The 57671-nt window shown below is 63.0% G+C and carries 49 protein-coding genes and 4 pseudogenes (2 of these 53 only partly in view); 31 read left to right on the top strand and 22 right to left on the bottom strand.

The features are described 5' to 3' along the window. Positions 1 to 1145, bottom strand: the 5' portion of a protein-coding gene (gene ccoN, locus H5P29_RS25690; RefSeq protein WP_185910424.1) for a cytochrome-c oxidase, cbb3-type subunit I. It extends 490 nt beyond the left edge of the window; only the first 1145 of its 1635 coding nucleotides appear in the window; the start codon lies at positions 1143 to 1145; its stop codon lies off the left edge, out of view. A gap of 548 nt (positions 1146 to 1693) precedes the next feature. Here ccoN and H5P29_RS25685 point away from each other — a divergent pair. Further along, positions 1694 to 2296 (top strand): hypothetical protein, encoded by a 603-nt coding sequence (locus H5P29_RS25685; RefSeq protein WP_067964850.1) that lies wholly within the window; start codon positions 1694 to 1696, stop codon positions 2294 to 2296. Between the two features lie 334 nt (positions 2297 to 2630). After that, positions 2631 to 3569, top strand: coding sequence for an IS481 family transposase (locus tag H5P29_RS25680; RefSeq protein ID WP_067964847.1), 939 nt, complete (start codon positions 2631 to 2633; stop codon positions 3567 to 3569). Positions 3570 to 4168: 599 nt separating this feature from the next. Here the strand turns inward: H5P29_RS25680 and H5P29_RS25675 are convergent. Then, complete coding sequence (locus tag H5P29_RS25675) at positions 4169 to 4471, bottom strand: DUF6522 family protein (RefSeq protein ID WP_067964845.1); 303 nt, start codon at positions 4469 to 4471, stop codon at positions 4169 to 4171. Positions 4472 to 4615: 144 nt separating this feature from the next. Here H5P29_RS25675 and H5P29_RS25670 point away from each other — a divergent pair, with 144 nt between their 5' ends. Both H5P29_RS25670 and H5P29_RS25665 read left to right on the top strand, forming a co-directional pair. Further along, positions 4616 to 5086 carry a group III truncated hemoglobin gene (locus H5P29_RS25670; protein WP_246470527.1) on the top strand — a complete coding sequence of 157 codons (471 nt, stop codon included), beginning with the start codon at positions 4616 to 4618 and terminating at the stop codon, positions 5084 to 5086. 51 nt (positions 5087 to 5137) lie between these two features. After that, positions 5138 to 5569, top strand: coding sequence for an Rrf2 family transcriptional regulator (locus tag H5P29_RS25665; RefSeq protein WP_067964843.1), 432 nt, complete (start codon positions 5138 to 5140; stop codon positions 5567 to 5569). Positions 5570 to 6738: 1169 nt separating this feature from the next. Here the strand turns inward: H5P29_RS25665 and H5P29_RS32380 are convergent. The 3 genes and pseudogenes from H5P29_RS32380 to H5P29_RS25655 all read right to left on the bottom strand — a co-directional run. Further along, positions 6739 to 6879 (bottom strand): annotated as a pseudogene (locus H5P29_RS32380) (hypothetical protein); the annotation flags it as partial. Continuing rightward, positions 6825 to 7121 carry an ATP-binding cassette domain-containing protein gene (locus H5P29_RS32375; protein ID WP_184767499.1) on the bottom strand — a complete coding sequence of 99 codons (297 nt, stop codon included), beginning with the start codon at positions 7119 to 7121 and terminating at the stop codon, positions 6825 to 6827. The gene H5P29_RS32375 and the pseudogene H5P29_RS32380, both read right to left, overlap by 55 nt. A gap of 54 nt (positions 7122 to 7175) precedes the next feature. Continuing rightward, a complete protein-coding gene (locus tag H5P29_RS25655) occupies positions 7176 to 8237 on the bottom strand; it encodes a site-specific integrase (RefSeq protein ID WP_154387576.1) in 1062 nt (353 codons plus the stop codon). 153 nt (positions 8238 to 8390) lie between these two features. Between H5P29_RS25655 and H5P29_RS25650 the strand changes: the two are divergent. The 4 genes and pseudogenes from H5P29_RS25650 to H5P29_RS25635 all read left to right on the top strand — a co-directional run. After that, a pseudogene (locus H5P29_RS25650) lies at positions 8391 to 9215 on the top strand (Fic family protein); the annotation flags it as partial. Positions 9216 to 9509: 294 nt separating this feature from the next. After that, complete coding sequence (locus tag H5P29_RS25645) at positions 9510 to 9716, top strand: hypothetical protein (RefSeq protein WP_246786999.1); 207 nt, start codon at positions 9510 to 9512, stop codon at positions 9714 to 9716. Beyond that, positions 9716 to 10750, top strand: a complete 1035-nt coding sequence (locus tag H5P29_RS25640; RefSeq protein ID WP_154387580.1) for a proline racemase family protein — start codon at positions 9716 to 9718, stop codon at positions 10748 to 10750. The genes H5P29_RS25645 and H5P29_RS25640 overlap by 1 nt, the downstream gene beginning before the upstream one ends. Positions 10751 to 10849: 99 nt before the next feature. Beyond that, complete coding sequence (locus H5P29_RS25635) at positions 10850 to 11251, top strand: RidA family protein (RefSeq protein WP_154387577.1); 402 nt, start codon at positions 10850 to 10852, stop codon at positions 11249 to 11251. Positions 11252 to 11645: 394 nt separating this feature from the next. Here the strand turns inward: H5P29_RS25635 and H5P29_RS25630 are convergent, their stop codons facing one another. The 5 genes from H5P29_RS25630 to H5P29_RS25610 form a co-directional block, all read right to left on the bottom strand. Then, complete coding sequence (locus H5P29_RS25630) at positions 11646 to 13133, bottom strand: gamma-glutamylcyclotransferase family protein (protein WP_154387578.1); 1488 nt, start codon at positions 13131 to 13133, stop codon at positions 11646 to 11648. 482 nt (positions 13134 to 13615) lie between these two features. Next, positions 13616 to 14809: an IS91 family transposase gene (locus H5P29_RS25625; protein ID WP_185910167.1), complete on the bottom strand. Its 1194-nt coding sequence runs from the start codon at positions 14807 to 14809 to the stop codon at positions 13616 to 13618. Between the two features lie 3 nt (positions 14810 to 14812). Beyond that, complete coding sequence (locus H5P29_RS25620) at positions 14813 to 15721, bottom strand: tyrosine-type recombinase/integrase (protein ID WP_154387634.1); 909 nt, start codon at positions 15719 to 15721, stop codon at positions 14813 to 14815. A 120-nt stretch (positions 15722 to 15841) separates the two neighbouring features. After that, positions 15842 to 16072 carry a hypothetical protein gene (locus tag H5P29_RS25615; RefSeq protein ID WP_154387620.1) on the bottom strand — a complete coding sequence of 77 codons (231 nt, stop codon included), beginning with the start codon at positions 16070 to 16072 and terminating at the stop codon, positions 15842 to 15844. A 196-nt stretch (positions 16073 to 16268) separates the two neighbouring features. After that, positions 16269 to 17186: a LysR substrate-binding domain-containing protein gene (locus H5P29_RS25610; RefSeq protein WP_154387619.1), complete on the bottom strand. Its 918-nt coding sequence runs from the start codon at positions 17184 to 17186 to the stop codon at positions 16269 to 16271. 102 nt (positions 17187 to 17288) lie between these two features. Between H5P29_RS25610 and H5P29_RS25605 the strand changes: the two genes are divergently transcribed. Further along, positions 17289 to 18077, top strand: a complete 789-nt coding sequence (locus H5P29_RS25605) for a 2OG-Fe(II) oxygenase (protein WP_185910199.1) — start codon at positions 17289 to 17291, stop codon at positions 18075 to 18077. A 58-nt stretch (positions 18078 to 18135) separates the two neighbouring features. Further along, positions 18136 to 19785 (top strand): ABC transporter substrate-binding protein, encoded by a 1650-nt coding sequence (locus H5P29_RS25600; RefSeq protein ID WP_182575721.1) that lies wholly within the window; start codon positions 18136 to 18138, stop codon positions 19783 to 19785. Between the two features lie 348 nt (positions 19786 to 20133). On the opposite strand, the pseudogene H5P29_RS25595 reads toward H5P29_RS25600, so the two are convergent. The 3 genes and pseudogenes from H5P29_RS25595 to H5P29_RS25585 all read right to left on the bottom strand — a co-directional run. Next, a pseudogene (locus tag H5P29_RS25595) lies at positions 20134 to 20535 on the bottom strand (transposase); the annotation flags it as partial. Between the two features lie 217 nt (positions 20536 to 20752). Continuing rightward, positions 20753 to 21184, bottom strand: coding sequence for an Rrf2 family transcriptional regulator (locus tag H5P29_RS25590; RefSeq protein WP_154386818.1), 432 nt, complete (start codon positions 21182 to 21184; stop codon positions 20753 to 20755). A 46-nt stretch (positions 21185 to 21230) separates the two neighbouring features. Further along, positions 21231 to 21695 (bottom strand): group III truncated hemoglobin, encoded by a 465-nt coding sequence (locus H5P29_RS25585; protein WP_154386817.1) that lies wholly within the window; start codon positions 21693 to 21695, stop codon positions 21231 to 21233. 143 nt (positions 21696 to 21838) lie between these two features. On the opposite strand from H5P29_RS25585, the gene H5P29_RS25580 reads away from it, so the two are divergent. Both H5P29_RS25580 and H5P29_RS25575 read left to right on the top strand, forming a co-directional pair. Then, positions 21839 to 22111 (top strand): DUF6522 family protein, encoded by a 273-nt coding sequence (locus tag H5P29_RS25580; protein WP_154386816.1) that lies wholly within the window; start codon positions 21839 to 21841, stop codon positions 22109 to 22111. Positions 22112 to 22724: 613 nt separating this feature from the next. Next, positions 22725 to 23192 (top strand): CHRD domain-containing protein, encoded by a 468-nt coding sequence (locus tag H5P29_RS25575; protein WP_246341015.1) that lies wholly within the window; start codon positions 22725 to 22727, stop codon positions 23190 to 23192. A gap of 190 nt (positions 23193 to 23382) precedes the next feature. On the opposite strand, the gene H5P29_RS25570 is transcribed toward H5P29_RS25575, so the two are convergent. The 4 genes and pseudogenes from H5P29_RS25570 to H5P29_RS25560 all read right to left on the bottom strand — a co-directional run bounded on the left by H5P29_RS25570 (position 23383) and on the right by H5P29_RS25560 (position 29519). After that, positions 23383 to 25950 carry a cation-translocating P-type ATPase gene (locus H5P29_RS25570; RefSeq protein WP_154386829.1) on the bottom strand — a complete coding sequence of 856 codons (2568 nt, stop codon included), beginning with the start codon at positions 25948 to 25950 and terminating at the stop codon, positions 23383 to 23385. Positions 25951 to 26571: 621 nt separating this feature from the next. Beyond that, on the bottom strand, positions 26572 to 27015 hold the full coding sequence (locus tag H5P29_RS25565) for a MucR family transcriptional regulator (protein WP_154386815.1): 444 nt from the start codon (positions 27013 to 27015) through the stop codon (positions 26572 to 26574). A 720-nt stretch (positions 27016 to 27735) separates the two neighbouring features. Continuing rightward, positions 27736 to 27958: pseudogene (locus H5P29_RS32675) on the bottom strand (VIT1/CCC1 transporter family protein); the annotation flags it as partial. A gap of 64 nt (positions 27959 to 28022) precedes the next feature. Next, on the bottom strand, positions 28023 to 29519 hold the full coding sequence (locus H5P29_RS25560) for a globin-coupled sensor protein (RefSeq protein ID WP_154386814.1): 1497 nt from the start codon (positions 29517 to 29519) through the stop codon (positions 28023 to 28025). A 269-nt stretch (positions 29520 to 29788) separates the two neighbouring features. Between H5P29_RS25560 and H5P29_RS25555 the strand changes: the two genes are divergently transcribed. The 3 genes from H5P29_RS25555 to H5P29_RS25545 all read left to right on the top strand — a co-directional run bounded on the left by H5P29_RS25555 (position 29789) and on the right by H5P29_RS25545 (position 33067). Then, positions 29789 to 30925: an NAD(P)-binding domain-containing protein gene (locus tag H5P29_RS25555; RefSeq protein ID WP_154386828.1), complete on the top strand. Its 1137-nt coding sequence runs from the start codon at positions 29789 to 29791 to the stop codon at positions 30923 to 30925. A 427-nt stretch (positions 30926 to 31352) separates the two neighbouring features. Then, positions 31353 to 31859: a chlorophyllide reductase gene (locus H5P29_RS25550; protein WP_154386813.1), complete on the top strand. Its 507-nt coding sequence runs from the start codon at positions 31353 to 31355 to the stop codon at positions 31857 to 31859. Further along, the gene (locus tag H5P29_RS25545; protein ID WP_185910198.1) at positions 31856 to 33067 is read left to right on the top strand and encodes a serine hydrolase; all 1212 of its coding nucleotides are present in this window, start codon (positions 31856 to 31858) and stop codon (positions 33065 to 33067) included. The genes H5P29_RS25550 and H5P29_RS25545 overlap by 4 nt, the downstream gene beginning before the upstream one ends. A 207-nt stretch (positions 33068 to 33274) precedes the next feature. Here H5P29_RS25545 and H5P29_RS25540 read toward each other — a convergent pair whose 3' ends face one another. After that, positions 33275 to 33514, bottom strand: coding sequence for a hypothetical protein (locus tag H5P29_RS25540; protein ID WP_154386811.1), 240 nt, complete (start codon positions 33512 to 33514; stop codon positions 33275 to 33277). 277 nt (positions 33515 to 33791) lie between these two features. On the opposite strand from H5P29_RS25540, the gene H5P29_RS25535 reads away from it, so the two are divergent. Continuing rightward, positions 33792 to 35255: an MFS transporter gene (locus tag H5P29_RS25535; protein WP_154386810.1), complete on the top strand. Its 1464-nt coding sequence runs from the start codon at positions 33792 to 33794 to the stop codon at positions 35253 to 35255. 58 nt (positions 35256 to 35313) lie between these two features. On the opposite strand, the gene H5P29_RS25530 is transcribed toward H5P29_RS25535, so the two are convergent. Beyond that, the gene (locus H5P29_RS25530) at positions 35314 to 35916 is read right to left on the bottom strand and encodes a helix-turn-helix domain-containing protein (RefSeq protein WP_067964751.1); all 603 of its coding nucleotides are present in this window, start codon (positions 35914 to 35916) and stop codon (positions 35314 to 35316) included. A 347-nt stretch (positions 35917 to 36263) separates the two neighbouring features. On the opposite strand from H5P29_RS25530, the gene H5P29_RS25525 reads away from it, so the two are divergent. Genes H5P29_RS25525 through H5P29_RS25485 form a run of 9 tightly spaced genes read left to right on the top strand, consistent with a single transcriptional unit; the run spans position 36264 to position 46846 of the window. Continuing rightward, entirely contained in the window at positions 36264 to 37820 is a 1557-nt protein-coding gene (locus H5P29_RS25525) for a serine hydrolase (protein WP_154386808.1), read from the top strand. Positions 37821 to 37846: 26 nt separating this feature from the next. Then, positions 37847 to 39451 (top strand): ABC transporter substrate-binding protein, encoded by a 1605-nt coding sequence (locus H5P29_RS25520; protein ID WP_154386807.1) that lies wholly within the window; start codon positions 37847 to 37849, stop codon positions 39449 to 39451. A 13-nt stretch (positions 39452 to 39464) separates the two neighbouring features. Continuing rightward, positions 39465 to 40454, top strand: a complete 990-nt coding sequence (locus H5P29_RS25515) for an ABC transporter permease (protein ID WP_154386806.1) — start codon at positions 39465 to 39467, stop codon at positions 40452 to 40454. Beyond that, entirely contained in the window at positions 40447 to 41343 is an 897-nt protein-coding gene (locus H5P29_RS25510) for an ABC transporter permease (protein ID WP_154386805.1), read from the top strand. Before H5P29_RS25515 ends, H5P29_RS25510 begins: the two co-directional genes overlap by 8 nt. A gap of 2 nt (positions 41344 to 41345) precedes the next feature. Beyond that, positions 41346 to 42176, top strand: coding sequence for an ABC transporter ATP-binding protein (locus H5P29_RS32670; protein WP_154386804.1), 831 nt, complete (start codon positions 41346 to 41348; stop codon positions 42174 to 42176). Further along, positions 42169 to 42990 (top strand): ATP-binding cassette domain-containing protein, encoded by an 822-nt coding sequence (locus H5P29_RS32665; protein ID WP_154386803.1) that lies wholly within the window; start codon positions 42169 to 42171, stop codon positions 42988 to 42990. The genes H5P29_RS32670 and H5P29_RS32665 overlap by 8 nt, the downstream gene beginning before the upstream one ends. Then, entirely contained in the window at positions 42983 to 44476 is a 1494-nt protein-coding gene (locus tag H5P29_RS25495; protein ID WP_182575450.1) for an amidohydrolase family protein, read from the top strand. The genes H5P29_RS32665 and H5P29_RS25495 overlap by 8 nt, the downstream gene beginning before the upstream one ends. Continuing rightward, positions 44473 to 45375: a GTP-binding protein gene (locus H5P29_RS25490; RefSeq protein WP_185910197.1), complete on the top strand. Its 903-nt coding sequence runs from the start codon at positions 44473 to 44475 to the stop codon at positions 45373 to 45375. The genes H5P29_RS25495 and H5P29_RS25490 overlap by 4 nt, the downstream gene beginning before the upstream one ends. 22 nt (positions 45376 to 45397) lie before the next feature. After that, a complete protein-coding gene (locus tag H5P29_RS25485; RefSeq protein WP_154386802.1) occupies positions 45398 to 46846 on the top strand; it encodes a M81 family metallopeptidase in 1449 nt (482 codons plus the stop codon). Positions 46847 to 47252: 406 nt separating this feature from the next. On the opposite strand, the gene H5P29_RS25480 is transcribed toward H5P29_RS25485, so the two are convergent. Together H5P29_RS25480 and H5P29_RS25475 are read right to left on the bottom strand one after the other, a co-directional pair. After that, positions 47253 to 47750, bottom strand: coding sequence for a peptide deformylase (locus H5P29_RS25480; RefSeq protein WP_185910196.1), 498 nt, complete (start codon positions 47748 to 47750; stop codon positions 47253 to 47255). Positions 47751 to 47798: 48 nt separating this feature from the next. Further along, complete coding sequence (locus H5P29_RS25475) at positions 47799 to 48773, bottom strand: LysR family transcriptional regulator (RefSeq protein WP_154386801.1); 975 nt, start codon at positions 48771 to 48773, stop codon at positions 47799 to 47801. A 36-nt stretch (positions 48774 to 48809) separates the two neighbouring features. On the opposite strand from H5P29_RS25475, the gene H5P29_RS25470 reads away from it, so the two are divergent. Together H5P29_RS25470 and H5P29_RS25465 are read left to right on the top strand one after the other, a co-directional pair. Further along, positions 48810 to 50255, top strand: coding sequence for an MFS transporter (locus H5P29_RS25470; protein ID WP_154386800.1), 1446 nt, complete (start codon positions 48810 to 48812; stop codon positions 50253 to 50255). A 26-nt stretch (positions 50256 to 50281) separates the two neighbouring features. Continuing rightward, positions 50282 to 51337 carry an alpha/beta hydrolase gene (locus tag H5P29_RS25465; RefSeq protein ID WP_154386799.1) on the top strand — a complete coding sequence of 352 codons (1056 nt, stop codon included), beginning with the start codon at positions 50282 to 50284 and terminating at the stop codon, positions 51335 to 51337. Between the two features lie 36 nt (positions 51338 to 51373). On the opposite strand, the gene H5P29_RS25460 is transcribed toward H5P29_RS25465, so the two are convergent. Then, the gene (locus tag H5P29_RS25460; protein WP_067964726.1) at positions 51374 to 51811 is read right to left on the bottom strand and encodes an Lrp/AsnC family transcriptional regulator; all 438 of its coding nucleotides are present in this window, start codon (positions 51809 to 51811) and stop codon (positions 51374 to 51376) included. Positions 51812 to 51941: 130 nt separating this feature from the next. Between H5P29_RS25460 and H5P29_RS25455 the strand changes: the two genes are divergently transcribed. From H5P29_RS25455 to H5P29_RS25440, 4 genes are all read left to right on the top strand, one after another. Then, positions 51942 to 54992, top strand: a complete 3051-nt coding sequence (locus H5P29_RS25455; RefSeq protein WP_154386798.1) for an aminotransferase class III-fold pyridoxal phosphate-dependent enzyme — start codon at positions 51942 to 51944, stop codon at positions 54990 to 54992. Between the two features lie 119 nt (positions 54993 to 55111). After that, entirely contained in the window at positions 55112 to 56128 is a 1017-nt protein-coding gene (locus tag H5P29_RS25450) for an amino acid ABC transporter substrate-binding protein (RefSeq protein ID WP_154386797.1), read from the top strand. Positions 56129 to 56271: 143 nt separating this feature from the next. Further along, a complete protein-coding gene (locus H5P29_RS25445; RefSeq protein WP_154386796.1) occupies positions 56272 to 56859 on the top strand; it encodes an NUDIX domain-containing protein in 588 nt (195 codons plus the stop codon). Positions 56860 to 56864: 5 nt separating this feature from the next. Then, positions 56865 to 57671: the 5' portion of a P1 family peptidase gene (locus H5P29_RS25440; protein WP_154386795.1), read on the top strand. 225 nt of this gene lie beyond the right edge of the window; the window shows 807 of its 1032 coding nt (coding positions 1–807); its start codon is at positions 56865 to 56867; its stop codon lies off the right edge, out of view.

Here is a 57671-nt window from a genome sequence, read left to right as displayed (position 1 = left end):
ATGCCGTAAAACACGGCGGCAGCCATCATGAACCGCAAAGTCGCATCGTCCCGCACCCGGTGCCACGCGCCGTTCAGGGTAAGCAACGCATTTCCCGCGGAAGCCCAGGACGGAACCAGCAACATCACCGAGAAGGTCATGCCAAGCGTCTGAACCCAATGCGGCAGCGCGGTATAGTGGAGGTGGTGCGAACCCGCCCACATGTAAAAGAAGGTGATGCCCCAGAAGCTCAGGATCGAAAGGCGGTAGGAGAAGATTGGCCGCTGAGCCCTTACTGGAAGGTAATAATACAGCATGCCAAGGAAGCCGGCCGTAAGGAAGAAGGCGACCGCGTTGTGTCCGTACCACCACTGCACCATCGCATCCTGGACGCCAGGCCAGACCGTGTAGCTCTTCGCATGCCCCCACGAAATGGGGAGTGCCAGGTTGTTGACGATGTGGAGAATTGCGACGACCAGAATGAACGCCATGAAGTACCAGTTGGCCACGTAGATGTGCGGTTCCTTCCGCCTGGCGATCGTCCTCAGATAGAGGATGAAGTAGGTCACCCAGACAATCACCAGCCAGATATCGGCGTACCACTCAGCCTCGGCGTATTCCTTGGATTGCGTCACCCCAATCAGATAGCCCGACACGGCAAGCAAGCAGAATAGGTTGTAGCCGAGGAGCACAAACCAAGGGCTGAGTTGTCCGGCGAGCCGCGCGCGCGAAGTCCGCTGCACCACATGAAACGAAGTCGCGATCAAGGCATTGCCGCCAAAACCAAAGATCACTCCGGTGGTGTGGGTCGGGCGGAGACGGCCGAAACTCGACCAGCCAGCGTCGAAGGCAAGGTTGGGCCATGCAAGCTGCGCGGCGACCCAGACGCCCATGAACATCCCGAACACTGCCCAAGCCATCGATAGGACAATGCCGACCTTGATTGGGTCGTCGTAATAGGATGTTTCCCGGTCTTCCGTCGGTTCGGGCTGGTACAGGCCAGACAGCACATAAAACAGGACGGCGCCTGCGAACAGCATGACCATGACGCCATGGACGCCGAGCACATCTGTGCGACCCACGGCAGCCATCGCCAATCCAACGATCGCCACCGCAATCGCTATCACGGCGGCGTTCTGACGTTCCGAAGACGTAAGTTGCCGGATCATCGTCTTTCCTCCTCCGCGGATTCGACGTGGCTCAGTTTCAGGTATTTCTGTCAGATATCAAGCAGTTCCGCCAAGGAAGATGTTTGGACCGATGGAGCGCGCTGCCCGATGGGGCCGGATGGTCTTCGAAATGCAGGCTGCCCGACAGTGCTCAAGAGTATTCGAAGGAGCTGCTGACGCCGCTGCCAGCCGCTCAGCTCCTGTGCCGAAGCCCCAATCATTGGGGAGTTGGCATGGAGTCGTCACGCGAGGATTGCGAGAACACGTGAGGGATTTGTTCCAGATCAAGTTAGCCCTGGGCCGTCTCAGCTAAGATGGATCAACCGTGGAACTGCCGCGTGATGTCTCAAGGAGGCGCACAATGAAGATCTGGATATTTCTGCCGCTGACGACCTACCCAGACGCATGCGCTGATGTCTTCGCTGTGAACGCCGTGGGTAAAGTCGCGATTGGTCTTTGATCGCGCCGTCAAACACGCGCCATCAAAGGCAGTTCCGTGCCCAGGCCACACGCTAGAAAACAATGTGAACGTTCGGAGTGATGCAGTGACTGCGGAGACCAGCCAGTTCGAGGAAATTGCGACGGGACTCCTGAGTGCCGCTGAGGCTTGTGCGATCGTGGAAAGGTGCGCTCCCAATTGGTCCGAGGCGGATTGTGGCGACGTCGTTGATGTGTTCAGATCTTGGGCTTGGAAAGCGTTGGATGCCAGACGGCGCGATGACGAATTGAAGCAGTGGCACAACCTGCTTCGCCAGCTCGTTTCTCATTTCCGTGGGACGACCGCTTCCGAGAAGCTAGGGGTTCTTCGGGACCTTGTGTACGAGTCTATCGCGGTTGCAACGCCATTCCCGGTATCAAACGTGCTGAACAAGAAGCACGTCAAGGAGCTGCTCCAGATTCTAAAGAGTGTGCATGGTGGACGTTTGGACAGGAAATCTATCGGATCTAGATTGCGACTTGAACATGCCAACCTTGCCCGCGTTCTGACATTGGCATTGACGGCCGGACTGGTTGTCCGATCAGCTAGAGGGAAGAGTGCCTGCTTCTCGATTACCGAGTTTGGCATGACCCAGTTGGAGTCACGCGGCACTTATACCAACGCGTGCGATGCCAACGGCATTGGTTGTAAAATTCATACTATCCCGTGAAGCCGTCGCGCTTCGGTTAGAAAAGCAGTGATCGTTGATAGGTTGAGAATTCGGCGACTAACAGTCCAAGCTGTAGAGTTCTCCATTTTGCAGTGGACCGCACAGCTTGGATCGGTCGGGTAGGTCTGGGTGCGTCGTCTTCTGACTCGCGCGACGCGCGACGATCATGCGACGTGGCGATCCGGCATCTTACAGCGCTTTCGCACACGGCTCAGCCTGACGCGAAATCATCTAGCCAATGCCCTAGCTGTCGAAGCTATGAAGGTTGTTCATTCGAGGAGGGACTGAGAAGCTGGGGTTGCGAAGCCAACCAACCTTCAGTGGAGCTCCCCGAATGAACGTCCATAAGAATGCGCGTCTGACGCCGTCAGGTCGAGTGCTTTTGGTGCAACGAATTGAACAGGGCTGGAGCGTGCGGCGTGCTGCCGGTTCGGCCGGGGTTTCGGAACGAACGGCTTATCGCTGGCTCGACCGCTACCGGGCCGGCGACCGGGTTCTGCACGATCGCAGTTCAGCGCCGCGCAACTGCCGGCATCGGCTGGCAGCCATGCAGGTGTCGCGGATCGAGCAGTTGCGGCGCCAGCGCATGACCGGGCCGGCGATTGCCCGGTCCTTGGGCCTGGCGCGCTCGACGGTAGGCTTGGTGCTGCGCCGGCTGGGACTGAACCGGCTGGCCTGGCTCGATCCCCGGCCCCCGGTGTTGCGCTACGAACGGCAGCGGCCGGGCGAACTGATCCATATCGACATCAAGACCTTGGGCCGTATCGACGGCGTTGGCCATCGGATCACGGGTCAGCACCAAGGCCATCATCGCGCCCGAGGCATCGGCTACGAACACCTGCATGTCGCCATCGACGATGCCTCGCGCCTCGCCTATGTCGAACTGCTGCCCAGCCTGGGCCGGGATGATGCCACCGGGTTCCTCAACCGGGCACTGGCCTGGTACGCCAGGCTGGGCGCCAGGGTTGAGCGGGTGATGACCGACAACGGCTCGGCGTATCGCTCCAAACTGTTCGCCCAGGCACTCCAAGGTGCCGGTGCCCGACACATCCGCACAAGGCCCTACACCCCGCGCACCAACGGCAAGGCCGAGCGCTTCATCCAGACTTCGCTGCGAGAATGGGCCTATGCCAGGCCATACGCCTCATCGAACGAACGCGCCAAGGCCATTCACCAATGGGCAGCCAACTACAACCTGGCACGCCCACACTCGGCCCTTGGAGGCATCAGCCCGTTCCAAAGACTGAACAACCTTCTTGGAAACGACACCTAGCTCTCATATCTGCCGGCTTACTGAACACGAGGAGGTCAGGTGCCTCAGAAGGTTCGAAGACATCTTCTTGTTGGATTCCTTCCTGGCGCTTTAGCGAGCTTTCTAAATCAACTTCCGAGGCAACATGGCACGTTACAGACGTTGGAAAGACGTGGCTTCCGAAGCCAACCTCATAGAGGCGCAATGGGAGACGGTGCATTGCTGAAGTTGGATGATTTGGCGTGCCGGGCCAAGGCACTTTTGGTCGAGCGCAGATTTGTACCGCGGAGGCCTACGAGATATTCGATGTCGATCGAGGCTGTGTAGTCGCGTAGGCAAGCAGCGCCGCGATTAGCCACGTCGATTGATTCATGACGCCTGAGGAGCATGGATCCGCCGCACGCGGCTGGGGCTGCTTGCAGGCGAGGTGCTAATCGCTCGAGCTATGCGGAACTCCGCATCGTCGAGTGACTCTGCTCACACGAACATCATGATCACCATGTAACCTACGGTCACAAGCACTAAGCCACCGACTAGCATCGGCACGAGGGTACTTCCCGAGTGATTATCGTTCATGGTGCCATTCCCTGTTGGCGGGGTTCTTCCTGAACTGATTTTGATCAGGCACTGCCAAGTGCGCACTGCCGCAATTTCCGAGCCTGGCTAGCCTGCCGGAATGAAGAATACCTGAGGTCGAGGGACACTTCGCTGACAAGGCGGTTGTCTGCGTCGACAATGCCGCAGCAAACCGAGTCGCCATTGCGTACAGTCAGGCGAATGCGACTTTCGTCGCCGTCGACGCCGTGCTCGACCATGCTGGTCACGAGGCCGAGGCGCATGCGGCGGCGCAGTTCGTTCGCTTCCACCGAATGCCTCTGGGGTTCCAAGATGTTGGAACCGGTCTGGTCAAGATCGAGCTTCATGTGGTCTTCCTCATCGCCGCGCGCCGCCAGTGTCTAGCATAAAGATAGATCTATGATATATGTTTTATTTCGCATGTTGCAGCATATTCGCATCACATCAAATTCGGACGACAGAAAGCCGCATCAACCCGGCAGGGGTGACACATGGATATGAGTGCAGGCACAAAGGAAAAACCGACCATCGTCATCGACGGCCGAGTGCTGCCCGGGCAATTGGACGAGCAGATGATCCACGCCGTGGTTCATGGGTTCTACGACGAAATCCGCAAGGATACCCTGCTCGGACCAGTGTTCAACGGCGCCATTGCTCCGCAAGACTGGCCACGGCATCTTGCGAAGATGTGCGACTTCTGGTCGTCGCTCATGCTGCGAACCGCGAGCTATGAGGGTCGCCCGCTGCCGCCGCATCTTGCGATTCCGGGTCTGGGCGAGCAGCATTTCCGGCGATGGCTGGGTTTGTTTCGCGCCACCGTCGACAAGCTCTGCCCGCCGGAGATTGCGGCGCTATTCATGGAACGGGCATTGCGCATCGCGCATTCCTTCCGGCTTGCGCTCGCCTATAACCGCGGTGAAAACACGTTGACGGTTGAACCGATCACGCCCGACAGCCTGTGATGTGCCGAGGCGGTCGGCAGGGCGGGCATGCGGCGAAGTTTGGAGCGAAAAATGAGGCTGACGAATTTTTCCGACTATACGCTGCGCATGCTGATGTTCGCGGCGTCCGCCGGTGATCAGTTGTTCACGATCGAAGAGACGGCGCGCGCCTTCGGTGTGTCGAAGACGCACCTCAACAAGGTGGCTAATACGCTCACCCGGGCCGGCTATCTTGTTGCGGTCCGCGGCAGGTCGGGGGGACTGACACTCGGTCGCCGACCGGAAGATATCCGCATCGGCGACGTGATCCGGCTGACCGAGCCGGACTTTGCTCTAGTCGAGTGCTTTACTACGGGCAACCAATGCACGATCACGCGGTGCTGCAAGCTTTCCGGCATGCTGCGCGACGCACTCTCATCGTTCCAGTGCACGCTCGATCGCTACACGCTAGCAGACATCGCCCTGGCGCGTCAGGATTTCCTCGTTGACGTTTCCGGCGCCTAGCGAGCACATGGAGAAGCCGTTGATTTTCAGCTATGACGACAACGTATTGGTGCGCCTCATTTAGGTCAGTGAAGTGCGTTTTGCCCCCTTTGCCCAGGCGGCGAGTTGCAAGCAGCGATACCTTTGGTGGTCGAGCAGGCTAACGCCACAGTTTCCTACTGCGGCCCGGCAAAAAATAGTTGGCCAGCCCTGCTGCGATTAGGCCTGTCGGCTAGTCCTCGGAAAGCAAACGGATTTCGCTTGCCTTAGCTGATGAAAGTGGGGAGCAAATCGTCGGCTTCTTAGTCGTAAAGTACCGCGAACCCGCCACTGTAAACACGAGCATTCTGTTGGCAGGGGAGGTTCGCCTCCAGGATGAGCGTCGCAGGCCACGTACAGCCAGCGCGTTCCACGCAGTTGGCGGGGCTGGCCGCATGTTTCACAAGTCCGCAACGACCGCCGGATTGCGCCGAATGTCTTTAGAAAGGGACGTGCCACCCTTGAAGTCCAATGTCAGCGTCGTTCCCCTGCAGGCCGAAAAAGCCGCCTCAAGGTCCAGCAGACCCAGAAGTCGTTTTCGATGATCGCGTTGGCGACCCACGGCCCGCGCCCGTCTCGCCAAAGAGAGCGGTCCGATCAGCGGCTGAAGTGGGCCGAGCTTGGGATGGACCTTAGGGAAATCATACAGATCACGCGCCAGGTTGCGGAGTCTACCGTTTCTCACCAGACGAGAAAGGACTTGGTTAACCGCTGCCCGCGCCGCCAGGTCCCGGAAGTCACCCATAGGTCGGCATTCGGCGCTGCGGACAAGAAAAAATCAAGCTAGATCAATGACCTAAATGGGTTTGATAAGCAATCGAGTGGGTTTTGTCACGCGCGACGACAGTGATGCTCTGCACGAAGTCGAAGACGCTTTCGGGTGGACGGCCTAGGGGAATACTAGCGACGCCCTAAGATGGTAAGGCTTCGGAGCGAGCTACAAGCTACGGGCCGAGCGCAGCGACTGCCTCGGCTACGATCGCTGCTGGTTCCTTGGCAATACCCAACCGGATCGATGCGGGCAAGCAGCCTTGAACTGATCAGGTCTTTTGCCCCGTGCAGGAACAAAAAGTGGACGTTCCCCACCCTGTAGCTCCGCTTCAGGACCGACCAGGCGCGATCACGGCCGGCTGTCCCGTTTCTGCGGTTGCCAGCACGACGCCGTCATCTGCCGGGTGCATGAACTTGTTCGAATGCCAGGAGGCAGCGAGCTTGCCGGCTTCTGCCTCGCAGTCGCCTATGACGCAGGCGACGACGAGATCGGGATCGTCGAAAGCAGCACCGTACTGATGGCCTCTCGCACGTTCGGCGGTTGCGGGGCGACATCGAAGCCGTCGATACTGGCCGCGCCATCGTCCGCCCTGAGCCGAGTGGACAGGATTTTCTCCGCCGTTGTCTTGCCCGCCCCGTTCGAACCGAGCAGTGCAAAGATACTGTCGCGTGCCACTTCGAAGTCCACGCCGCGCAACACATGCAGTTCGTACGACTTCTCCAAGCCCCGCACGCGAATTGCCTGGACTTGCTGCTGTGTCATCGACCCTCGGATGAGCGAAACTACCGCACACCCACGCCTGAACGGATCCGAAACTCATGCGGCGCGGGCTGCAAGTAGAGCGTGGAGGGCTTCTGGCTTTAGGTGCGTATACCGCTTGAGCATCTTCCAGTCCTTGTGCCCGGTAACGAGTGCAACTTGCTCGATTGTGAATCCGGCCTCGAAAAGTCGGCTTGTGCCTTCGTGTCGCAAGTCGTGGAAGTGTAGGTCGTGGATACTCAGGTCGGCGCATCCGCGACGAAAAGCTGTGCCGACTGATCTGCCATTGTATGGGAAAATCCGATCATCGTTGTTACTTCGGCAGGCGCGCTGCTCCTCCACGATGGCCCATGCGTCGTATCCGCATGCAGCGAAAAGAGGAATGCGCTGGTTGTTTCCCTGCTTGTTTCGGGGATCCTTCCGGTCACGGATGAGAAGCATCCGGGTGCGACATTCCAGGTCCGACCAACGCACTGTGCAGATTTCCTCTTGGCGCATTGCGGTAGCAACAGCGAAGCGGATGATCCGGCCAATTGGGGCGATCTGACGCGGGTTTGCGTCGAAATGCGAGATCAACCGGTCGAGTTCATCTTGGGTCGGACGACGGTCGCGCTCCTGCCCTTTGCCAACCAGACCTAGCTGTTTCAAAGCGATGCGGGCGAGGTCTACGGCCTCGATTGTAACGGGTAGGCCGTGAACTGCGGCCGCGTGAGACAGAATGAGCTTGATAGTGCCAATGTCGATGCCGAGGGTAGCAGGGCCTGCACCTTTTGTCGCTCGATCGCGGCCGAACCGAATGAGCCGCTCGCGATCGAGCGCCGCCATGTTGCACTTTCCAAGCTGACGCTTCAGCATATCCAGAGTCGCAGCTTTCGAGCGTCGAGGGGGCTTGCCGACGTCACACATGTCGTCGATATGAAGGTCGATGAGATCGCCGAAGGTTTTGAGGCGGGCGATGCGCGACTGATTTGGCGTTTCGCCACGATCAATCTGGCGCTCCGCCTCAAGGGCCCAGCGTCGGGCATCGTCTCGCCGCAAGAAGGTCTCGCTGACGTAACGGCCCTTGCGACGAACTTGAACGCGCCAGGAGCCGGAATGGAGTTTTGTGAAACTGGCCATTTTTCGTGTGCGCTCCGTGTGCACTCAGCCGTCGAATGGTGGCGAAAAGCGTCGCAATGTGGCGTAAATTCGTGTGCACTCGGTGCGACCTAACTAATTGAGACTACTAAAAAAATGATGGAATATCAAGAACATAGACTGGCCATTGCGCCCATGATGGATGGGCTGGAGCGGCTGGAAGAGCTGCCGCTGTCATTGCGCCTGATCCGCGAGATGCACGCGCGGCTCCTGCAAAGCGGCCGCGGCGGCACGAAAAGCCCGGGCGAGTTTCGCCGCACACAGAACTGGATCGGTGGTTCGCGGCTCGGCAATGCGCTCTACGTGCCGCCGCCCGTCACCGAACTCGACGCTAGCCTCGATGCGCTGGAGCGCTTTATGCATGAGGATACTTCGCGTCTTCCGGCATTGATCAAGGCTGGCCTGCTGCATGTCCAGTTCGAAACCATCCACCCGTTCCTCGACGGCAACGGCCGCATCGGTCGGCTGCTGGTGACGCTGTCTCTTTGCGTCAATGGAGTGCTGCGCAAGCCGCTGCTCTATCTCAGCCTCTATCTGAAGATGCATCGTGCCGACTATTATCGTTTGCTCCAAGAGATGTGGGAAAACGGCAGCTGGGAGGCCTGGCTCGACTTCTTCCTCATCGGGGTGGCCGAAACGGCGAACCAAGCATTTGAAGCCGCCTCCCGAATTGTCGACCTATTCAAAGAGGACCGCGAGCGGATCACGACCGAAAGTGATCGTGCCGGATCCGCGCTCCGCATCCACGATCTCTTCCAGCAGAACCCGTTCCTGAGCTCCAATCAGCTTGTGCGGCACACGGGCTTGTCGGCACCGACGGTGAATGCGGCCTTGGCTGACCTAGAGAAGATGGGCATCCTAGAAGAGATTACCGGTCGCAAGCGGGGAAGGGTGTTCAGCTACCGTCGCTATCTTGCAATCCTCAGCGAGGGGACCGATCCCTTGCCGGTTGGCTCCTGAAGCCCCCCGTAGCTGTCTCGCCCCTCGAATGACAGGAGGCGCAATCAGCGTATTGATTTCGTAGACGCTGACGGTACTTTATTAGAATAGCTAGCTTCGATTGTCGCCGTTTACGACACCCGCGAAATGTCCGATAGATGTCGACAGTTCACAGAATTTTTCCTGTACAAAAATTCCAAAAACCCTAGCAAAATCAAGAGGCTAACTTTTTGACGGGTCTGGTCCCGGCGCTGGGTTCTCATAAGGAAATTTTCTGTAGGAAAATCAATTCCTTATGACGAGAAAAATTTTAGAGTGGGCACCATTGCCGACCTGTGCCGCGGTACGGTCGTCGGCCGAAGCAATGACCGGGACATAACGCTCTTCAAGGCGGTCGGGAGTTCGCTCGCCGATCTGATCACTGCGCGGCTGATCTATCATTCATTGCCATATGAAACTCCGGTCGTGTCGCCAACGCACGGATTGTGTGCGGACAGGCCAGCTATTGATGAGGTGACTTGATGCGTTCCGATCGGCTTGTTCAGATCGTCAGCAGCCATGCCGAGGGCGAGGCAGGAGACGTTATCATCGGTGGCGTGGCGCCGCCGCCTGGAGCTTCAATCTGGGAACAGGCGCAGTTCATTGCGAAAGACGAGAGCCTTCGCAATTTCGTCCTGAACGAGCCGAGGGGTGGTGTTTTTCGTCACGTGAATCTGCTGGTGCCGCCGAAAGATCCGCGTGCGCACATGGGATGGATCATCATGGAGCCGGCCGACACGCCGCCGATGTCCGGCTCGAATTCAATGTGCGTTTCGACAGTGCTGCTGGAATGCGGCATCGTTCCGATGCAGGAGCCGATCACGCGGCTGGTACTCGAGCCCCCCGGCGGCCTGATCGAAGTGGAGGCAGACTGCCGCAATGGCAAGGCCGAGCGCATCCGTGTCCGCAACCACCCGTCGTTCGCCGACAGGCTGGACGTTATGCTGGAAGTTGCTGGTATTGGCACCATCAAGGTTGACACCGCCTGGGGCGGCGACAGCTTCGTTATCGTCGATGCATCCCTTCTTGGGCTTGAGATCAAGCCCAACCAGGCGCGCGACATCGCCGAAGTGGGGGTTCGTCTGACGAACGCCGCGAACGAGCAAATCGGCTTCTCGCATCCGGTTAACGGGTGGAACCACATATCGTTCTGCCAGGTAACGGAGCCCGTCCATTACCGAGAGGGCGTGCTCAGCGGTGCCAGTGCCGTTGCAATCCAGCCGGGAAAGATCGATCGCTCGCCTTGCGGCACCGGTTGTTCGGCTCGCATGGCGGTGATGCACGCCAGGGGAGAAATGCAGGTCGGCGACCGATTTAGGGGCATTTCGATCGTCGGCACGGAGTTCGATTGTGTCATCGACCGCGAAGTTGATCTCGCCGGCCGGCCTGCAATCTCTCCGATCATCTCAGGCCGCGCTTGGATAACCGGCACGCACCAGCACATGCTCGACCCGTGCGATCCGTTTCCCACCGGATACCGGCTCTCCGACACGTGGCCGGTAACGAAAAGCTTCTGAAGGCGTGAGATCACGGCCGCCTTCATCACGCGCAACGCAGCAACGCTTTATCGCCAAACAGAGCATTCGCTCGCAAAGGCATTATTCGGGGACATATACATGAAACAAGCGATCACTCTTCCCGATCATCCGGCCAAATATCCCTACTTTTCCGACATCGTCAAAACGGAAGGCACGTTCGTCTTCGTGTCGGCGCAGGCGGGGCGCGGCGACGACGGCAACTGGAGCGGAAGTTTCGCCGAACAGCTCGACAGAGCCATTGCCAACCTGCGCCGGACGCTGGAGGCAGGCGGTGCGAGCCTCGACGATGTCGTACAGTTGACGGCATTTCTGTCGGATGCCCGCAACGGCGACGCCGACTGCCGCCACGGCAACGTATTCAACGAGGTCTATGCCCGGCATTTCAAGGCGAATTGGCCGGTGCGCTCACGCGTGCAAGCAGTGCTGCACGATCCTCGTTGCCTAGTCGAACTGGACGCCATGGCGGTGATCGACGACTAACGACCGAGGTCTGCAACCTAGCTGGCCCGCAGGGATTGGCGCACCGCTTCGATCAATCTCGATAATCATCGAGGCGGCGCTTGCCAGCATGGGTAATACACTGCTCTCACGGCACCTGATCGAGCAGGAGTTGAAATCCGGCGAGCTTCGGGTCGTTATCAACCTCGGATGACATCGTGCTACCGGAAGTGAGTACGCCCTCCACCACAAACCAGCACTTCTTCTTTTGGCTGACAAGTCAGGTCGGACGTCTAGGTTGAGCGCGGCCATGTCCCGGCCGCCGAGGCGTTGGCGAATGTCAGCTATCCGCCGAGCTCGCCCCGACAGCGGACCGACTGCTCCCGGCCCCTTCCTCGCCCCAGAAGTGTCCGCAGACTACTCCGACACCGCAGTCTCACTGCCCGGGACTTCGGAGCGTGGTCCGCTGCCGATTGTCCCGGCTCTTGTTTGGATCTTCGATCGCCTCAACCGACTGAATGTATTCAGTAATATACTCCGAGGGCAAACCGTGTTCCTTGCCACCTGCAAGCACAAAATCCTTGTACCAGCCATAGGGTTTGAGGTTGTCGTCGATGTAGTCGGGGGTGGCGAGATAGGTAAGGACCTTTTGCCTGCGACCCTTTTCATTAATGACCGTGACCGTCGCGTGCTCGTAGCCGTTACCAACGCCTTCGGCCTTGTCCAGTTTGGCACGCTCGGCAGGATCGAAGCTGAATAGGACCCCGATCACACTCCTATCGCCTTCACTGGCAAATGCGTTGCACTTCCCGGACTTATCCGTGCTGCGCTTATGAAAACGGAGCGCATGACCCGGCAAGGTAGCGATGCCGAGTGGTTTGCAACTCGGCATGCGCTCGCGCAGCCGGGCGGTCGACATATTGGACCCATAGGCAAAATAGACGACGTGCTCCGGTGGTCCGGTTTCTGTCTTCAGCGGCTCGATGGTGGGATTTCCCGGCTTCAGAATCGTGCGCAGCGGTACTGTCATTATGCTGCACTCGACGGTTTCTTTGCCTTCGCGTGTGATGATGGGCTGCCCATCCTCAAGGTCGAGGATTGGAACGGGCCTGCCGGCCCATCCGCAATCGGCGCAGAGTGGCCGTTCCCAAAGTATGCCCGGTGCCTCAGTATTTTCGCCGTGGTCGGGTTCGAGATGGGGCGAGCCGCAGTTCGGGCATTCGGAAGGCACCCCGCGCAACTCGCGAATGATCAATGATGTCGCCATGCCGATGGCGTGTTGGATCAGCGATTGCGCCATGTCGGCATCAATCCACGTGGCCGACTTTGAATGCGTCAGCCAGTTTGAAACCGTCCATGCAGACTCGAGCGCGCTCTTGAGGGCCCCGCGACGCTCTTTATTGGTGTCGCCCGGCAAAAGACCGTTGCAGATGATCTCCGTCCACGCTCGGAAGTTCGCACGCTGTGGCGGTGTGTCTGACCACATTGCCGCGTCCTGCGCGACGCCGATCAGCTCGAGTAGCGCCTCGCGGCAGCGAACGCCGACGGCCTGATAGTCCGAGAGGTTTCGCGCTTGTGTCACGGCGGTGCCAGCTTCTTCTATCTTCTCGAAGACAGGACCGAACGGAAGGATTCGAAGATCGCCTTCCTGTTGTTTTTCCGTACGCGGGATGCGGAACATCAGGCCAATATGGAAGGTCAGAGCAAGGTCCATATTGGGGAATTGCTCCTGAGAGTAGAGGTTTGTGCCGCCCGTGATGACCCACCAGCGATCCTTGTTGGTGTGGATGTCCCACACGTCGTGGCAGGTGTTGAGAACGGTTTCCGAGTAAACCTTCTGCATGAAAGTCACTTCGAGGTCGGGCGCCTGCCATTCAAAATATTCCCGGACTTCCTCGACTTCCTCTTCGGTAGCTTTCAACATGATCTACTCCCGCGACGGGCTAGTCGCACCGTGCAAAGGTTTGCGAAAACCTCATCAGTAGGCCGATGTCGCTTAGCTTTCAAACCGGCGCGGCAAAGCGGGATGTCCAGGTTGGGAGCCTATGAGTCACTCGGGGCTGAATGTCCGTTTTCGCATTTTGGACGCCTAAAGCTGCCAGACCGCAACCGTGAAGAGTTTCGGGCGCCAGCAGGCGTACGAAAGTCCCCGAGGAAGGAACCCGCGGGCCACAGTCGACGGCTATGGGAATTTCGATCTGCGGCCGATGTCGGCGTTGGCGCGGCCGCCGAAGGGAAGCGCCGAGGTGGATGCGGACAGGCCGCTTGGTTGCTCCATCGCGCGGTATTGGCGGCCCGGAACTGGTCCGGGTGGACGCATGTCGGTGTCAGCGTTTGCCGTGGGCGCGCGCGTGTCCGTTGCCGGAGGCGCAGCGGCTGCGGCTGATGGACCAATGCCATGCCGGGTCATGGCCAACCCTGCTGGTTCGTCGCAGTGGCGTGCGGCGGCCCGCGTGGCTGCTTCCATCGCTCAAACACCTCGATGACGATCATGCGTCCGCCGCAGCAGGGGCATGGCGGGCGGAAGTCCTCAGGTTCGTCAGGATCAACGGGGTCGGGCGGCGCGGCGACATCCAGGAGTTCGCGTGCCAACGCGAGGCTGGCCTTGCGGGCGGAGCCGGCGAGCAGACCGTAGTGCCGGATGCGGTGGAAGCCGCGCGGGAGGACATGGAGCAGGAAGCGGCGGATGAACTCGTCGGCCGCAAGTATCATCACCTGCTGGCGATCAGATTCGGCGCGACGGTAATCCTTGTAGCGGAAGGCGACGTTGGCCTCGTCGAAGGCGATCAGCCGGCGGTTCGAGATCGCGACCCGGTGGGTGTAGCGGGAGAGATAGGCGAGCACCGCCTCCGGCCCGGCGAAGGGCGCCTTGGCGTAGACCACCCAAGGCTTCTTCCGGACCGGCGACAGGTGCCGCAGGAATGCTCGTCGGTCGGCGAGGTGTGCGATCGACCCGAAGAAGGCGAGCCGCGCGGCCTCATGCAGGGCGACCAGCCGGGTGAGGAACAGCCGTCGGAACAGCGTGCCGAGTATGCGCACCGGGAGAAGGAAGGCCGCGCGCGACGATATCCACCGGCCTCCGTCTGGCGTAATGCCGCCGCCCGGCACGATCATGTGCACGTGCGGATGGTGCGTCATCGCCGAGCCCCACGTGTGGAGCACGGCGGTGATGCCGATCTTAGCTCCGAGGTGCTTCGGATCGGTGGCGATCGTCAGCATGGTCTCCGATGCCGCCTTGAACAGCAGGTCGTAGACGAGCGCCTTGTTGTGGAAGGCGATATCGGCGATCTCGGCCGGCAACGTGAACACGACGTGGAAGTAGCCGACGGGCAACAGGTCGGCCTCGCGCTCGGCAAGCCATGTCCGCGCCGCCGCGCCTTGGCACTTCGGACAGTGACGGTTGCGGCATGAGTTGTAGGCGATCCGCCACTGGCCGCAGTCCTCGCAGGCCTCGACGTGACCGCCGAGCGCCGCCGTGCGGCAGTTCTCGATTGCTGACATGACCTTGAGCTGGGTGAGGCTCAGGTGACCTGCATGGGCGGCCCTGTAAGCAGGCCCCGCTGCACGGAAGATGTCGGCGACCTCGATCGAGGCACGCACGGTTCAGCCGTCGGGCGAGATCTCTGCTGGCCTGAACAGGCCGAGCTTGTCGAGCGGGCTCGTGACCGTGCGCACCGTCCGGGTCGCGACCTTGGTGTAGAGGGCAGTGCTGTTCAGCTTGGCATGCCCGAGCAGGACCTGGATGATCCGGATGTCGACGCCGTCTTCCAGCAGGTGAGTGGCGAAGCTGTGACGCAGCGTGTGCGGCCCGACCCGCTTGGTAATGTCGGCGGCCTGCGCCGCCTCGACGACGATGCGGTAGAGCTGCCGCGTGCTGATCGGCTTCATCGCGTGTTGGCCTGGGAACAGCCAGCCGTCGCGGTGCATCACGCCCTGCTGGCGTCCGACCTTCCACCACTCACGCAGCAGAGCGAGCAGATCCTCGGAGAGCATGGCGTTGCGATAGCGTCCGCCCTTGCCACGCTCGACGCGCAGCAACATGCGTTCGCTGTCGACATCAGTGACCTTCAGCATCGACACCTCGGCGACGCGCAGACCGGCGCCATAGGCAACAGACAATGCGGCCTGGTGCTTGAGGCAGGTGGTGGCGTTGAGCAGCCGTGCCACCTCGTCGCGGCTGAGCACTACGGGCAGGTTACGCGGATGCGCCAGCCGGACGAGCCTGCGCGCCAAGTCCGGGCGGTCGAGGGTTTGGGTGAAGAAGAAGCGCAGCGCCGACACGATGCTGTTCATCGTCGGCACGGGGACGCCGTCCTCCTGCTGTTCGATCTGGAACCGACGAAGGTCATCGGCAGTCGCTGTGTCCGGTGAGCGCCCGAGGAATGTGGCCAGACGTCCGATGTCGCGCAGGTAGTTGCGCTGCGTCTCCCGTGAGAACCGCCGCATGTTCATGTCGTCGATCAGCCGCTGGCGCAGCGGGCTGACGGGTGCGTCGAGATTGGGGTGCTGCATGGTCAGGCTCCTTTGTTGAAGAAGCCCGTCATGCTCTGCCGCTGCCGAACGACGCTCAATGCAAGCGCAACGACGGCTCGTGCCCTTTACCTCACCGCGCGCGCTCTCCCGCGCAGCGGGTTAGTTCATCGGCCCCAAAGCCGCCGGATCGGCCCGAATGGAAAACACGCAACAAAAACTACAGCGTATCCTGCGACGGATCAGCTCCCTCATCGAATTCAAACGTGCCTGGGCGTCCGCATCACCTTGGGCCGCAGCCTTGCTGAACCAGCGCGCCGCCTCTTCGTAGTCCCTTGCCAAATCAATGCCGTTGTAAAAAAACCGTACCGAGATTGTAAGGGGCGACAGCATGGCCCTGATCCGCTGCCTTGCGCCACCACATCAAGACAGCTTCGATGTCCTTGGATTCGCCGTTGCCGTTTGTGTACGACACCGAGGGACAGCTTCGCGCCCGCGCGCCGGCCATGGAGGTTGCCACCGCCTGAAAGCAGACGCTGCCGGCGAGCTTCCGCACGTCGCGGTCGCCGGCAGCTGACGTCTCGGAACATCACCCAAAGGGCGTGTCCGGAGTATCCGCTTTCAACAGCTCGATCAGGCCGACGACATCGCTGCGTTGTCTTTTGGCCGGTGGTACGAAGGCGCAATAGGGCTGCCCGAGCCTGATCGAGGCGGAAGACAGCGCCATGAGGCGTCCGGCCTCGATGTCGGCGCGGGCAAGAACGCGCTGGCCGAGCGCGATGCCCAGGCCAAGACGCGCCGCCGAGATGGCGAGGCTGGACAGGCCGACACGCCGTCCCCGCGACGGGTCGGGGCGCAGCGCGCTTCCCTGTGCCGCAAACCACTCCGACCAGGTCGGATGGGAAGCGTAATTGGGTCCCCAATTGGTGTGGATGAAGACGCTGTCGTGCACTTCGGCGATATCGCCGGTGTCGATATCAAGACGGCGCCGGAACTCCGGTGAACAGACCGGCAGGACGTCGTCGTGCAGCAGGCTCACCCTGACCAGTTCGGGATAGTGATAGTCGCCATAGCTGATGCGCACATCCGTGCCATGGCGCGCCATGTCGATCGGGTCGTCCTCGACACGAATGTCGATCGCCATGCGCGGCTGCTCCGCAAGCAGCATGCCGAGACGGGGCGTCAGCCAGTGCTCGGCCAGGGAGAAAGGAACGCTGACCACCAGCCGCGTGCGCACTTCGCCTTCAAGGATGCGGGACGTCACCGTGGCGATGTCTCCCAGGGCGCGTGCCGTCTGCGGATAGATGGCATGGCCGGCATCGGTGAGCGTGATGCGATTGCCTATGCGCAAAAACAGTTGCTTGCCGAAATAGGCTTCAAGATTGCGCACCTGCTGGCTGACCGCAGCAGACGAGACCCCCAGTTCACGCGCCGCCAGCGTGAAGTTGCCGGTGCGTGCGGCGACCTCGAATGCCTTGAGCGCATTGAGCGGCGGAAGCCTTTCCATCACAGCCTCCAGAAGTTTTTCTTTCGGGCAAATAACAATTTTCCACGTTGAGCGAAAGGTTTTTTTGCCGCCACATGAGACCGCAACCCAGGAGGACAGCACGTGAAAAACATCATCGATTTCGACCGTTTCCCGCTCGATCGCGAGGGAAGTGCCGATTGGACGGCACTTGTCGAACGATCGCGGGCAGCCCTTGCGGCCGACGGCATGTACGACCTCGAGGGCTTTCTGCTGCCCGGTGTCGCCGAGCGCGCGACCGCCGAAATCAAGCCGGTCATGGACAGCCGCTCGCATGAGCATCGGCGTGTTCACAACATCTACTTCAAGCCTGAGATCCCCGAGCTTCCGGCCGAGCATCCGGCGCTGCGGAAAGTCGAGACGATCGGCCACACGATCTGCGCGGACCAGATACCGGACAGCATCCTGTTGTCGATCTACGAATATGCGCCACTGGCACGGTTCCTCGCAGCGACGATGGGCAAGCCGGATCTTCATATGATGGCAGACCCGCTGGCGCGGACCAATGCGATGGCCTATCGCAGCGGCGAGGCACTCAACTGGCATTTCGACAGGTCCGAATTCACCACCACCCTGCTGCTTCAGGCTCCGGACCAGGGCGGCGTGTTCGAGTATCGCACCGACCTGCGATCCGACGACAATCCCAACTACGATGGCGTCTCGCGGCTGCTCGAGGGCAACGATCCGCAGGTGCAGGCAAAGCGCCTCAAGCCGGGAACACTGAATGTCTTCAGGGGCAAGAACACCGCCCACCGGGTCACGCCCGTCGCCGGCAGCCGCGAGCGGATGGTCGCCGTCTTCTCCTATTACGAGCGGCCAGGCGTCGTTTTCAGTGCCGAAGAGCGGCTCGGCTTCTACGGGCGGGCTGCCTGACGGGCCGCCTGCGGCGTCCACTGCCATTGCATAGCCAGGTGAATCCGGGGAGACGAGCATGACATTTTTCAAACGCAACGGCACGCCGGTGCCGGCTTCGATCGACAGGCTCGCCGTGGCGGTCCGCTCGGGGCTGTATGACCGGCGGGAATTCCTCGCCATCGCAAGCGCTGTCGGTGCCTCCACGGCGGTTGCCTACGCGATGCTCGGCCTGCCCGCGCCGGCACGCGCCGGGCAGCCTGCGCCGAAGAAGGGCGGAACGCTGAAGGTCGCGATGTTCGTCAAGCCGCTGAAGGATCCACGGCTTTTCGACTGGTCCGAAATGTCGAATGTCGCCCGGCAGGTCATCGAACCACTGGTGCGCTACACGCACGACTTCACCTTCGAGCCCGTGCTGCTCGATGGCTGGGAGGCCAATGACGACGCAACCGAATATGTGCTTCATGTCCGCAAAGGCGTGACCTGGAACAATGGCGACGCTTTCGATGCGGATGACGTGATCTTCAATCTCGGCCGCTGGTGCGACGGCAGTGTCGAAGGCAACTCGATGGCCACGCACATGGCGTCGCTGATCGACCCTGCCACCCGCAAGGCGCGGGCCGGATCGATCGTGAAGGTGGACGACCACACGGTCCGGCTTGTGCTGGCCAGGCCGGACATCTCCATCGTGGCGGGGCTGGCCGAGTATTCCGCGCTTCTGGTTCATCGCACATTCGACGAATCCGGCGGCGACCTCACCGCAAACCCCATCGGCACCGGCGCTTTCGAGCTCGTCTCCTACGCTGTCGGCGAGCGCGCCGTGTTGCGGCGGCGCGCCAACGGCAGCTGGTGGGGCGGCGAGGCATTGCTCGACGGCGTCGAGTTCATCGACTACGGCACCGATCCGGCAGCCACGGCCAGTGCCTTCGAGGCGGGCGAAGTGCATGCCAACTACGAGACCTCGGGAGACTACGTCGCGATCCTGGATCAACTGCAGCTGGTCAGATCCGAGGTCGTCACCGCCGGCACGATCGTTGCCCGCACCAATCTGTCGACCAAGCCTTATGACGACAGGCGTGTGCGCAACGCGCTCCAGCTTGCGGTCGACAACGCGGCAGTGCTCAAACTCGGCTATGGCGACCTCGGCACGCCGGCGGAGAACCACCATGTCTGCCCGATCCATCCGGAATATGCCAAGCTGCCGGCGATCGGTCGGGACGTCGCAAAGGCGAAGGCGCTGATGGCGGAGGCCGGCCATCTCGATTTCGAGCACGAGCTCATCACCGTCGACGAAGAGTGGGAGAAGAACACCGGCGATGCGATAGCCGCGCAGCTTCGCGAGGCCGGCTTCAAGGTGAACCGGACCGTCCTGCCCGGGTCGACCTTCTGGAACGACTGGACAAAATACCCCTACTCCCTGACCAACTGGGCGATGCGGCCGCTGGCGGTTCAGGTGTTGAGCCTGGCCTACAAGTCGGATGGAACGTGGAACGAGACGGCTTTCGCCGACAAGACATTCGACGACAGGCTCGCCGAAGCACTGGCAATTCCCGATCCGGACAAGCGCCGCGTCCTGATGGCGGAGATCGAAGCGATCCTCCAGTCTTCAGGCATCATCATCCAGCCGTTCTGGCGCAAGCTCTACCACCACACGGCGCCGCAGGTGAAAGGCATGGCCATGCACCCGACATTCTGCATGTTCCTGGAAAAGGTCTGGCTCGACGCATAGGCGGCGGCTCCGGCGCGAATTGGGTTCGCTCCAAAGCGGAACTCTTGAAGGATAACGCAGCGGTCATCAGATAGCTTTGTATGAAGCGTCGGATTGGAGCGGGTTGTGGTCCCGCCCTTCAGCCATCCCATATTAGGCCATTGCATTCTCCTGATCTTCCTCCTCACCGTCCGTTCGCTTCAGTTTGAGCTTCTTGCCGAGCATTCGCCGCGCATCTTACAGGGACTTGAAGTAGTTGTCCGCTGCCAGGCTAAGGCTCTCGGGCTGAAGTGCCTTACCCATAGCCTCCTCATCCCACTCCTTGTTGATGCGCTTGGCGAGCGCGAACACCACAGCCAAGCCGACACGATTGGCCTTGCGCGAGGAGCCGGCGAGCAGACCGTAATGGCGGATGCGGTGGAAGCCACGCGGCAGGACATGGCGCAGGAAGCGACGGATGAACTCGTCGATGGCGAGCGTCATCATCTGCTGCCGCTCGGCGCTATCACGGCGATAGTCCTTGTAGCGGAAGGTGACGTTGGCCTCGTCGAAGGCGATCAGCCGGCGGTTCGAGATGGCGACCTGGTGGGTGTAGCGGGAGAGATAGGCGAGCACCGCCTCCGGCCCGGCGAAGGGCGCCTTGGCGTAGACCACCCATGGCTTCTTCCGGACCGGCGACAGGTGGCGCAGGAATGCTCGCCGCTCGGCTAGGTGCGCCGGCGATCCGAAGAAGGCGAGCCGTCCGGCTTCGTGCAGCGCGACCAGCCGGGTGGCGCCCGAAAGTCTAGGGACAAATGGCCTCCTGCAGGGCTGAGCCTCACGCAGAGACCGCCCGGTCACGGGTCCTCCTCGGGCCAAACGCAGTGAGGGGCAGGGTCGCCGTCGGTCTCGTGCTCGGCGTGCAGCGAAAAATCGGGCGTACCGCCGCCGGTCGCAACGGCCAACACCGGGCTCCGCCATCACTGGCACTGCCCATGTCGGCACGTCGCTAGGCGCGGGATGTGTCCCCCAGGAAATCGGTGGGCTTCAGCGCGATGTCGGCGAGCGTGTATCGATCAAGGGTGCTCTGGAACGACAACAGCGCGTCGTGCAGCATGGTGGAAAGTTTGCAGCACCGTGTGATTGTGCACTGGTTCCCGGTAGCGAAGCACTCGACCAGTGCGAAATCCGGCTCGGTCAACCGGATGACGTCGCCGATCCGGATGTCTTCTGGCCGGCGACCGAGTTTCAACCCACCAGACCGGCCGCGAACCGCGACAAGATAGCCAGCGCGGGTCAGCGTGTTGGCCACCTTGTTGAGATGCGCTTTCGACACACCGAAGGCGCGCGCTGTCTCTTCGATGGTGAACAGCTGATGCCCCGCGGACGCCGCAAACATAAGCATTCTGAGCGTGTAGTCGGAAAAATTCGTCAGTCGCATTTCGATCCAATCTCACCGCATGCCTGCTTGCCGGATGTCCGGCAGCTTACAGGCTTTCGGCCGTGATCGGCTCTACGGTCAAGGTGCTTTCACCGCGATTGTGGGCCAGCGCAAGGCGGAAGGAATGCGCGATACGCAAAGCCCGCTCCATGAACAGCGCCGCGATCTCCGGCGGACACAGATTGTTGACGGTTGCGCGAAACAGAAAAAGCCATCGCCGGAAATGCTGTTCGCCAAGGCCAGGAAGGGTCAGGTGTGGTGGGAGCGGGCGGCCGTCGTAACGGCCGGTGCGAAGCATCAAGGATGACCAGAAGTCACACATTTTTGTCAGGTGTGGTGGCCAGTCATGCGGCGCAATCGACTTGTTGAACAGCGGTGCGAGCAGGGCATCCCTCTGGATCTTGGCGTAGAAACCATGAACCACGTCGCGGATCATCTGCTCATCCAGCTGTCTGGGCAGCACGCGACCGTCGATGACGATCGTTGTTTCACGTCTTGTGTCTTCGCTCATGCCGGGCTCCCGCCGTCAGCGAGCCTGGTGCGGCCCTTTGTCGTTCGTTTTTGACGTCCGTTCAGGCTTCACGATGCAGATTAAAACATATATCGTCAATGTATGTTTATGTCGCACAGCGTCGCCGCGATGAAGGAAAACGGATGAAGCTCGAGCCTGACCAGAGCGGAGACTATGTCCTGGAGCCAAGGTTCCTGGCGCAGCGGCTTTCCATTGAAGAGAACGAACTTCAACGACGAATGCGCCTCGGCCTCGTAACCAGCAGGGTGGAATTCGGTATCGACGGCGACAAGGGCCGAAAGCGCCTGACCGTGCGCAATCGAAACTCGGTCTGGCGTGCAATCGTCGATGCTGACAACCGCATCGTCAGTGAGGAGTCCTTCGAATTGGGACAAGCTTCGGCGGTGGCAAACTGACACCACCAATCTCATCCGCGGACAATCAAAGTCCGTTCACCTAGAAGCAGGAAATGAAGTTATGAACGATCAAGATTCTGGCAGTACTCTTTTGCCAATGCTGGTCGCTGGCCTGGTGCTGGTGACCGTGGGCTATGCGGTGATCATGATGTTCGTGTGAACCCCATCGGAAAGGCCCACTATCTGACATCTAAGCGCCGAAGCTGTCGGTCTCCTGTCGGCCCCAGGACAGATATCTTCGGTGACGTACGCCAATCGCTGGCCCGCCGCCGATGCCAAGCCCCGGCACCTCCTGGACTTCTGGATCAAAGGAAGCGGGCGGGGTGAGTGGTCTCAAGACTTGGATTTTCGCCAACCAGCTGAGCGAGCTTCGCTTTCCGAGCAGAACCATTGCTCGGCAAACTCAGGTCGGATGATACTCTCGTCGTAGTATTCTTGGCCGGGCACGTGAAATATGCGCGTTGCCACCCGTCTCGGCGTGACGGAATCGCTCTGCTTCAAATGTTCTGCTCACCAACGAGGGCCAAAGCATAAGACCTCCGGAACTGCCGGCCGCGCTTCGTGTTTCTACCGAACAAGCGAGCTCTAAGGTTGAGCCGCTCTTAGGGAGGAAATGATGTCGCCTTTCAAGACAACCACGGTCGCATTGATGCTTGGAACGGCATTCTTGAGCAGCCCTATGTATGCGGAAACATTGAAATTCAAGGCTGATCTGAAGGCCGCCAGCGAAGTTCCGCCGGCCGACAGCAGTGGGACTGGCTCGGCAGACGTCACGGTGGATACAACTACCAAGAAACTGTCATTGACGGTTACCTCGAGCGGTTTGACCGGGGACGCAACAGCTGCGCATTTCCACGGCCCTGCGGCAGCGGGTGAAAATGCGGATCCCGTAGTCGATATTTCAGCGGCCGTTGCCAGTGGGACGGCGGACATAACGGATCAGCAACTGGCCGATCTGCAGGCGGGCAAATGGTACCTGAACATCCATACCCAGAAGTTCCCCGATGGGGAAATCAGGGGGCAGGTGGAAAAGGCACCGCAGCCTCCGATCAGATGTTGGGCCCGGCGGACGATTAGTTAAAGCAGGGTCGGTGCCCGCCTATTGCTCCAGTCGCTGACCTTGCTGGAGCGCCGAGCATCCGCGCACGAGATCGCGGCGGGAGGACGCGCTGCTCGCCCAAAGAGCGTCTCCGAAGGTTAGGTAATGGCTGTTATCGCAACGACCATGAGGGTGGAAGGGGGCTACTGGTGTCGGCTGATGGAATCTGCTTCTAGGCCTTCAGGTGCCTGCGCCAGAGTGGCTTCAGCAACTCCAGGCATGCCAACACGGCAAATCCCGCTGCAAACGTCACCGCCAGATCGTTGAGATGCAGCGGCCCGAAGCGAAAGAGACTGGTGGCGAACGGCCACAGAAGTGTGCCGCCCAGCGTTGAAGCGACGACCACGACAACAAAAATGAGCGATCGATTGGGCCTGATGATCGCGGTCATAAGGGATGCGCTGAAGGAGCGGTTGACAAAAATCAGCCCCACGATTGTCAGCACCAGCGAGAAAAACGTAAGCGCCCGGATTTCGTTCTCGGCCATGCCCTGCTTCAGGGCGACAAGATATATGCCCGCGAGAAATGCGAAGGCCAGCGTCCCCTGAACAAGTCCCCATCCGATCAAGGCGCCGGAAAACAATGGAGCGTCCGGGTTGCGAGGCGGACGGCGCATCACATCGTCTTCCTCGGTTTCGGCCTCGAAGACCAGCGAGCACACCGGATCGATCACCATCTCCAGAAAGGCGATATGTATCGGCCCGAACAGGATTGGCAGGCCAAACAGCAATGGCAGCAGCGAGAGACCGGCAATCGGCACGTGGACGGCGATGATGAACCCCATGGCCTTGCGCAGATTGTCGAATATACGGCGGCCAAGCCGAACGGCTTTGACGATCGAACCGAAATCGTCGTCGAGCAGGACGATCGCCGACGCTTCGCGCGCAACGTCGGTACCACGGCCACCCATGGCAATGCCGATATTGGCTGCCTTCAGCGACGGCGCGTCGTTGACCCCATCGCCAGTCATGGCGACGATATCACCATTCGACTTCAGCGCGGTGACGATACGAAGCTTCTGTTCGGGCATGATGCGCGCGAACACGGTTGCGGTTTTGACACGCAGCGCCAGCTCTTCGTCGTTGAGCGACTGCATCTCGCTGCCGGTCACCACGCTTTCGGTGTCGAGGCCGGCCTGGCGCGCGATCACCTCGGCGGTTGCCGGGTAGTCGCCGGTGATCATCATCACCCTGATGCCGGCCGAACGGCAGTCGTTTACGGCATCGGGGACACTCGCGCGCAGTGGATCAGTCAGGCCGACCAGTCCGAGAAACTCAAATTTGAAATCGTGTTGCGTCTCTGGCAAGGCGTCGCTGCGATGAAACACACGGGCCACGCCCAGCACACGTAACCCCTCGGCCGCCATGGCTTCGACCGAACCCTGCAAGGCCTTCAGATCCTTTGCGTTCAGATGGCATAGCGCCCCGATCGTCTCCGGCGCTCCTTTTGCCGCAATCAGCGACTTGTCCTTGCCGCCTGTCGATTGCCAGACATTGGACATCGCCAGTAGACCGGGTCGAAGCGGATAGGCGCAGACCAGTTGCCAATCCAGATTGTCGAGAATCTTGCGTTTGGACAGTCGTCCCTTGCCGAGTTTGTGAAATGCGATCTCCATGGGGTCGAAAGGAATCTCGGTACTGGCAAGCACACCAGTTTCTGCCAGATCGGCGAATGCCGCCGGCAGATCGGCGACCGGCTTGTCCGCAATCCGAAACGACTTTCCATCCGCCGTCCGAAGCTCGGCAATCGTCATCCGGTTCTCGGTGAGCGTGCCTGTCTTGTCGGTGCAAAGGATCGTCGCCGAACCAAGGGTTTCGATCGCGGCGGCCCTGCGGGTCAGGACGCGCGCCTGCGATATGCGCCACGCACCCATGGCCATGAAGATCGTCAGCACGACGGGAAACTCTTCCGGCAGCATCGACATGCCGAGCGCGATGCCTGCCAGCACGGCGTCAAGCCATCCGCCCCGCAGAAGCCCGTAAAGCAGGACCGCGACGACGCTGACCGCGCCGCCGACCATTGCGAAAATACGGACAACGCGCCGCATTTGTACCTGCAATCGCGGTGGTTCTGTCTCCATTGAACTCAGCGAGTGGCCGATCTTGCCGATCTCGCTTCGTGGCCCCGTCGCCGAGACTTCTCCTATACCCGAACCGCGAACGATCAGTGAACCCGAGAATATGAAAGGCAGGTCGTCGCCGCCTGGACGACGTTCGGTCAATGGTGAGGCGCTGTCGACGGCAATCTTCCGAACCGGCACGGACTCACCAGTCAAAAGCGATTCGTCGCTCTGAAGGTCCTGGCTCTGCAGTAGCGTGGCATCGGCAGGCACCCGGTCGCCCTCGCCAAGCACGACGACATCGCCCCGGACAACTTCTCGACCCGCGATGCGCTTGCGTTCACCAGCGCGTATGACCAGGGCGCGAGGACTGGTGAGATCACGCAGCGCCTCCAGGACACGCTCGGTGCGTGTCTCCTGTATTATGGTTATGCCGATCGACATCGTGGCGAAGGCCAGCAGGATCAGCGCTTCCTCCAGATTGCCCAGAAGCAGATAGACAACGCCGCCGCCAAACAGGAGCGCAAGCATCGGCTCGCGAATGACCTCGAATGCAATCCGCACCGGTGTGCGCTGGGTGGACCTCGGCAGTTCGTTGAACCCTTCGGCAATGAGCCGGGCTTGTGCCTCGGCCTCTGAAAGGCCGGGAAATGGATCGGCCGTCGCGATAGGCGGGGGCATGTCAACTCTTTCTGGCGGACTGTCAGCCAATGTCATGGCCAGCTCTCACAGGACGCTATTTCAGTGCGACAGGAGGATAGGGAGCCGCAGATCCGTGAGAACACCCTCGGCTGCGTAGTCAGCGAGCGACGTGTCATGAGTTTCATCGGATTTCGCTTCTGTCCAAACAGCGGCCAAATGGCCGCAAGCGTTTTTAACCCAATGGACAGGCCAGGCTTTGATTCACCGCAAACCGTCAGATCGAGGCTCCGATCATTGCCTTTTGCCCATCGCGCTAGCGTTAGACCAACGAAGCCGTAGCGTAGTCGGCTTCTGCTCAGGTTCTCTCATATCTTGCTGGAGGTGACCGGCTCTCTTGATCCCGCCCGAGAATGGCTCGGGGCGGGAGTAGCCGATCTTCGCAACGTTATCGAATGACTGCTTCGGGGAAGCCTTAAACCTCTTCGGAACGTCTGGCGTGGAGGCGCGAAGCTGTCGTTCAAACCCCTGTGGTACTCTACCTTTTGACCAGAACCATAGGATGCAAAAGCACGCCAAGCAGGAGCAGTTCCTAGCTGATCCTGAGTTCGGCAACGGCCACACTGACCTGCCTGACGAAGCCACACCACGCGGCAGGCGCAGCTACGACTTTGTCTTTCCTCGCTTTGCAGGCTTTTTCTCGGCAGGCTTGCGGCCAAGACCGAGGCTCTTGGCCATCTGCGATCGATGGGCCGAATAGCTGGGCGCGACCATTGGATAGTCACTGGGCAGCCCCCACTTGGCTCGATACTCATCTGGCGTAAGGCCACGAATCGAAAGATGCCGCCTGAGCGTTCTGTAATGCTTGCCATCCTCGAGGCTGATCAAATATTCAGGGGTTATCGTTTTCTTGATCGGCATCCTCGGCTTCAACGCTTCTTCCACCGGCGCTGCCGGTCCGCCAAGATTGCTGATGCTGGAATGGATTTGGGCAATCAAGCCAGGCAGTTCTCCGGCCGGGACGGGGTTGTTCGAAACATAGGCCGCAACGATATCGGCAGTGAGCTCAATCAGCTGATTATTGGGCTTTAGCAATACTTCAGTCATCACATCATCTCCGGCGGCTAAACAGCGATGTCATTTAGGTAGCGGACTTTTGGCAGCAACGAAACACAAATGTCCCAAAACAACCGGCGAGGAACTATGACCAGTTCTTGCAGGGTAGGGGGCAACCAGAGCGCGGCCAGGCGGCCGATCTGACAAGGCCGCGCGGCTCACAAACGGCTGGCCGAGGTTGGGCGTTCCTGGATGGCAGCCAATGAATGGACGGCGGTGCGGCCGGATACGCCTGCTTCACAACGGACTCATAAAAAGCAGCGCATAAAGCAAAGACCCCCGGACCGTCCGGGACGAGGTCGGAGCAAATTCGCGTCCATTCGCTCGGTTAACAAGGTGACCTAAGGAGGTTCAGCATAGCGCCGCGCAGCGGGAACCGGGGTGATCACCTCCGAAGAATGGTCCACATATGTTGGCTTGGTCAGAGCAACTGCGCCTGCCTTGTGAGCCATTAGATAACCTTAAGCATGTAGTCCAGCGATGTATCGCCACCCTTGGCGATTTAATTTTCCCGAACAGCTGTGGCTCTGTTTGGCGTAGCCTTTCGACGCCTGCCTGTTGTCTTGACGACAGCCATCTAATATTCTCTATTTTTAATCTATTTTAAACCGGAGGGATGGGTGCCTATGAAACGTGCTGGGACTGTTTCAGCCGCGACGCCGACCATTGCATTGGTCGCCCGGTCGCCCATACGAATGAGATGTCTCGACGTCATCGGGAGACCGTTCCGAACGCGGCGCCGATCCCGGCCGTTAAAACCATCGCCAGCGCGCCCCAGAACGTGACGCGCAACGTGGCTCTGGCGAGGTTGGCTCCGCCGGTGCGCGCCGAGGGCCCCGAGCAGGGCGAGAAACAGCAGCGACGCGGCCGACACGCCCGCGATCAGCGCCGACGACGGCAGCAGGCACACCATCGCAAGCGGCAATGCCGCACCAGTGGGAACCGGCTTGGCCGGTTTGACGACCCTGAGCGATCGTTGCGGCCTGCGCACGTGTTTTTCAGCGTGAACTCTGAGCGCCAATCTCGAAATGCGCGACGCTGGTCGCCAGTGCCGACGCTTCCTCGGCAAGCGCGTGCGAGGCAGCCGTCGATTCTTCGACCATCGCGGCGTTCTGCTGGGTCACCTGGTCGAGCTGGTTGACAGCGTTGTTGATGCCCGAAAGTCCGACCGACTGCTCCTTGGCCGAGTTGGCGATATCGGCGACGAGCACGCTGATCTCCGCCACTTTGCCGGTCAGTACCTCCAGCACCTCCCCGGTCTGGCCGACCAGCCGCACGCCGGCGGCGACGCGTTCGCCCGACGAGGCGATCAGCGACTTGATCTCGCGCGCCGCTTCCGCCGAGCGCAGCGCCAGGCCGCGCACCTCGGCGGCGACGACGGCAAAGCCCTTGCCGGCGTCGCCGGCGCGCGCTGCCTCGACGCCGGCGTTGAGCGCCAGCAGGTTGGTCTGGAAGGCGATCTCGTCGATGACCGAGACGATCTGGCCGATCTGCCTGGCCGAGCTGTCGATCTCGCCCATGGCGACGATCATGTCGCGCATCGCCTGGCTGCTCGACTGGGCGCTCAACCTGGCATCCTGCGCCACGCTGTCGGCGCGCGTCGCCCCGGTCGTCGTCTGTGCCGTCGCCTCCGAGATCTCGACCAGTGCCGCGGCCGTCTCTTCCAGGCTCGCCGCCTGGTGCTCGGTGCGACGGGCGAGGTCGTCGGCCGCCTGCACCAACTGGGCCGAGCCGTCGCGGATGGCGCCGGCATTGCCATGGATGCGGCCGACGGCCTCCTCGAGCAGTTCCATGGCGCGGTTGAAGTCGTCCCGGATCTGCGCGTAGTTCGGCGCGTCGAGCCCGTCGATGCGGTGGTTCAGGCGGCCCTTGGCCAGCTGGTCGATGGCCTCAGCCAGCGAAACCAGTGCGGTGCGCTGCTCCCTTTCGGCAGCGTCGCGCGCGGCTTCGGCCGAAAGCCGGCGCTGCTCGGCGGTTTCGAGGTAGGTCGAGATCACCAGCTCCATGTCGAACAAGGAGGCCTTGAGCAGGGCGCTCATCGCCTCTTTGGCCTTGGCCAGACCCGGCGCCTGAATGCCGAGCGCCTTCGGCCAGGACTGCTCGAGGATGACCGATACCAGCTCGTCGATGATCAGCGTGTAGCCGCCGACATACCAGCGCGGCTCGAGCCCGATGTCGGCATGGATGCGGCCGATGCGCTGCGCCGACTGGGCATAGTCGTCGCCGAAATCGGCGGCGGCGATGGCCGACCAGTGCTTCATCTGGCGCACGCCGGCGGCCTGCATCCGCTGTTTGCTGCCGTCACCTAGTCCGAAGAAACGCCGCGCCTCTGCGAATTCGGCGATATGGCCGTAGAAGCTGTCCATCACCTTGGGCAGCGCTGCCTCGATCGCGGGTCGGACGGCGTTCAGCGCGGCGCGCGCCTCGCCGTCGAAGCGGACAAAGGCGAGGCGACGGGCAATTGCTGCGTCCGTTGTTGCGGCGTGATCGGACATGTTACTTTCCTTCGGGGTGGCTGGCAGCTTTCGGTTGAGCGCTTGCGCGAACCCGCTGCCAGTGAATGCTGTGCCGCTCGCTAGGCTCCAAATGGTTCACAATTGGTTTCCGCCAACACATTGAAATCACATGCGAAATAATGACGCGCCAGCGATGGTTGTCGCATCGGTCGGGTACTCGCCATATGCTGGAAGCATCGCGTCGTCGTCCAAGCGTCGATGCCCGACCCGTTGCGCCGTTGGCTTCGGCTGCTTATCTCTTCCGGGCCATGCCCGACCAAGATGCCGATAGCCCCGGATCCGAACCGTCGCCCGCCAGGGGTGATCTCCGTGCCGCCTACAAGACCAACATCGTCGTCATCGGCGCTGGCCAGGCGGGGCTTTCCACCGCCTACAATCTGAGAAAGCTCGGCCTTCAACCCGGGCGCGATTTTGTCATCTTGGACAAATCGCCCGAGGCCGGCGGCGCCTGGCAGTATCGCTGGCCGTCGCTGACGCTCTCGACCGTCAACCGCATCCATGACCTGCCCGGCATGCAGTTCGCCGACGTCGTCGAGGAGGGCGCCACCGAGGTCAGGGCGTCGGTCGCGGTGCCGAAGTACTTTGCCGCCTATGAGCGCGAGTTCGACCTGCCGGTCTATCGCCCGGTGACGGTCAAGGTCGTCTGCGACCGTGGCGACAAGCTGCGTGTCGAGACCGATCGCGAGACCTTCTCGGCCCGGGGCATAGTCAACGCCACCGGCACCTGGGAAACGCCCGTCATCCCAGCCTATCCAGGTTCTGAGCGCTTCAAGGGGCGGCAGCTCCACACTCGCGACTACCGCAGCGCCGAGGCGTTCGCCGGCCAGCGTGTCGTCATCGTCGGCGGCGGCATCTCGGCGCTGCAACTGCTCGACGAGATTTCGCGCGTCGCCGCCACGATCTGGGTGACACGGCGCGAGCCGCGGTTCCGCGACCGCGCGTTCACGCCGGACGACGGTCGCGCCGCCGTGGCCATCGTCGAGGACAGGGTCCGGCGGGGGCTCGTTCCGGGCTCGGTCGTCTCGGTCACTGGCATCCCATGGACGCCGGCCCTCAAGGCCGCGCGCGACCGTGGCGTGCTCGACCGCCTGCCGATGTTCAACGAGATCACCGAGGACGGTGTGCGCTGGCCCGACGGCAGCGAGCAGCGTGCCGACGTCATCTTGTGGAACACCGGCTTCCGCAGCTCGCTCGATCATCTCGCGCCGCTGCAGATTCGCGAGGAGGGTGGCGGCATCGTCATGGCCGGCAAGCTGGCGACACAGGTTTCAAGGGATCCGCGCATCCACCTCGTCGGCTACGGCCCTTCGGCGTCGACAATCGGCGCCAACAGGGCGGGTGGGGCCGCCGCGCGCGAACTGGCGGCATATCTCGGGCTCGCCTGAGCAGCAAAGACAGCCAGCCTGGCCCGCGCAACCACCCCGCCGATGCCTTGACGGACCGCGCCGGCGCACCGGACGAAATCATCCCGCACGTCCGGAAACGGATCGGCTCGCTGGCGAAGACATGGCCAACCGCAAAGGCATCGAAGCAACGACGGGCGTATAGAAATCCGTAGATCAATGTACCGAGCGTGACCATCGAAATTCCGAACGCCAGTGCCCGAATGGAAAGATCGGTCCCTGTCGCTGGGGCACTCGCAATTGCCGCCTCGCTGAACAGCGTGCGCGTCGGCGTAATGAACCAATAGAAGAACATTGCTGCGGTGAGCAGCCCGGATGTGACGAGGCAACCCGTCGCCATCAGTCAACTGAGACGTCGAATCCGCAATTCGAGGCCCCTCCTGGCGGTCATGTCGATCATCTTTTGTGCTTGGTCCATGTCTGGACGACTTCTCTCTTTCCTTTGCCTGAATCAAAATACAACCCCAAAAAATTATCGTTTGACAATGATTTATTATTATCGATCAATGTGACGGCCAACATAGGAGATCCTGCATTGTCTCGTCGCCTCGCCAAACTGGCTATCAGTCTTGTCACCTGCGTCGTCGCCATTCCCGCTGCATCGCCATCAACGGCCACGCCATCCACCTCCCGTGGCCTCATCTCAGTCGCTCAGGTGATGCAGATGCTGGAGAAGGCTCCGACCGATCGGACGGCGCAGCAAGTTCTTGCCGCCTACCTTGCCGGCGTAGGCGAGGCCGCCGGTGCGGTTGTCAGCATGGGCAACGCGACCTGTCGGACATCGTTACGCGTGAACGCAGGGAGTGTCCGCCAGGCCCTCAAGGCCGCTGCTGCGGGTCAAGACACAGCGGAAACGCCGGCAACACCCTTGATCGTCAAGGACATGCTCGATCGCGCCGGATGCAAACGTCAATGAGCCCCGTCTACCTACCCTCGCTCTCCGAACGTCATTTCCGTCGGATCGAAACCACGCGCAGACCCTGCAAATTCATCCTTGCCGGTCTTGGGGTGGCGAGCCTCGCAGCGTTTGGCATCTCCGCTCATGCGGCGGACTATCAGCCAGTTCACTGCGCTGTTCACGCTGCCTATGTGGGGTCGCCGCTGCATGCCCCCGTTGACATCACGGCGACCCCACCCGTTCCGAATAAAGCGCTGCCGGCGGAAACCACGCGTCGCCTCGACGTCACCTACGAGCGTATCCAAGCCTTTACAGCCGCGTCAGCGATTACGGCCGCGGTCGCCATACCTGGGAAAGGTCTATGGCAACAGACCAGCGCTCCAACAGATGCACCACGGCTGTTTTGGGCCAGCGCTGGAAAGACCTTCACTGCGGTCGTCATCCTGCAACTCGCTGAGGAGGGGAAACTATCCCTTGATGACCCGGTTTCACTTTGGGTGCCGGACGTACCGAATGGCGATGTTGCCACAGTCCGTGATTTGCTCGCCCACACCAGCGGGCTATTCAGTGCCAATGAGGATCTGAAAGCGCATGCTGATCCGCGCTATCGCGATCCGGCGGCGAACCTTGCCATTGCGCGCAGGCATGGGGCTATGTTCTGCCCAGGGGGACGCTGGCGCTATTCGAACACGGGCTACGACCTTCTTGGCGAAATTGTCCGGAAGGTCGATCACCGATCGATCGATGTAGCGATCACCACGCGGATCATTGCGCCGCTTGGGCTCACCTCGATGCGGGCGCTTGTTCCAGGTGGCGGAGCCGTTGGTGTCGCACCACTGACGGCGGTACATGAAAAGCCTATTGACCCAAGCTGGGCTGGCGCGGCTGGTCCTATCGTGAGTGACGCGGCCGACATGACCCGCTTCTGGGCCGCTTTGCTCGGCGGACGCCTGTTGTCAGACGGCACGGTCCGGACGATGGCCAGGAAGCTCTACCCTATGTTCGATCCAGGCACCTATTATGGCTTGGGGATCATGGTCTTCGACGTGACCGATGATTCCCGGTCGATACGCTGGATCGGGCACGCCGGCGGCACCCCTGGCGCCAGCGCAGTTGTTGCCTATTCGCCTTCAGACAACGCCATCGTCGCGGTCGCTCTTACCGGAGATGCTGTGTCCGTCCCTGCCGCCAACCTGCTCCTGAAAGCGCTTGGGCCGCCAAAGTGAGTCAGCAATCGACTGAACGACGCACGTGCCATTTCCGCAATCCCCTCTGTCGTCCTAACTGCCATGACACCGCGCTGCCGAGGCCAGGCAGCGACAAGGCGGCGAGCACGACGGCCATGCTGCCGTGGCAATCGTCGAGGACAGGGTGAGGCGGCGCCTCGTCCGGGCTCGGTCGTCTCTGTCACCGGCATCCGTGGACGCCGGCGCTCAAGGCGGCCCGTGACCGCGGCGTGCTGAACCGCCTGCGATGTTCAGCGAGATCACCGAGGAGGGCGTGCGCTGGGCTCCGGCCAGCTGTCGCCCTCGCCGCTGGCCGAATATGGTTGGATCGTCGTCGCCACAGCCGTTGAAGAACTGGTTTTCAGGGGCGTCATCCGGACCCGGCTGGCCGAGCGTTGGGGGGGCCGCTTTGGCCATCGGCGTCACTTCAGTTGCATTCCTGCTCATCTATTTCCCCGGGTGGGTGCAGTTGGCCGCCATGCCCGTCGCAACGACGATGGCCTCGGTCTCTCTCATCGGCCTGGTCTGCGGCTTGCTACGCCATCGGACCGGAAGCTGTGGCCAGCCATAGCAGCCCACGCCGCGAACAATTTTGGCGCGTTGCTCTAGCCGCGGACAGTCTCGTCGCTGCCCACAGGCCACATCCATTTGTCTTTTTGTCTGTTGACCTCAATAGGGCTTGAGGTTTTACAGACGTGTCGGCACGAAAAATGGAAAGGCCGACATGAACTTCGATCTTGAACAGCCGGCGCCCCTCGTCGGCACTGCGACCGCAGCGGCCGCGACCAAACCCGCGGGCTGGGGCGATCTCTTCAGCGGCAGGCACGGTATCTACACATTCGCGCTTGCCGGCGGCGTCACGCTGCACGCCGTCAACATGTACATTGCAACGACGGCGATGCCGTCGGTCATCGCCGACATCGGCGGGCTCGACTTCTATGCCTGGGCAACGACCCTGTTCGTGGTCGCCTCGATCCTCGGTTCGGCGCTGACGGCAAAGCTCCTGAACGGCAGCGGGCCGCGCGGCGCCTATGTGCTCGCCACGTCGATCTTCGCCCTGGGCACGCTTACCTCAGCGCTTGCTCCCAGCATGCCGGTCTTGCTCCTCGGCCGCGCCGTCCAGGGCCTCGGCGGCGGCTTCCTGTTCGCGCTCGCCTATGCCCTGACCCGCATCGTCCTGCCGGAGCATCTGTGGGCAAGGGCCATCGGCCTCACCTCGGCCATGTTCGGCATCGCAACGCTGGTCGGCCCCGCCATCGGCGGCATCTTTGCCGAATATGGCGCATGGCGGCTCGGCTTCGCCTCGTTGCTGCCGTTCTGCGTTGCCTTCGCCATCGTCGCCTTCGTCACCTTGCCCAGGAAGAGCTGCGACACCAACGAACACGTCGCCGTGCCGTTCCTGCAGCTCGTCATGCTGACGGTGGCCGTGCTTGCCGTGTCTGCCGGCAGCCTGTCGGCGCAGTTGGCATGGAACCTCGCCGGGCTCGGCACCGGCCTTGCACTCGTCGTGCTGATCTCCGGCGTCGATGCACGGGCCAGCGCCCGGCTCTTGCCGCGCGGCGCCTTCAATGTCTCGACGCCGCTGGGCTCGCTCTACCTCACCGTCGCGCTGTTGATGTTGGCCATACAGCCCGAGATCTTCGTGCCCTACCTGCTGCAGAACCTTCATGGCCAGTCGCCGCTCTGGTCCGGCTACATCGCGGCCGTCATGTCGCTCGGCTGGAGCATTGCGTCGTTCATGAGTTCACGCTGGCAGGCGCATGCCGACCGCCTGATGGTGCTTGGTCCACTGCTCGTGCTGGCCGGTCTCGTGCTGTTTGCGTTGTTCATGCCGATCCATGGCGGTGGCGACCGGTCGCTGCTCGTGCCGATCAGCCTAGGCCTGCTGCTCGTCGGGTTCGGCATCGGCGTCACCTGGCCCGGGCTGGTCACACGCATCTTCCAGAGTGCTCCGCCCAGCGAGCAGGATCTTGCCGCCGGCGGCATGACGACGGTGCAGCTGTTCTTCATGGCCCTCGGCACCGCCTGTGCCGGCATGGTTGCCAACTTCGCGGGCATTGCCGATCCGGGCGGAGCTGAGGGCGCCGCCAACGCCGCCGTCTGGCTCGGCACCATCTTTGCGATGGCGCCCGCGCTCTGCGTGCTCGTCGCACTGCGCGTCGTGCGCCTCACCGGACAGCGGGGCTGACACGCCAAAATCCTGCGGAGCGGTTCTCGACGATGCCGCCTTCGATACCTTGCGTCGGTCAGGCCTGGTCGATCAGCACCTGTTCCAGCCCGGATTCGGGCGCCGAGCAGATGCACAGGATCGTCGCCTCGCCGTCGCCGACCGAGACGTAGCCATGGCCCATGGTCGAATCGATGTAGACGCCGTCGCCGGCGGCGAGCCGCGTCGGCGCGTAGTGGTCGGTGTGGATTTCGATCTCGCCGTCCAGCACATAGGCGAATTCCTCGCCGACGTGACGGACCAGCGGGCCGAATTCGTCGAGCGAACGCGTATGGATCCTGGCGATGATCGGCACCATGCGCTTGTTGGTGAGATCGGTGCACAGATAGCGGTAGTCGTAGTTCCGCGTCGCCAGTTGCAGTGTGTTGGTGCCTGACACGATCGAGCGCCGCGTTCGCTCCACACCCTTTGCCGGCTCGACGTTCAGCAGTTCCGTGACCGGAATATCGAGCCCTGTGCAGATCTGCAGGATCTTGTCGTAGGTCAGCGACATCAGGTCGTTCTCGACCTTGGACAGCGTCGACAGCGCCAGCCCGGTGCGCTCGCTGACTTCCTGCAGCTTCAGCCCATGGCGTTGGCGCATGGCGCGCAGGCATTCGCTCAGTCGCGGTTGGTGGGTCACATGGCCTCCGGTCTTGGCGGCGTGAGCGGGTTCATTTTCTGAAAATGGCAGGGATTTAGCGTTTACGCAAACGACTTGACGTATCAAAAAAGAAATCTTACCGATTGCATCACAAAAAAGCGGGAACGGCAAAAGTTTTGATTTTGCAGGGTAGCTCCTGCGCTGCAGCACGCCCCAGGCGGACTGCCACGGCCACTGCGGGAGGGCAGGACCATGCGTTGCGACAGGCATCAGGACGGCACGGCATCGACGCCAGTCGAGATGCGCTGCGGCACCGTCTTTCCACGCACATCCGGCGCAGCGCCCAGCGCCGCCGGCAATCCAAAAACTGTAAGGGAGTGACCGGCATGAGCAAGGCACCGGCCGATTTCGCCGCGCGCATCGATGCGCTGTTTCAGGATTTCACCGGCCCCGGCAGCCCGGGCGCCGTCGTCGCGGTCACCGAAAATGGCCGCGAGATCTTCGCCAACGCCTACGGCCTCGCCAATATCAACAATGCCGTGCCGATGGGGCGCAAGACGATCATCCGGATCGGCTCGCAGACCAAGCAGTTCACCGTCCTGCTGATCCTTATGCTGGAGGCCGAAGGCAAGCTCAGCCTGTCCGACGAGGTGCAGAAGCACCTGTCTTACGTGCCGCGGCTCGAGCAGCCGGTGACGCTCGCGCAGCTCGCTTCGAACACTTCGGGCTTCCGCGACCATCTCGAAGCGATGATCTTCGCCGGCCTGTCCATTTTCACGCCCTCCGACCGCCAGACCGGTCGTGACGTCATCGCTCGCCAGGACGCGCTGAACTTCAAGCCCGGCAGCGCCATGACCTACTGCAATGCCGGGTTCTTCATGTTGTCGGAAATCATCGAGCAGATCGAGGGCGCGACTTTCAACGAGGTGCTGCGCAAGCGCATCACCGGCCCGCTCGGCATGGACGACACCTCGCTTTTGATCCGCGACGGCGCGGCGATGAACCGGCTCGCCGCGCACTACACAAAGCGCGAGGAAGGCTGGGCCAATCTCAACTGGGGCCTCGACCTCGGCGGCGAGGGCGGCATGATCTCGACGCTCGACGACATGATCGTCTGGCAGCAGAACATGTTCGATCCCAAGGTCGGCACGCCTGACATGTACGAGCGCATGGCAACACCCTGCGTCTTCGACAATGGCGCCACAGGCTTCTACGGCCTCGGCCTCGTCACCGACGTCTATCGCGGCCGCCGCGCCGTCGGCCATGGCGGCACGGTTGCCGGCGGCAAGTCGGAATCGACCCGCTTCGTCGATGATGGCTTCGGCGTCGTCATCATCGCCAACAACGACCAGGTCGCCTCCTTCGCGCTCGGCCGGCGCATCGCCGACATCTATTTCGGCGACAAGGCCCCGGCGCCGATCGCACTCGCGCCTGGCCGCTACCGGCAGGAGGGTGGCCCCGACGTCTTCGAAATCGTCGCCAAGGACGGCGTCGCGACCTTCCTCAACGCCGGCGGCGTCGGCGGATTCGACTTCGGTCACCAGGGCGGCGCCAAGCCCGAGCGCGCCATCACCGACCTGGTGCTCAGCCCGCGCGCCGACGGCAAGCTCGACGGTGTCTTCTGCGGCACGCCGCGCCTCTACGCGCCGCTTCAGGCGGGTGCTGCAGCCGCGCGCCCGCTGGCCGGGCGCTATGTCAACAAGGCGCAGGACCTCGAGGTCGAGATTACGGGCGACGCCTCGAAGGGCGAGTTCCGCCTGCGTTCCGGGCTCGGCGCCATGGCAGCCCCCATCGTCGCAGCCGATGCCGACCTGTGGTTCCTGTTGCAGCCCGGTACCGATATGCGCCCCGGCCTGCCGTGGAACGCAACGCTGGCGGTGACTTCAGACGGCTTCGAAATGAACTCCGACCGCATCAAGAAACTGGCCTTCAAGCGAGCCTGATCAACCACTTTACGGCGAGGTCCACCATGTCCCTACGCACTCTCACCCCTGAACAGTTCGACGCCCTGGCGCGTTCCTATCTCAAGCAGGCGACGCTGACGCGCCGCGCCTTCCTCGGTGGCGCCGCAGCGCTCACGGCCACAGCCATGCTTGGTTTGCCCGGCAAGGCACTGGCCGAGCAGACCGGCGGCACGTTGCGCGTCGGCCGCTCGGAAGAGCCCGACACGCTCGATCCGCACAAGACCACGCTGTCGGTGTCGTCGACGACGATGGATATGATCTATGAGCCGCTGGCGCGCGCCGGCTTCGACGGCGAAGTGCTGCCGGGCCTCGCCGAGAGCTGGGCCTTCAGCAATGACAACAAGACGCTGACCTTCAAGCTCAAGCCCGGCGTCAAGTTCCACGACGGCACGCCCTGCGACGCCGAAGCCGTTGCCTGGACCGTGGCGCGCCATCTGGCGCCCGAGGCTGCTTCGCCCAGCGCCTTCTTCCTCGGCCCGCTGGAGCGCGCCGAAGCCGTCGACCCGCTGACCGTCGCCTATCACTTCAAGGAGCCCTTCGTCGCAGTCTGGGTCGGCCTGACGCTCGGCTATTCGGCACCGATCTCGCGTGCCGCCGTCGAAGCGGCGGGCGACCAGTTCGGCCGCAAGCCGGTCGGTGCCGGTCCGTTCAGGTTCGTGTCATGGTCGACCGACCGCGGCATGCGGCTCGAGCGCAACGACGACTACGCACCGGTCGCCGCGCTCGCCCGCGTCGATGCCGTCGAACTGTTCCACTATCCCGAGGATTCGACCCGCATCGCCGCCTTCGAAACCGGCGAGATCAACGCCATGTATGGTGGCGCTTCGGTGCCGCTCGACAGCGTGCGGCGCCTGCGCGGCAATGCCGACGCCATCATGATCGAGCGTCCGGCCCAGATGATGCGGGCGCTGGTGTTCAACCAGAAGCGTCCGCCCTTCGACAATCCGAAGGTGCGCCAGGCCTTTGCCCATGCCATCGACCAGAAGCGGCTGATCGCCTTTGCGCTCGACGGCTTCGCCGTGCCGGCGACCTCTCCGATTGCAAGCTCCATCTCGGGCTATTCGCCCAAGACCGCCGAACTCTCCTACGGCTACGATCCCGAAAAGGCCAAGGCGCTGCTGGCCGAGGCCGGTTTCGACAAGGGTCTGAAGGTTAAGCTCGTCGCCAACGACACGCCGGTCATCCGCCGTACGGCCGAGGTGGTCCAGGCGCAGCTGCGCGAGATCGGCGTCGAAATCACGATCGAAACGCTGCCGATCGCCCAGTGGGCGGCGATTACCGCACAAGGCGGGCAGGACATGGTCATCTCGACCTATTCCTACACCGACGCCGATATCGTCTACCCGGTGCTGCACACCAAGGGCGCGCTCAACCGGGCCTTCCACGAGAATGCCGAACTCGACGGCATGATCGCCGAGCAGCGCGTGACCTCCGATCCTGCTGCCAGGCAAGTCATCCTCGACAAGATCCAGGCAAAGGTCGTCACCGAGGCCTACTGGAAGCCGCTGTTCGAGCCGCTCAACTTCGCCGTCGTCGCCAAGGACGTCGTCGATGCCCGGATGAATCCCGGCGGAGAGCTGCGCGTCGACCTGCTCGGCATGGCCTCGTGACCCGCGCCGACGGATGCTGAGGCTGGTCGTATCGAGGCTGCTCTATGCGGCCGTCATCCTGCTCGGGGTCATCCTTGTGGTGGCCTCGCTGGTCAAGCTCGTGCCGGGCGATCCGGTCGACGTGATTGCCGCCGGCAATCCCGGCATGAGCGTCCAGGACATGGACACACTGCGCGAGAAAATGGGGCTGACGCGCTCCGTGCCCGAGCAGTTCGTCGCCTATCTCAGCAATGCCGTGCAGGGCGACCTCGGCACCTCGATCCGCCAGGGCGTCCCGGCCACCAGCCTGATCGCCGACCGCCTGCCGGCAACGGGCGAACTCGCTTTCTGGACGCTGCTCCTGGCCTTCGTCATCGCCATCCCGCTCGGCATCGTCACCGCACTCAAACGCGACAGCTGGCTGGATTATGCCGGCACCTTCATCGCCGTTCTCGGCGTGTCGATGCCGGGCTTCCTGCTCGCCGTGCTGATGATCCTGTGGTTCTCGATCGAGCTGCGCTGGCTGCCCGCCTCGGGCTATCGCGGCTCGGCCCTTGCCAGCATCGGCCGCGCCGTCGCCGAACGCGACATCGGCATTTTCTGGAATGCTTTCCGCTACTTCATCCTGCCGTCGATCTCGTTGGCCTTCGTGCTGGTGGCGGTCAATGCGCGGCTGATCCGCTCGGCGATGCTGGAAGTCCTGCAGCAGGACTACATCACCTTCGCCATCGCCAAGGGCGCGCCGCGCCTCACAATCATCCTGCGCCATGCGCTACGCAACGCGCTTCTGCCCATCGTCACGCTCGCCGGCCTGCAGATGGGTGCGCTGCTGTCGGGCACCGTCGTCATCGAGACGGTATTCGCCTGGCCCGGCATCGGCCGCCTCGCCGTCGATTCCATCCAGGTCCGCGACTATCCGATCATCCAGGCGGTGGTGCTCGTATCGGCGGCGCTGTTCATCTCGCTCAACCTGATCGTCGACATCCTGTACCGCTTCATCGACCCGAGGGTGCGCAATGACTGAGGCCGTGATCGTCCCCGCTGCAGCGCGGCCTGCCACCGAGCGCCGCTTCCTCGGCAGCCTCGGCCGCAGCGCCAAGGGCCTGACCGGCCTGTTTTTGATCGCCATCGTCGTGCTCTGTGCGCTGTTTGCGAAATCCATCGCCCCGCACGATCACGCCCAGCAGGTCATCGAATGGCGCTACGCCCCTGTTGTCTGGCAGGAGGGCGGCTCGACCACCAACCTGCTCGGCGGCGACAATATGGGCCGCGACATTCTCAGCCGCACCGTCATGGGCGCGCAGGTGTCGATCCAGGTGGCGCTGATCGTGGTGTCGATAGCGCTCGTCTTCGGCTCGACGCTCGGGGCGCTTGCCGGCTATTTCGGCAGCATCGTCGACACCATCATCATGCGCATCGTCGACTTCCAGCTCGCCTTTCCTTTCCTGCTGCTGGCGCTGATCTTCATGGCCGTTCTGGGCGCCGGTTTCGCCACGCTGGTCATGGCCCTGGCCTTTGCGCTGTGGATCAATTTCGCCCGCATCGTGCGCAGCGAAACCATGCGGATCCGCACGCTCGATTATGTCGACGCGGCGATCACCATGGGCGTGTCGCAACTGCGCATCATCTTCACCCATGTCCTGCCCAACGTGCTACCCGCCGTGCTTGTCGTTGCCACCCTCGACATCGCCCTGGTCATCATCTCGGAGGCAGCGTTGTCCTTCCTCGGCCTCGGCGTGCAGCCGCCCACCGCATCCTGGGGCGTGATGATCTCGGAGGGACGCGACTTCCTCTACGAGCAGCCATGGATCGTCATTGCGCCCGGCATCGCCGTGCTGATCTCCTCGGTCGGCATCAACCTGTTCGGCGATTTCCTGCGCGACTATTTCGATCCCCGGCTGGAGCGGATGTGACCATGACGGCCTCGCCCTTGCTCTCCGTCCGCGACCTGACCGTCGACTATCCCAGCCGCAGCGGCCCGGTCCGTGCCGTGGGCGGCGTCAGTTTCGACGTCGCGCCCGGCTCGGTGCTCGGCGTCGTCGGCGAAAGCGGCTCGGGCAAGTCTTCCATCGGTTATGCGCTGATGGGGCTGACCGATGCGTCGCATGCCATTCTCGGCGGGGCGGTGACCTTCGAAGGCCGCGACATGCTTGCCATGTCCCGGCGCGACTGGCGCCAGTTGCGCGGCAACCGCATCGCCATGGTGTTCCAGGATGCGATGGCGACGTTGAACCCGGTCATGCCGGTCGGCGACCAGATCGGCGAGGTGTTCGGTTTCCACCGCCCCGACATGTCGCGCAAGGCGATCCGCGCTGCCAGCCTTGAGCTGCTCGAACGCGTCGGCATCCAGGACGCTGCCCGTCGAATCGACGCCTATCCGCATCAATTGTCGGGCGGCATGCGCCAGCGCGTGGTCATCGCCGCGGCGATCGCGCTGAAGCCTGCTCTGCTGATCGCCGACGAGCCGACAACCGCGCTCGACGTGACCGTACAGGCGCAGATCCTCGGGCTGATGCAGGAGCTGAGCCGCGAGCAGGGCATGGCGATGATCCTGGTCAGCCATGACCTCGACGTCGTCGGCGATGTCTGCGAGGACGTCGTGGTGATGAAGGACGGTGTCGTTGTCGAGGCGGGTCATGTCGACGACGTGCTGAGCCATCCGAAACATGCCTACACCATGCAATTGCTCAATGCGCGGCCAAGCTTCGGCGCCGGCCACACGCAGGCGGGGGCGGCCCATGGCTGATGACGTTCTGCTCGAAGTCAGCGGCCTTGTCCGCCATTTCACCCTGTCCGGCCGGCTATTCGAGAAGCCGCGCCAGCTCACCGCCGTCAACGACGTCAGCTTCACCATCCGGCGCGGCGAAGCCTTCGGGCTCGTCGGCGAAAGCGGCTCGGGCAAGTCGACGATCGGCCGCATCATCGCGCGGCTGATCGACCCGAGCGCCGGCTCGGTGACCTTTGACGGCGTCGACTGGCTGGCTTTGCGCGGCAAGGCCCTGCGCGACAAGCGCCGCGACGTGCAGATGGTGTTCCAGAGCCCCTATGCCTCACTCGATCCGCGCTGGCGCGTGCGCGACATCCTGGCCGAACCGCTCAAATCCTACACCGACCTCAAGGGCGCGGCCCTGACGACGCGCGCGGCCGAACTGATGCAGCAGGTCGGTCTCAACCCTGACTGGATCGAGCGCTTCCCGCACCAGTTCTCCGGCGGCCAGCGCCAGCGCATTGCCATCGCCCGTGCCCTGGCATCGGGCCCGAAGCTCCTGATCGCCGACGAGCCGGTGTCGGCACTCGACGTCTCCAGCCAGGCGCAGGTGCTGCAGCTGTTGCGCAAGATATGCAGCGAACAGGGGCTGGCGATGCTGTTCATCTCGCATGACCTGTCGGTCGTCGATCATCTGTGCCAGCGTGTCGGCGTATTGAACCACGGCGTGCTCGAAGAGGTCGGCCCGACGTCCGAAATTTTCCGCACGCCAAAGTCCGATTACACCCGCCGGCTGATCGATGCCGTTCCGGGCAAGAAGCGCCGCGCCGCCGAAAGGGCTGTCCATGCATGACATCGTGATCAAGGGCGGGCGCGTCATCGACCCCGAGACCGGCCGCGACGAAATTTCGGACATTGCCATTTCGGCCGGCCGCATCGCTGCCATCGGTGCCGATCTCGGTCCGGCGCTCGAGGTGATCGACGCAAGCGGCCTGATCGTTGCCCCCGGCTTCATCGATCTCCATGCGCATGGCCAGTCCGTGCCCGCCGACCGCATGCAGGCCTTCGATGGCGTCACCACCGCGCTCGAACTGGAAGTCGGCGCCTTGCCGGTCGCCGGCTGGTACGAGGCGCAGTCAAGGACCGCGCGCCTGCTCAACTACGGCACGGCGTCGGCCTGGATCTTTGCCCGCAAGGCAGTGATGATCGGACTGGAACTCAAGCCGGGCGAAGCGCCGATCACGGTGATGGGACGCGGCTTCGATGATCCGCGCTGGTCGACGGACGCTGCGACCGAAGCGCAGGCAGACGAGATCGTGGCACGTACCCGCCAGGGCATAGAGGAGGGCGGCCTCGGCATCGGCATTCCCGCCGGTTATGCGCCCGGCGCAGGCGCCAAGGAGATGAGCCTGATCTGCGATCTCGCCGCCGAAACCGACACGCCGACCTATACCCACATCGCCCAGATGTCGAACATCGACCCCAAGAGCTCGATCGAGGCCTATGTCACCTTGATCGGACTGGCCGGCGCCACCGGTGCGCATATGCACATCTGCCACCTCAACTCGACCAGCCTTCAGGACGTCGAGCGCGCCGCGGCGATCATTGCCAAAGCGCAGGCGCAGGGGCTCAGGATCACCACCGAAGCCTATCCCTACGGCACGGGCTCGACCGTCGTCAGCGCCGGCTTCTTCGTCGATCCGGCCTTTTCCGCCCGCACCGGCACCGGCTACGACGCCATCGAGCTTGTCGCCACCCATCGCCGCCTCGACGGCATCGACGATCTCAAGCAGGTCAGGCAGGCCGATCCCTCGGCGCTGGTGCTCTGGCACTTCCTCGACACCGAGGACAATCCGCGCCATCGCGCGCTGCTCGACGTCTCCGTCACCTATCCCGGCGGTGCCATCGCCTCCGACGCCATGCCATGGAGCCAGCCCGACGGCACTCCTTACGAAGGCGACGAGTGGCCGCTCGGAGCCGACAAGACGGCGCACCCCAGATCCTCGGGCACCTTCACCCGCTTCATCAGCCAGTGGGTACGTGAGCGCGACGCCATCCCGCTTGCCCAGGCGATTGCCAAATGCACGCTCATTCCGGCGCAAATCGTCGAGAGCTGCGCGCCGCTGTTCAAGCGCAAGGGACGGCTGCAGCCGGGCTGCGATGCCGACATCGTCGTCTTCGATCTCGCCACCGTCACCGACCGCGCCACCTTCGCCGAGATGAACCTGCCCGCTCAGGGCATGCGCCACGTGCTGGTCAACGGCCAGGCGGTGATCTCGGACGGGGTCCTCGACCAGGCGGCGGCACCCGGGCGCCCGATCAGGCGGGGTGACCGGTGAGCGTTCCAGTCCTCGTCGTCACCGGCTTTCTCGGTGCCGGCAAGACGACCTTCATCAACCAGTTGCTGCAACGTGCCGACGGCTGTCGCATCAGCGCCATCGTCAACGACTTCGGCGCCATCAACATCGACGCCGAGCTGATCGCGGATGCCGCCGACACCGTCGTCGGGCTGAAGAACGGCTGCATCTGTTGCTCGTTGCAGGGCGACCTTCTGCGTACCCTCAAGCTGGTGCTGTCCCAGCCCGTCCAGCCGGACCACATCGTCATCGAAGCCAGTGGCGTCGCTGACCCCAGGGGCATCACCGAAACGCTGATGGACCCGATCCTGTGGCACGATATCCGGCTCGATGCTGTCGTTGCCGTGGTCGACGCCGACGAGGTCGCCGCCAATCCGGCCCGCCTGCGCGACGAGCTCTGGCGCGCCCAGGTCGAGGCGGCCGATTTCATCGCCCTGTCCAAGACGAGGGAAAACTCCGATGAGGCACTGCGGGCGGAACTCGTCTGGCTCAACAAGACGCTGGTCTTCGAAACCGATGGCGATGCCTTGCCGATCGAGGCGCTGCTCGTCACCGACCGGCCGCAGCCAATGCCGGGCCAGGCCAAGGTCGGTGCATCGCGCTTTACCTCGATCGAATGGCAGTCATCAGGGCCGGTCGCGCTCGACCGCTTCCAGGCCGCCATCGACCGGCTCGCCCCAAAACTCATCCGTGCCAAGGGCATCGTCAGTTTCGTCGAGCGGCCCGGACAGAGTTTCCTGCTGCAGCTCGTCGGTCGCCGCGCCACCTTGCGCCCGTTCCCGAAATTCGAGCCCGATTGCCGCCTCGTCCTGATCGCCGAGGCCAGCGTCCTCGACGCCGAGACGGCGCATGCCGGCCTCGCCGAAATCACTGCCTCTTAATTCGCAAGCGGAGTTATCCATCATGCGTGTGTTCAGTGCCGTCCTTGCGACCGAGACCAACACCTTCTCGCCCATCCCCACCGGCCTCGGCGCCTTCGTTTCGGGCGGCGACTACTATCCCGCCGGCCAGCATCCGGACCACATGACGCTGTATGGCGGCCAGCTCTGGGCGGCGCGCGAACGCGGCCGCCGCGAGGGCTGGACCTTGTTCGAAGGGCTGAGCGCCTCGGCCGAACCCGGCGGCACCACGACCCGGCACGCTTATGAAACGCTGCGCGACCAGCTGCTTGACGATCTGCGCGCCGTCCTGCCGGTCGACATGGTCTTGATGTCGCTGCACGGCGCCATGGTCGCCGATGGCTATGACGATTGTGAAGGCGACATCCTCGCACGCATCCGCGCGATCGTCGGCCCCGACACCGTCGTCGGCTGCGAGCTCGACCCGCACTGCCACATGACATCAGAGATGGTCGACAGCGTCGACATCCTCCTGACCTACAAGGAATACCCCCATACCGACGTCTATGAATGCGGCGTCCAGCTCGTCGATCTCTGCCACGGTATCGCCACCGGCGAGATCAGGCCCAAGGCCGCGCTCGTCGACACCGGCATGGTCAGCCTGATCCGCACCACCACCGAGCCCGGCCTGTCGATCATCCGCGGCATCCGCGCCATGGAGCAGAAGGACAAGGTGCTGTCGGTGTCGATCGCGCAAGGTTTTCCCTGGGCCGACGTGCCTGAAATGGGTACACGCGTCGTCGTCTACACCGACGACAATGAGGACCTCGCGCAGTCGCTGGCGCAGCGGCTGGCCAACGACCTCTATGCCATGCGCGCCGAGATCGTGCCGCCGATGCCTTCGATCGACGAGGCGCTCGATCAGGCCCTTGTGGCACCCGCAGGCACGGTCGTCATTGCCGACACTGCCGACAATGCCGGCGGCGGTGCCGCCAGCGACTCGACCTTCTTCCTCGCCCGCATGATCGCGCGCGGCATCCCGGATGCCGTCATCGGCCCGCTCTGGGATCCGATCGCCGTTCGTCTGGTGTTCGAAGCGGGTGAGGGGGCGGTGCTGCCGCTGCGCGTCGGCGGCAAGGTCGGTCCGCGCTCCGGCGACCCGGTCGATGTCACCTGCCGCGTCGTCGCACTCAAGCGCGGCCTCGTCATGACCGGGCTTGGCGGCGTGCCGTCGCCGATGGGCGATTGCGCCCTGATCGACTGCGGCGGCGTCGAGGTGCTCCTGGCCTCCGAGCGGTCGCAGGCGATCGACACCGACCTGTTCAGCAATATCGGCTGCGACCTCACCGACAAGCGGATCGTGGTGGTCAAGTCGACGCAGCATTTCCGCGCGTCCTACGAGAAGGTTGCCAGCGCCGTGATCTACGCTGCCTCGGAAGGCACCGTCACCTCCAATCTCGCCAGCTTGCCCTACACCAGGATCAAGCTGCCGAAATGGCCGGTGACCGCTTAGGCGGCGACAGCCGAGACCTTGGGCGGGCCGCGCCCTGCATTTCTGCATCATCTTCGATGTCGGCGTGGTTGTCGGGTCGACTATTCCTGGATCGCAAACCCCATTCGGAAACAAACTGGGTAGAAAGTAGCTGTTGAGGCCATTAGAATCCGGCCTAGCATGGAGTTCGCATTTGCTTAGGTGAGACTTTGGGAACGAGGACAAAGGACCGAGGCAACAAGCCTGACAGCTATGACGATGAAGGGCTCCGCAAGGAGATCGTTCGCGTGCGTTTGCAACTTCAGACGTTCCATCATCTCAGTTCGTCCCTTCGGAAACTCAGAACAAGCCGCCTGTACAATCTCGAAAAAGAACTGGCCCGCCGGATGGCCGGTTGAGCCTTGATTGCTGCACAGGTCGCACGCTCCTACGCCCGCTGCAGCTTCTCGTAGCGCTTGATCAGCCGGTCCCGCTTCAGCTTCGACAGCCGCTGGATCCAGAACATGCCGTCCAGTTGGTCGATCTCGTGCTGATGGCAGACGGCGAGCAGGCCCTCAGCTTCCTCGGTGCGCTGGATGCCCTGGAGATCCTGATAGCCGATGCGCACGCGTGCATGCCGCCTGATCTCATCGGTCACACCAGGCATCGAGACGCTGCCTTCGGTGTGGAGCATCGTCTCCTCCGAGGCCGAGAGTATCTGCGGGTTGACGTAGGTCCTGGCACTGCCAGGGCCTTCAAGCTCAAGCACCACCACCCGCCTGGCGATGCCGATATGCGGGGCGGTGATGCCGATGCCGGGTGCCGCGCGCATCGTGTCGAGCAGGTCAAACGCCAGTGCGCGCAATTCGTCGTCAAAGGCCGTCACCGGCGCGGCGACGAGCTTGAGGCGCGGGTCGGGAAATTTCACGATTGGCCGGGTCGTCACGTCAGGTCTCCGCCTCGGGCAGCGCTCGGCAGCCGCATAGCGCGAAAGTCACCGCGCGGCCAGCGCCGCGTGGCCTGGGAGCAGCGAGCCCGCCTCGCGGCTCAACTGGTCGATCAACAGCCGCACGCCCGGCAACATGCCGCGATGCGCGGCATAGACCAGCGAAATGTCGAGCCCGGGCCCGGCCCATTCCGGCAGCACCGGCACGGCCAGGCCATGCTCGGCCATCCTCCGTCCGACGAATGTCGGCAGCCGCCCGATTCCAAGTCCCGCCTCGATTGCCTCGGCGATGGCACGTACGTTGTTGGCCGACATGCGCGGCTTGAACTCAATCTTCGCCGGTTTCTGCGTCGCATGATGCAGCAGCCATTGCTGCGTGTCCGACGGCGAAATCTGCTCGCCGATCAGCGGATAGGCGTCAAGCGCCTTGGGGTCTGACGGCAGGCCTCGCTCGGCGACCAATGACGGCGCGGCAAACATCGAGGCTTCGGTGCTGCCAATCTTCCTGGCGATCAGCGTCGAGTCCTTGAGCCTGCCGACACGGATGGCGAGATCGTAGCCCTCCGCGACCAGGTCGACATAACGGTCGGAGACGTCGATCTCACAGCGCAGCTTCGGGTTGGCGGCGACGAAGCGCGCGATCAGCCGTCCCAGCCCGGCCTCGACCAGCACCGTCGACATCGTCAGCCGCAGCCGCCCCGACGGTTCCGCCACCGCCTGTGCCGCTTCGTCGGCGGCGCGTTGCAAGGCATCGACGATCAGCTGGCCATGGGTCAGGAATCGCTTGCCCGGCTCGGTCAGCGAGGATCGCCGTGTTGTCCGCGCAATCAGCCTGACGCCGAGATGCTCCTCGAGCTCGGCCACGCGCTTGCTGACGGTTGCCAGCGGAAGTCCCATCGAGCGTGCCGCGGCAGTGAAGCTGCCGGTCTCGGCCACGCGGGTGAAGATCACCACGGCCTCGACCGGTGGCAGCCGCTCATCCCTGGGAGCGCCGGCGCGGTCAGGCTCATTATTTCTATTCATGGATAGTCATTCCAGATTTGGCAAATTATCAGTTTAATGGAGATAATCTATCTTGTCTCCATGAACCAGATGTTTCCCCATTCCTCCTCACCCGAAGCCGGCACGCCGGCACAACCCGCGTCGCTGATGCTCCTCATCATCTGCGGCGCCCAGTTCCTGGTGGTCATCGATGCCGTAGTCCTCATGGTTGCCGGCCCCGCGCTGGCGCAAGCGTTCGACGCCACCGAGCGCGACCTGCAATGGGTCTTCAACGCCTATGCCCTGGCCTTCGGCGGCTTGCTGCTACTGGCCGGCAGGGCAGGCGACCGTCTCGGCCACCGCGGCATGTTCGCCGCCGGCGCGGTCGTCTTCGCGCTGTCTTCGTTGATCGGCGCGTACAGCGTCTCGATGTCGATGTTGATCGCCGCTCGTGCGCTGCAAGGTGCCGGTGCCGCCTTGCTTGCCGCCAACTCGCTCGCCTTGCTGACCTTGTATTACCCTTCCGGTCCGGCACGGCTGCGGGCGCTCGGCCTGTTTGCCTCCTCGGCCACCGTCGGCGTCGCCTCGGGAACGTTGCTCGGCGGCCTGCTCACCAGCACCTTCGGCTGGTCGTCGGCACTTCTGATCAATGTCCCGCTCGGCCTCATCATGGCCTGGGCGACCCGCCGCGCCGGCGGCGGGACCGGTGACGATCAAACGCATGCCGTCCCCATGGATTGGGCCGGAGCTGCCACAGCAACCCTCGGCTTCGGTGCGCTCACGCTTGCCATCGCGCAGACGTCGCACCCCACGCCGATCACCCTCGTCCTGTGGGGCGGTGCCGTCGTCCTGCTCACCCTCTTCGTTCTCATCGAACGGCGCAGCGCAGCCCCTCTGCTCGACCTCGACGTCCTGCGCAACCGCCCGGTCGCCGTCGCCAATGCCCTGATCTTCATCCACTCCGCTGGTCCGCTGACCTCGCTGTTCTTCGGCTCGCTCTACTTCCAGCAGCTGCGCGGCCTCGATGCGCTCGAAACCGGTCTGCTGTTCCTGCCTTTCGCGCTCGCCTCGATCGTCGGCGCCCGCCTGGCACCTGTCGCCATGGGCTACATGGCGCCGCGCGGCATAGCCGCCCTGGGTTTTGCCCTGATGAGCCTGTCGTCCCTGGCCCTGTCGTTTCTGCCTGTCGCTGCCGGGGCGCCATATCTGCTGCTCACCATCACAGCCTTTGCCATCGGCGGCTTCGGCTCGTCATTCTCCTTCGTCAGCCTCACCGAAGCCGCCACTGCCTCGGCCCGCAAGGGCGAGGCCGGCATGGTCTCCGGGCTCACCAACACTTCGCTCCAGATGGGCGGCGCCTCGATCCTCGCCCTGCTGATATCAGTCACCGCCACGGTGCCGGCGGGAGCCGTGGCTCACGCGACGACCTTCACCGCGGCCGCCGTCATCCTGCTTGCCGGTGCTGTCGCCGCTTTCTTCCTCTTTTCCACGTCGTCGGGCCGGGCCGCTTCGGCCGGCCGGTAATCCACGTCAAATCTCAGGAGACCAATATGCACCTCAATCGCAGGGAACTCGCCGCCATGTCCTTTTCCGCTCTCATGCTTGCAACAGGCGCGCGCGCCGAAGCGGCGTCGCCGACAGTCGGACCAGCGGCTGGTGCCGCCATCGATCCGCTTGACCTCGTCGATCCCGAGCTGCGCCCGATCCTCGATCACATCCCACCGCTCGATCTCGGCATGGACACTCTCCAGGCGGTGCGCGGCGCCCAGTTCCCGCCGGCGCTGCCATTGCCGGCGATCCAGCCGCAGGACCGCTTTATCCAGGGCGGCGCCGGCAATCCGCGCCTGCGCGTCGTCGTCCTCGACCCCGCGCCGCAGGCAGCCGCCAAGCCGGCGATCCTGCATATCCATGGCGGCGGCCTCGTCGTCGGCAAGCCGGAGGTGGTCATTCAGGAACTGCAACAGCTTGCAACCGAGCTCGGCGCCGTCATCGTGTCAGTCGACTACCGCCTAGCGCCCGAACATCCGTTCCCGGCCGGCTTCGATGACGCCTACGCGACGCTCGAATGGATGCATCGCTCGGCCAGCGAGCTTGGCATCGACCCGAGCCGTATCGCCTTGCTCGGCGAAAGTGCCGGCGCCGGCCTCGCCGCTGCCGTCTCGCTCCGGGCGCGCGACCGTGGCGAACTGCCCCTCCGCTTCCAGGCCTTGCGCTACCCCATGCTCGATGACCGCACCGCCTTGCATCAGCCGCCGGCCCATCTCGGCACGTTCATCTGGAACTGGCAGTCCAATGCCTTCGGCTGGGCCTCGGTGCTCGGGCGCAAGCCGGTGATGGAGCACGCACCCGAGGGCGCCGTTCCCGCGCGGGCAAAGGACCTGCACGGGCTTCCCGAGACCTGGATCGGCGTCGGCATGCTCGACCTGTTCGCCCGGGAATCGATGGCCTTTGCCGGGCGACTCGTCGAGGCCGGCGTGCCGGTCGAGTTGTCGGTCGTGCCGGGCGCCTATCACGGCTTCGACGCCATGGTTCCTGAAGCGCGCGTTTCCGCAGCCTTCATCGCCGGCTGGAAATCGGCGCTCCGGCGCGCCTTGCAGGTCGCTTGATCAGCCCTGACTGCCGGCGGCATCCGATGCCGCCGGCTACTCCCGCCGCTCGATGTCCCGGCGCAGCACGATCAGCGTCGTCAGGTCCTGCACGCTCGGATGCGTGGCGATGATGTCGCGCAGCGTGTTCAGCCGGTCGATCGACGGCACCTCGACCTCGACCATCAGGTCGAGCTGACCTGTTACCGACGATACCCGCCGCACCTCCGAATAGCGTGCCAACTGGTCGAGCACCCCCATCGACGGCGTCGAGACCAGCGTCACCATCAGGAAGGCCGAGACCAGGTTGCTGTCCATCTGGCCGATATCGGCGCGATAGCCGCGGATGACGCCGCTCTTTTCCAGCGCCGCGACGCGTTCGCTGGTCGCACTGCGGGAGAGCCCGATGCGCCCGGCAAGCGTCTTCAGCGGGATGCGCGCTTCCTTCGACAGGATGCCCAGAATGTCCCTGTCCTTGGCGTCGAGTTCCTTCATCGCCCCGTTCCGATCGGTGCCGTTAAAGTGCCGGTCCATGCAGTCATAGTGCCGGTGCAACCGACGCTTTGCCGGATGCCCGATTTTTCGGCCCGTGCCAAGCTCCAGTTACAGCAATTCCGGATAGACCATGACCGACGTGACCCATCCCGCGCCTGCATTCTCCTTTGGCGAGGCCGCCGACCTGGCTTCGAGCCGGTTTGGCGTGAGTGGGCGCGTCGCAGCCCTCGACAGCGAGCGCGACCAGAACTTCAAGCTCTCGGCCGACGACGGCGCCCAGTGGATTCTCAAAATCATCAATGCCAGCGAGCCGGCCTCCGAAAGCGAATTTCAGGTCGCCTTGCTCGATCATCTCGCGCGCTCGGGCGTCGCCGCTCCCCGCCTCAAGCCGTCCGCCGACGGTGCGGCGCTCTCGGAAGCGACCGGTGCCTCGGGCGAGCGCCATGCGCTGCGGCTGGTGTCCTGGCTGCCGGGCCTGCCGCTGGCCGAAGCGGCGCGCACCCCGAAGCTGCTCGAAAATCTCGGCCGCGCGCTCGGCCGGCTCGACGGCGCGCTGCAGGGCTTCATCCATCCCGGCGCGATCAGGAGCTTCGACTGGGACATCCGCCAGGCCGGCGCCGCGCGCCAACGCCTGCACCATGTTCCCGATGTCGCCGACCGCGCGCTTTTGCGCGGCCTGCTCGACCATTTCGACGTCGCCGTGGCACCCCGTCTCGCCGGTTTGCGTGCCCAGGTCATCCACAATGACGCCAATGACTGGAACGTGCTCGTCGATGAGGACGACCACGACCGGGTTGCCGGCATCATCGATTTCGGCGACGCGCTCCATTCGCCTGTGATCGCCGAAGTCGCGGTCGCCTGCGCCTATTCGATCCTCGATGTCTCGGACCCGATCGGCGCCGCGGCGACCCTGGCCGCCGGCTTCCATGCCGAATATCCGCTGCGCGAAGAAGAGCTCGATCTCCTGTTCGACCTCATTGCCATGCGCCTGGTCATCTCGGTCACGCTGTCGGCGCAGCGCAAGGACAAGACCGGCGACAATCCTTATCTCGCCATCTCGGAGGCGCCGGCCTGGCGGCTGCTGCGCCGCCTTGGCGCGATGAACCGCCGTTTCGCCACCGCCATCCTGCGCCACGCCTGCGGCTTCGACGCGGTATCAGGTGCCCGCGCCGTCACCGCCTGGATCGAGGCCAACAGGAAGAGTTTTGCACCGGTGCTCGATCGTCACCCGGCAACCCTGGTCAAGGCGCTGGTGCCCTATGGCGATCCGGCTCATCCGATGACGACCACTTCGGCCGGCCAGGAGCCCGACAAGGCCACCGCCTGGTGGGATGCCTGGTGCGCCGAGCACGGTGTCGAGCTCGGCATCGGCCCCTGGGGCGAGGCACGCACGGTCTACACCTCCGACATCTTCTGGTCGCGCTTCGTCGAAGGCGCCCGCCGGGTCCACCATCTCGGCCTCGACCTGTTTTTGCCGGCAGGCACCAAGGTCTACACGCCGCTTGCCGCCACGGTCAAAAGCGTCGAGATCGAGGAAGACCCGCTCGGTTATGGCTGCCTGATCGCGCTGGAGCACACGCCTGAAGGCTGCCCGCCCTTCGTCACGCTGTGGGGGCACATGGCGCATGAGGCGATGGCCCGCCTGAAGCCGGGCGAGACGCTCGAAGCCGGCGCGCTCGTCGGCGAAATGGGCGCACCGACCGAGAACGGCGGCTGGGCGCCGCATCTGCATTTCCAGATCTCGACCGACCCCGAACTCGCCGCTCGTGACATCCTCGGCGTCGGCGAGGCGCGTTATCTCGACGTCTGGGCCGAGCTGTTCCCGGATGCCGCAACGCTTGCCGGCATCCCGCCGGAGACCTTTCACCAGACCGGCCGCACCCGCCCCGAGATCGTCGCCGCGCGGAAAGCCTCGCTCTTGCCCAATCTGTCGATCTCCTATTCCGAGCCGATCAAGTTCGTGCGCGGCGATGGCGCCTGGCTGATCGATGACTGCGGCCGCGCCTATCTCGATTGCTTCAACAATGTCTGCCACCTCGGCCACGCCCATCCCGATGTCGTCGAGGCGATCGCCACCCAGGCAGCAAAACTCAACACCAACACGCGCTACCTGCACGACGCCATCGTCACTTATGCCGAGCGACTGACTGCGACCTTGCCCGAGGGCCTGTCGGTCGCCTCCTTCGCCTGTTCCGGCAGCGAGGCCAATTCGCTTGCGCTGCGCATGTCGCGCACCTTGACCGGCAGCGACGACGCGCTGGTCCTCGATTGGGCCTATCATGGCACCACCCAGGAGCTGATCGACCTCAGTCCCTATAAATACAAACGCAAGGGCGGCAAGGGCCGGCCGGCCCATGTCTTCGAGGCAACCATCCCCGACAGCTACCACGCGCCGGATGATTGGCCGGTCGAAGAGCATGCCAGGCGTTTCGCCGAAAGCATCGCCGAGCAGATCGAGACGATGCGCACAAAGGGTCGCGCGCCGGCCTTCTTCATCGCCGAAACCATCCCCAGCGTCGCCGGCCAGGTGTTTCTCCCCGAGGGATATCTCAAGGAAGTCTACGCCATGGTCCGTGCCGCCGGCGGCTTCTGCATCGCCGACGAAGTACAGGTCGGCTTCGGCCGTGTCGGCAGCCACTGGTGGGCCTTCGAGACGCAAGGCGTTACCCCCGACATCGTCACCATGGGCAAGCCGATCGGCAACGGCCACCCGATGTCGGCATTGGTCACCACGCGCGAGATCGCCGACCGCTTCAACAACGGCATGGAATATTTCAACACCTTCGGCGGCAACCCGGTGTCCTGTGCCGCAGGCCTCGCCGTGCTCGACGTCATCGAGCGCGATCGCCTGCGCGACAATGCCGCCGATGTCGGGGCCTATCTCGTCGCGCGCTTCAGGGAGATGCAGCAGCGCTACGAGGTCATCGGCGACGTCAGGGGTCAGGGGCTGTTCCTCGGCGTCGAGCTGGTCACCGACCGCAAGACCAAGGCGCCGGCGACCGCCTTCGCCCGCAAGGTCAATGACGGCGCCCGCGCTCGTGGCGTCTTGATCGGCACCGAGGGCCCACACGACAATGTGCTCAAGATGCGTCCGCCGATGATCTTCAGCCGCGCCGATGCCGACCATCTCGTCGGCGTGCTCGAGGAGGCGTTCGCTGCGGCGTCAGTCGAAGGCGCATAGCTCAGGACCCGCGCGGAAAATCTCGCGCGGAGGGAATTAACGACAGGGGAATTCACCGACTTCCGGCGCCATCGCGCCGGCGGCAAGCAGAGGCTTTGCCTCAACACCAGAGGGAGGAAATGATGAGGACAATTTTTGCAACGGCACTATTGCTGGGCTCGGCCGCGATGACCATTCCGGCAGCGGCCGACACCTTCGACATCGTCAAGCAGCGTGACAAGCTCACCTGCGGCGTCAGCCAGGGCGTCGCCGGTTTCTCGGCGCCCGACGATGCCGGCAAATGGTCAGGCTTCGACATCGACTTCTGTCGCGCCGTAGCCGCCGCCGTGCTCGGCGATCCGGAGAAGGTCAGCTACGTGCCGCTGTCGACCAAGGAGCGTTTCACCGCGCTGCAGTCCGGTGGTGTCGACGTGCTGTCGCGCCAGACCACCTGGACGCTGTCGCGCGATTCCAGCCTCGGCATTCGTTTCGTCGGCACCGCCTATTATGACGGCCAGGGCTTCATGATCCGCAAGGCTCTTGGCGTCGACAGTGCGCTCAAGCTCGATGGCGCCACCGTCTGTACCGAGCAGGGCACGACCACCGAGCAGAACGTCGCCGACTACTTCTCCACCCACAAGATGAAATACGAGCCGGTGGTCATCGATTCCGCCGACGGCATCATCAAGGCCTTCGACACCGGCCGTTGCGACGTCTACACGACGGATGCCTCGGCACTCTATGCCCAGCGGCTGAAGCTTACCGATCCGGCTGCCTATGTCGTCCTGCCGGAGATCATCTCCAAGGAGCCGCTCGGGCCTGCCGTTCGACAGGGCGACGACAAGTGGTTCAACATCGTGCGCTGGACGCTGTTCGCGCTGCTCGAAGCCGAGGAGCTCGGCATCACCAAGGACAATGCCGAAGCCGGCCTGTCCTCGGATAATCCTGCCATAAAGCGCTTCCTCGGCGCTGAGGGTGACAGCGGCCAGCAGCTCGGTCTCGATCCGCGTTGGAGCTACAACATTATCTCCAAGGTCGGCAATTTCGGCGAGATCTTCGAGCGCAATCTCGGCCAGTCGAGCGAGCTCAAGATCGACCGCGGCATCAACGCCTTGTGGAATGCCGGCGGCCTGATGTACGCCCCGCCGGTCCGCTGATCGCTTTCCTCCCCCGGGGTCGCGCGTCAGCGCTGCCCCTTATCTTCCCGCCAGAATTTCCAGGTCGCGCGTCAGCGCGGCCCCGCCTATGCTGCCTCGCGAGATTCCCGGCGCGTTCGTCGGGCCGCAGCATAGGTGCATTGATGAGCATAGCCGATCGCGTTCGCGTCAAGGATGTCAAAGTCCTGTCCGATGACTGGTATCTGTTGAAGAAGACGGTCTTCGAGTATCGCCGCAATGATGGCGAATGGCAGCTCCAGAGCCGCGAGACCTACGATCGTGGCAACGGCGCCACCATCCTGCTCTATGATTCCGTCCGCCGCACTGTAGTTCTCGTCAAGCAGTTCCGCTACCCGGCTTTCGTCAGTGGCTACGATGACATGCTGATCGAGACGCCGGCAGGCCTGCTCGACAATGCCAGCCCGGAGGAGCGCATTCGGGCCGAGACCGAGGAAGAAACGGGCTTCCGCGTCCGCGACGTCCGCCGCGTCTTCGAGGCCTTCATGAGCCCCGGCGCCGTCACTGAGCGGATCTACTTCTTCGTCGGCCGCTACGAGCCCGGCGACCGCATCTCCGAAGGCGGCGGCCACGAAGTCGAGGGTGAGGACATCGAGGTGCTGGAGATCGGCATCGATGAGGCGCTCGCCATGGTTGCCGACGGCCGCATCTGCGACGCCAAGACCATCATGCTGCTGCAATACGCAGCCCTTCACCTCTTGCGCGGAGCCTAGCGCCGATGTCGACCATCGCCCGCGAGCTCGGCATCTCCTTCGGCACGTCGCCGACCGGACCGCTCAACGCCATCACCGACGTTTCAGGCGTGGCCATCGGCCATCGCACCATTCGCTCGGGCGACCTCAACACCGGCGTGAGCGCGGTCCTGCCCCATGGCGGTAACATGTACCGCAATAAGGTGTTGGCCGCCTGCGATGTCATCAACGGCTTCGGCAAGAGCACCGGCCTGATGCAGGTCGACGAGCTCGGTTCGATCGAGACGCCGATCCTGCTCACCAACACCTTCGGCGTCGGCACCTGCGCCAACGCGCTGATCCGCGCGGCGGTTCTGGAGAATCCGGACATCGGCCGCGAGACGTCGACGGTCAATCCCGTGGTCATGGAGTGCAATGACGGCCATCTCAGCGACATCCAGGCGCTCGCCGTCACCGAGGACGATGCCCGCGCAGCGCTTGCAACAGCCGCGTCCGGGCCGGTTGCCGAAGGCAATGTCGGCGCCGGCACTGGCATGAGCTGCTTCGGTTTCAAGGGTGGCATCGGCACTGCCTCGCGCCGCATCGAGTTGGCCGGCAGCGCGCATCATGTCGGCGTGCTGGTGCTGACCAATTTCGGCCGCGCCGGCGATCTGATTTTGCCGGATGGACGTCGCCCCGACCCCCGTTCCAAGGCAGAGGCGGAAAAAGGCTCGGTCATCGTCATCCTCGCCACCGACATCGCGCTGGAACACCGACAGCTCAAGCGCGTCGTCCGCCGCTGCGGTGCAGGCTTGGCAAGGCTGGGCGCCTATTGGGGGCATGGCAGCGGCGAC

Origin of the sequence: Aminobacter sp. MDW-2, assembly GCF_014250155.1 — a bacterium.
GTDB lineage: Bacteria > Pseudomonadota > Alphaproteobacteria > Rhizobiales > Rhizobiaceae > Aminobacter > Aminobacter ciceronei.
The sequence above is the reverse complement of the archived record's forward strand: the minus strand, read 5'-3'. Positions and strand labels throughout refer to the sequence as shown.

Excerpts from the sequence above, each read along its gene's own strand:
- H5P29_RS25680 (WP_067964847.1), top strand. The coding sequence starts at position 2,631 with ATGAACGTCCATAAGAATGCGCGTCTGACGCCGTCAGGTCGAGTGCTT.
- H5P29_RS25675 (WP_067964845.1), bottom strand. The coding sequence starts at position 4,471 with ATGAAGCTCGATCTTGACCAGACCGGTTCCAACATCTTGGAACCCCAG.
- H5P29_RS25670 (WP_246470527.1), top strand. The coding sequence starts at position 4,616 with ATGGATATGAGTGCAGGCACAAAGGAAAAACCGACCATCGTCATCGAC.
- H5P29_RS25665 (WP_067964843.1), top strand. The coding sequence starts at position 5,138 with ATGAGGCTGACGAATTTTTCCGACTATACGCTGCGCATGCTGATGTTC.
- H5P29_RS32375 (WP_184767499.1), bottom strand. The coding sequence starts at position 7,121 with ATGACACAGCAGCAAGTCCAGGCAATTCGCGTGCGGGGCTTGGAGAAG.
- H5P29_RS25655 (WP_154387576.1), bottom strand. The coding sequence starts at position 8,237 with ATGGCCAGTTTCACAAAACTCCATTCCGGCTCCTGGCGCGTTCAAGTT.
- H5P29_RS25640 (WP_154387580.1), top strand. The coding sequence starts at position 9,716 with ATGCGTTCCGATCGGCTTGTTCAGATCGTCAGCAGCCATGCCGAGGGC.
- H5P29_RS25635 (WP_154387577.1), top strand. The coding sequence starts at position 10,850 with ATGAAACAAGCGATCACTCTTCCCGATCATCCGGCCAAATATCCCTAC.
- H5P29_RS25630 (WP_154387578.1), bottom strand. The coding sequence starts at position 13,133 with ATGTTGAAAGCTACCGAAGAGGAAGTCGAGGAAGTCCGGGAATATTTT.
- H5P29_RS25620 (WP_154387634.1), bottom strand. The coding sequence starts at position 15,721 with ATGCAGCACCCCAATCTCGACGCACCCGTCAGCCCGCTGCGCCAGCGG.
- H5P29_RS25615 (WP_154387620.1), bottom strand. The coding sequence starts at position 16,072 with ATGCTGTCGCCCCTTACAATCTCGGTACGGTTTTTTTACAACGGCATT.
- H5P29_RS25610 (WP_154387619.1), bottom strand. The coding sequence starts at position 17,186 with ATGGAAAGGCTTCCGCCGCTCAATGCGCTCAAGGCATTCGAGGTCGCC.
- H5P29_RS25600 (WP_182575721.1), top strand. The coding sequence starts at position 18,136 with ATGACATTTTTCAAACGCAACGGCACGCCGGTGCCGGCTTCGATCGAC.
- H5P29_RS25590 (WP_154386818.1), bottom strand. The coding sequence starts at position 21,184 with ATGCGACTGACGAATTTTTCCGACTACACGCTCAGAATGCTTATGTTT.
- H5P29_RS25585 (WP_154386817.1), bottom strand. The coding sequence starts at position 21,695 with ATGAGCGAAGACACAAGACGTGAAACAACGATCGTCATCGACGGTCGC.
- H5P29_RS25580 (WP_154386816.1), top strand. The coding sequence starts at position 21,839 with ATGAAGCTCGAGCCTGACCAGAGCGGAGACTATGTCCTGGAGCCAAGG.
- H5P29_RS25575 (WP_246341015.1), top strand. The coding sequence starts at position 22,725 with ATGATGTCGCCTTTCAAGACAACCACGGTCGCATTGATGCTTGGAACG.
- H5P29_RS25570 (WP_154386829.1), bottom strand. The coding sequence starts at position 25,950 with ATGCCCCCGCCTATCGCGACGGCCGATCCATTTCCCGGCCTTTCAGAG.
- H5P29_RS25565 (WP_154386815.1), bottom strand. The coding sequence starts at position 27,015 with ATGACTGAAGTATTGCTAAAGCCCAATAATCAGCTGATTGAGCTCACT.
- H5P29_RS25560 (WP_154386814.1), bottom strand. The coding sequence starts at position 29,519 with ATGTCCGATCACGCCGCAACAACGGACGCAGCAATTGCCCGTCGCCTC.
- H5P29_RS25555 (WP_154386828.1), top strand. The coding sequence starts at position 29,789 with ATGCCCGACCAAGATGCCGATAGCCCCGGATCCGAACCGTCGCCCGCC.
- H5P29_RS25545 (WP_185910198.1), top strand. The coding sequence starts at position 31,856 with ATGAGCCCCGTCTACCTACCCTCGCTCTCCGAACGTCATTTCCGTCGG.
- H5P29_RS25540 (WP_154386811.1), bottom strand. The coding sequence starts at position 33,514 with ATGAGCAGGAATGCAACTGAAGTGACGCCGATGGCCAAAGCGGCCCCC.
- H5P29_RS25535 (WP_154386810.1), top strand. The coding sequence starts at position 33,792 with ATGAACTTCGATCTTGAACAGCCGGCGCCCCTCGTCGGCACTGCGACC.
- H5P29_RS25525 (WP_154386808.1), top strand. The coding sequence starts at position 36,264 with ATGAGCAAGGCACCGGCCGATTTCGCCGCGCGCATCGATGCGCTGTTT.
- H5P29_RS25520 (WP_154386807.1), top strand. The coding sequence starts at position 37,847 with ATGTCCCTACGCACTCTCACCCCTGAACAGTTCGACGCCCTGGCGCGT.
- H5P29_RS25515 (WP_154386806.1), top strand. The coding sequence starts at position 39,465 with ATGCTGAGGCTGGTCGTATCGAGGCTGCTCTATGCGGCCGTCATCCTG.
- H5P29_RS25510 (WP_154386805.1), top strand. The coding sequence starts at position 40,447 with ATGACTGAGGCCGTGATCGTCCCCGCTGCAGCGCGGCCTGCCACCGAG.
- H5P29_RS32670 (WP_154386804.1), top strand. The coding sequence starts at position 41,346 with ATGACGGCCTCGCCCTTGCTCTCCGTCCGCGACCTGACCGTCGACTAT.
- H5P29_RS32665 (WP_154386803.1), top strand. The coding sequence starts at position 42,169 with ATGGCTGATGACGTTCTGCTCGAAGTCAGCGGCCTTGTCCGCCATTTC.
- H5P29_RS25495 (WP_182575450.1), top strand. The coding sequence starts at position 42,983 with ATGCATGACATCGTGATCAAGGGCGGGCGCGTCATCGACCCCGAGACC.
- H5P29_RS25485 (WP_154386802.1), top strand. The coding sequence starts at position 45,398 with ATGCGTGTGTTCAGTGCCGTCCTTGCGACCGAGACCAACACCTTCTCG.
- H5P29_RS25475 (WP_154386801.1), bottom strand. The coding sequence starts at position 48,773 with ATGAATAGAAATAATGAGCCTGACCGCGCCGGCGCTCCCAGGGATGAG.
- H5P29_RS25470 (WP_154386800.1), top strand. The coding sequence starts at position 48,810 with ATGGAGATAATCTATCTTGTCTCCATGAACCAGATGTTTCCCCATTCC.
- H5P29_RS25465 (WP_154386799.1), top strand. The coding sequence starts at position 50,282 with ATGCACCTCAATCGCAGGGAACTCGCCGCCATGTCCTTTTCCGCTCTC.
- H5P29_RS25460 (WP_067964726.1), bottom strand. The coding sequence starts at position 51,811 with ATGAAGGAACTCGACGCCAAGGACAGGGACATTCTGGGCATCCTGTCG.
- H5P29_RS25455 (WP_154386798.1), top strand. The coding sequence starts at position 51,942 with ATGACCGACGTGACCCATCCCGCGCCTGCATTCTCCTTTGGCGAGGCC.
- H5P29_RS25450 (WP_154386797.1), top strand. The coding sequence starts at position 55,112 with ATGATGAGGACAATTTTTGCAACGGCACTATTGCTGGGCTCGGCCGCG.
- H5P29_RS25445 (WP_154386796.1), top strand. The coding sequence starts at position 56,272 with ATGAGCATAGCCGATCGCGTTCGCGTCAAGGATGTCAAAGTCCTGTCC.